At 40.9% G+C, this 57,671-nt stretch carries 58 protein-coding genes, 1 other RNA gene and 2 pseudogenes (1 of these 61 running past the window's edge); 26 read left to right on the top strand and 35 right to left on the bottom strand.

The window, feature by feature from the left end:
* Positions 1-279, top strand: partial view of a hypothetical protein gene (locus tag BMZ22_RS06440; RefSeq protein ID WP_090083293.1) — the 3' portion only. Its footprint begins 21 nt before the window's first position; 279 of the gene's 300 nt are visible here — the last part of the coding sequence; the start codon falls outside the window, past its left edge; the stop codon is at positions 277-279.
* A gap of 60 nt (positions 280-339) precedes the next feature.
* Here BMZ22_RS06440 and BMZ22_RS06435 read toward each other — a convergent pair whose 3' ends face one another.
* From BMZ22_RS06435 to plsY, 4 genes are all read right to left on the bottom strand, one after another.
* Complete coding sequence (locus BMZ22_RS06435; RefSeq protein ID WP_090083291.1) at positions 340-624, bottom strand: HesB/YadR/YfhF family protein; 285 nt, start codon at positions 622-624, stop codon at positions 340-342.
* Positions 625-640: 16 nt separating this feature from the next.
* Positions 641-874 (bottom strand): membrane protein insertion efficiency factor YidD, encoded by a 234-nt coding sequence (yidD, locus tag BMZ22_RS06430; protein WP_090083949.1) that lies wholly within the window; start codon positions 872-874, stop codon positions 641-643.
* Between the two features lie 5 nt (positions 875-879).
* On the bottom strand, positions 880-1,818 hold the full coding sequence (gene folE2, locus BMZ22_RS06425) for a GTP cyclohydrolase FolE2 (protein ID WP_090083289.1): 939 nt from the start codon (positions 1,816-1,818) through the stop codon (positions 880-882).
* Positions 1,819-1,907: 89 nt separating this feature from the next.
* Positions 1,908-2,489, bottom strand: a complete 582-nt coding sequence (gene plsY, locus BMZ22_RS06420; RefSeq protein WP_090083286.1) for a glycerol-3-phosphate 1-O-acyltransferase PlsY — start codon at positions 2,487-2,489, stop codon at positions 1,908-1,910.
* Between the two features lie 170 nt (positions 2,490-2,659).
* On the opposite strand from plsY, the gene BMZ22_RS06415 reads away from it, so the two are divergent.
* The 20 genes and pseudogenes from BMZ22_RS06415 (at position 2,660) to BMZ22_RS06325 (ending at position 28,134) form a co-directional block, all read left to right on the top strand.
* On the top strand, positions 2,660-3,727 hold the full coding sequence (locus BMZ22_RS06415) for an ABC transporter ATP-binding protein (protein WP_090083283.1): 1,068 nt from the start codon (positions 2,660-2,662) through the stop codon (positions 3,725-3,727).
* On the top strand, positions 3,727-5,253 hold the full coding sequence (locus tag BMZ22_RS06410; protein ID WP_090083280.1) for an ABC transporter permease/substrate-binding protein: 1,527 nt from the start codon (positions 3,727-3,729) through the stop codon (positions 5,251-5,253). The genes BMZ22_RS06415 and BMZ22_RS06410 overlap by 1 nt, the downstream gene beginning before the upstream one ends.
* A 14-nt stretch (positions 5,254-5,267) precedes the next feature.
* Entirely contained in the window at positions 5,268-5,681 is a 414-nt protein-coding gene (locus BMZ22_RS06405; protein ID WP_090083278.1) for a CoA-binding protein, read from the top strand.
* 205 nt (positions 5,682-5,886) lie between these two features.
* Positions 5,887-7,842 carry a DNA topoisomerase IV subunit B gene (gene parE / locus BMZ22_RS06400; protein WP_090083276.1) on the top strand — a complete coding sequence of 652 codons (1,956 nt, stop codon included), beginning with the start codon at positions 5,887-5,889 and terminating at the stop codon, positions 7,840-7,842.
* Positions 7,843-7,878: 36 nt separating this feature from the next.
* On the top strand, positions 7,879-10,329 hold the full coding sequence (gene parC / locus BMZ22_RS06395) for a DNA topoisomerase IV subunit A (RefSeq protein WP_090083274.1): 2,451 nt from the start codon (positions 7,879-7,881) through the stop codon (positions 10,327-10,329).
* A 137-nt stretch (positions 10,330-10,466) separates the two neighbouring features.
* Positions 10,467-10,610 (top strand): annotated as a pseudogene (locus tag BMZ22_RS17500) (TetR/AcrR family transcriptional regulator); the annotation flags it as partial.
* Between the two features lie 12 nt (positions 10,611-10,622).
* Positions 10,623-11,105: a TetR-type transcription factor C-terminal domain-containing protein gene (locus BMZ22_RS06390; RefSeq protein ID WP_483867497.1), complete on the top strand. Its 483-nt coding sequence runs from the start codon at positions 10,623-10,625 to the stop codon at positions 11,103-11,105.
* Positions 11,106-11,160: 55 nt separating this feature from the next.
* Positions 11,161-12,303: an acyl-CoA dehydrogenase family protein gene (locus BMZ22_RS06385; RefSeq protein ID WP_090083270.1), complete on the top strand. Its 1,143-nt coding sequence runs from the start codon at positions 11,161-11,163 to the stop codon at positions 12,301-12,303.
* Positions 12,304-12,334: 31 nt separating this feature from the next.
* Positions 12,335-13,969, top strand: coding sequence for an AMP-binding protein (locus tag BMZ22_RS06380; RefSeq protein ID WP_090083268.1), 1,635 nt, complete (start codon positions 12,335-12,337; stop codon positions 13,967-13,969).
* 10 nt (positions 13,970-13,979) lie between these two features.
* Entirely contained in the window at positions 13,980-15,335 is a 1,356-nt protein-coding gene (locus BMZ22_RS06375; RefSeq protein ID WP_090083265.1) for an acetyl-CoA carboxylase biotin carboxylase subunit, read from the top strand.
* 12 nt (positions 15,336-15,347) lie between these two features.
* Positions 15,348-15,560: an acetyl-CoA carboxylase biotin carboxyl carrier protein subunit gene (locus tag BMZ22_RS06370; protein ID WP_090083263.1), complete on the top strand. Its 213-nt coding sequence runs from the start codon at positions 15,348-15,350 to the stop codon at positions 15,558-15,560.
* An 80-nt stretch (positions 15,561-15,640) separates the two neighbouring features.
* Positions 15,641-16,423 carry an enoyl-CoA hydratase gene (locus BMZ22_RS06365; protein ID WP_090083260.1) on the top strand — a complete coding sequence of 261 codons (783 nt, stop codon included), beginning with the start codon at positions 15,641-15,643 and terminating at the stop codon, positions 16,421-16,423.
* Between the two features lie 15 nt (positions 16,424-16,438).
* Entirely contained in the window at positions 16,439-17,968 is a 1,530-nt protein-coding gene (locus tag BMZ22_RS06360; protein ID WP_090083258.1) for an acyl-CoA carboxylase subunit beta, read from the top strand.
* A 721-nt stretch (positions 17,969-18,689) separates the two neighbouring features.
* Positions 18,690-19,157, top strand: coding sequence for a CBS domain-containing protein (locus BMZ22_RS06355; protein WP_090083256.1), 468 nt, complete (start codon positions 18,690-18,692; stop codon positions 19,155-19,157).
* A gap of 111 nt (positions 19,158-19,268) precedes the next feature.
* A complete protein-coding gene (locus BMZ22_RS06350) occupies positions 19,269-22,895 on the top strand; it encodes a dynamin family protein (protein ID WP_090083253.1) in 3,627 nt (1,208 codons plus the stop codon).
* 25 nt (positions 22,896-22,920) lie between these two features.
* A complete protein-coding gene (locus BMZ22_RS06345; protein WP_090083946.1) occupies positions 22,921-23,769 on the top strand; it encodes a 5'-3' exonuclease in 849 nt (282 codons plus the stop codon).
* Positions 23,770-23,954: 185 nt separating this feature from the next.
* Positions 23,955-25,265: a D-serine ammonia-lyase gene (locus BMZ22_RS06340; protein ID WP_425434273.1), complete on the top strand. Its 1,311-nt coding sequence runs from the start codon at positions 23,955-23,957 to the stop codon at positions 25,263-25,265.
* A gap of 14 nt (positions 25,266-25,279) precedes the next feature.
* On the top strand, positions 25,280-26,200 hold the full coding sequence (gene cysK / locus BMZ22_RS06335) for a cysteine synthase A (RefSeq protein ID WP_090083251.1): 921 nt from the start codon (positions 25,280-25,282) through the stop codon (positions 26,198-26,200).
* A gap of 180 nt (positions 26,201-26,380) precedes the next feature.
* Positions 26,381-27,007: an RlpA-like double-psi beta-barrel domain-containing protein gene (locus BMZ22_RS06330; protein ID WP_090083249.1), complete on the top strand. Its 627-nt coding sequence runs from the start codon at positions 26,381-26,383 to the stop codon at positions 27,005-27,007.
* A gap of 131 nt (positions 27,008-27,138) precedes the next feature.
* Complete coding sequence (locus BMZ22_RS06325; RefSeq protein WP_245745234.1) at positions 27,139-28,134, top strand: LAGLIDADG family homing endonuclease; 996 nt, start codon at positions 27,139-27,141, stop codon at positions 28,132-28,134.
* Between the two features lie 205 nt (positions 28,135-28,339).
* On the opposite strand, the gene BMZ22_RS06320 is transcribed toward BMZ22_RS06325, so the two are convergent.
* From BMZ22_RS06320 to BMZ22_RS06275, 10 genes are all read right to left on the bottom strand, one after another.
* Entirely contained in the window at positions 28,340-29,869 is a 1,530-nt protein-coding gene (locus BMZ22_RS06320; protein WP_177183363.1) for an FAD-dependent oxidoreductase, read from the bottom strand.
* 120 nt (positions 29,870-29,989) lie between these two features.
* Positions 29,990-31,138, bottom strand: a complete 1,149-nt coding sequence (locus BMZ22_RS06315; RefSeq protein ID WP_090083243.1) for a toxic anion resistance protein — start codon at positions 31,136-31,138, stop codon at positions 29,990-29,992.
* Positions 31,135-31,779: a 5-bromo-4-chloroindolyl phosphate hydrolysis family protein gene (locus BMZ22_RS06310; RefSeq protein WP_090083240.1), complete on the bottom strand. Its 645-nt coding sequence runs from the start codon at positions 31,777-31,779 to the stop codon at positions 31,135-31,137. Before BMZ22_RS06310 ends, BMZ22_RS06315 begins: the two co-directional genes overlap by 4 nt.
* Before the next feature lie 183 nt (positions 31,780-31,962).
* On the bottom strand, positions 31,963-32,658 hold the full coding sequence (gene narI / locus BMZ22_RS06305; RefSeq protein ID WP_090083238.1) for a respiratory nitrate reductase subunit gamma: 696 nt from the start codon (positions 32,656-32,658) through the stop codon (positions 31,963-31,965).
* A gap of 69 nt (positions 32,659-32,727) precedes the next feature.
* Complete coding sequence (gene narJ / locus BMZ22_RS06300) at positions 32,728-33,330, bottom strand: nitrate reductase molybdenum cofactor assembly chaperone (protein WP_090083235.1); 603 nt, start codon at positions 33,328-33,330, stop codon at positions 32,728-32,730.
* Positions 33,330-34,823 (bottom strand): nitrate reductase subunit beta, encoded by a 1,494-nt coding sequence (gene narH / locus BMZ22_RS06295; RefSeq protein WP_090083233.1) that lies wholly within the window; start codon positions 34,821-34,823, stop codon positions 33,330-33,332. The genes narJ and narH overlap by 1 nt, the downstream gene beginning before the upstream one ends.
* Positions 34,813-38,508 (bottom strand): nitrate reductase subunit alpha, encoded by a 3,696-nt coding sequence (locus BMZ22_RS06290; protein ID WP_090083231.1) that lies wholly within the window; start codon positions 38,506-38,508, stop codon positions 34,813-34,815. Before BMZ22_RS06290 ends, narH begins: the two co-directional genes overlap by 11 nt.
* Positions 38,505-38,783, bottom strand: a complete 279-nt coding sequence (locus tag BMZ22_RS06285; protein ID WP_090083229.1) for a hypothetical protein — start codon at positions 38,781-38,783, stop codon at positions 38,505-38,507. The genes BMZ22_RS06290 and BMZ22_RS06285 overlap by 4 nt, the downstream gene beginning before the upstream one ends.
* Before the next feature lie 44 nt (positions 38,784-38,827).
* The gene (locus tag BMZ22_RS06280) at positions 38,828-39,151 is read right to left on the bottom strand and encodes a hypothetical protein (protein ID WP_090083226.1); all 324 of its coding nucleotides are present in this window, start codon (positions 39,149-39,151) and stop codon (positions 38,828-38,830) included.
* Positions 39,152-39,177: 26 nt separating this feature from the next.
* Positions 39,178-39,594: a hemerythrin domain-containing protein gene (locus tag BMZ22_RS06275; RefSeq protein ID WP_090083223.1), complete on the bottom strand. Its 417-nt coding sequence runs from the start codon at positions 39,592-39,594 to the stop codon at positions 39,178-39,180.
* A gap of 236 nt (positions 39,595-39,830) precedes the next feature.
* Between BMZ22_RS06275 and BMZ22_RS06270 the strand changes: the two genes are divergently transcribed.
* Positions 39,831-40,100 (top strand): acylphosphatase, encoded by a 270-nt coding sequence (locus BMZ22_RS06270; protein ID WP_090083220.1) that lies wholly within the window; start codon positions 39,831-39,833, stop codon positions 40,098-40,100.
* 42 nt (positions 40,101-40,142) lie between these two features.
* Here BMZ22_RS06270 and BMZ22_RS06265 read toward each other — a convergent pair whose 3' ends face one another.
* The gene (locus BMZ22_RS06265; protein WP_090083217.1) at positions 40,143-40,382 is read right to left on the bottom strand and encodes a ferredoxin family protein; all 240 of its coding nucleotides are present in this window, start codon (positions 40,380-40,382) and stop codon (positions 40,143-40,145) included.
* 145 nt (positions 40,383-40,527) lie between these two features.
* Between BMZ22_RS06265 and BMZ22_RS06260 the strand changes: the two genes are divergently transcribed.
* On the top strand, positions 40,528-41,721 hold the full coding sequence (locus BMZ22_RS06260) for a M14 family metallopeptidase (RefSeq protein ID WP_090083214.1): 1,194 nt from the start codon (positions 40,528-40,530) through the stop codon (positions 41,719-41,721).
* A gap of 231 nt (positions 41,722-41,952) precedes the next feature.
* Here BMZ22_RS06260 and BMZ22_RS06255 read toward each other — a convergent pair whose 3' ends face one another.
* The 12 genes from BMZ22_RS06255 to BMZ22_RS06200 all read right to left on the bottom strand — a co-directional run bounded on the left by BMZ22_RS06255 (position 41,953) and on the right by BMZ22_RS06200 (position 50,378).
* The gene (locus BMZ22_RS06255) at positions 41,953-42,162 is read right to left on the bottom strand and encodes a DUF6501 family protein (RefSeq protein ID WP_090083212.1); all 210 of its coding nucleotides are present in this window, start codon (positions 42,160-42,162) and stop codon (positions 41,953-41,955) included.
* Positions 42,163-42,204: 42 nt separating this feature from the next.
* Positions 42,205-43,158 (bottom strand): peptide-methionine (S)-S-oxide reductase MsrA, encoded by a 954-nt coding sequence (gene msrA / locus BMZ22_RS06250; RefSeq protein ID WP_090083210.1) that lies wholly within the window; start codon positions 43,156-43,158, stop codon positions 42,205-42,207.
* A gap of 103 nt (positions 43,159-43,261) precedes the next feature.
* A complete protein-coding gene (vrrA, locus tag BMZ22_RS06245; protein ID WP_090083208.1) occupies positions 43,262-43,696 on the bottom strand; it encodes a VrrA/YqfQ family protein in 435 nt (144 codons plus the stop codon).
* Positions 43,697-44,146: 450 nt separating this feature from the next.
* Positions 44,147-44,368, bottom strand: coding sequence for a YozE family protein (locus BMZ22_RS06240; RefSeq protein ID WP_090083206.1), 222 nt, complete (start codon positions 44,366-44,368; stop codon positions 44,147-44,149).
* 14 nt (positions 44,369-44,382) lie between these two features.
* On the bottom strand, positions 44,383-45,147 hold the full coding sequence (tatC, locus tag BMZ22_RS06235; RefSeq protein ID WP_090083204.1) for a twin-arginine translocase subunit TatC: 765 nt from the start codon (positions 45,145-45,147) through the stop codon (positions 44,383-44,385).
* A 69-nt stretch (positions 45,148-45,216) separates the two neighbouring features.
* Positions 45,217-45,402, bottom strand: a complete 186-nt coding sequence (tatA, locus tag BMZ22_RS06230) for a twin-arginine translocase TatA/TatE family subunit (RefSeq protein WP_090083201.1) — start codon at positions 45,400-45,402, stop codon at positions 45,217-45,219.
* A gap of 19 nt (positions 45,403-45,421) precedes the next feature.
* Positions 45,422-45,631, bottom strand: coding sequence for a twin-arginine translocase TatA/TatE family subunit (tatA, locus tag BMZ22_RS06225; protein WP_090083198.1), 210 nt, complete (start codon positions 45,629-45,631; stop codon positions 45,422-45,424).
* 311 nt (positions 45,632-45,942) lie between these two features.
* Positions 45,943-46,530 (bottom strand): molybdenum cofactor guanylyltransferase, encoded by a 588-nt coding sequence (gene mobA / locus BMZ22_RS06220; RefSeq protein WP_090083196.1) that lies wholly within the window; start codon positions 46,528-46,530, stop codon positions 45,943-45,945.
* Between the two features lie 3 nt (positions 46,531-46,533).
* Positions 46,534-47,028, bottom strand: coding sequence for a dihydrofolate reductase (locus BMZ22_RS06215; protein ID WP_090083193.1), 495 nt, complete (start codon positions 47,026-47,028; stop codon positions 46,534-46,536).
* Between the two features lie 19 nt (positions 47,029-47,047).
* On the bottom strand, positions 47,048-48,004 hold the full coding sequence (locus BMZ22_RS06210) for a thymidylate synthase (protein ID WP_090083190.1): 957 nt from the start codon (positions 48,002-48,004) through the stop codon (positions 47,048-47,050).
* Positions 48,005-48,106: 102 nt separating this feature from the next.
* Positions 48,107-48,706, bottom strand: a complete 600-nt coding sequence (locus tag BMZ22_RS06205; protein WP_090083938.1) for an HD domain-containing protein — start codon at positions 48,704-48,706, stop codon at positions 48,107-48,109.
* A gap of 1 nt (position 48,707) precedes the next feature.
* Positions 48,708-50,378, bottom strand: a complete 1,671-nt coding sequence (locus tag BMZ22_RS06200; RefSeq protein WP_090083185.1) for a formate--tetrahydrofolate ligase — start codon at positions 50,376-50,378, stop codon at positions 48,708-48,710.
* A 335-nt stretch (positions 50,379-50,713) separates the two neighbouring features.
* On the opposite strand from BMZ22_RS06200, the gene BMZ22_RS06195 reads away from it, so the two are divergent.
* Together BMZ22_RS06195 and BMZ22_RS06190 are read left to right on the top strand one after the other, a co-directional pair.
* Positions 50,714-50,914, top strand: a complete 201-nt coding sequence (locus BMZ22_RS06195; RefSeq protein ID WP_010530780.1) for a cold-shock protein — start codon at positions 50,714-50,716, stop codon at positions 50,912-50,914.
* Between the two features lie 145 nt (positions 50,915-51,059).
* Positions 51,060-51,737 (top strand): queuosine precursor transporter, encoded by a 678-nt coding sequence (locus BMZ22_RS06190; protein ID WP_090083182.1) that lies wholly within the window; start codon positions 51,060-51,062, stop codon positions 51,735-51,737.
* Positions 51,738-51,754: 17 nt separating this feature from the next.
* On the opposite strand, the gene BMZ22_RS06185 is transcribed toward BMZ22_RS06190, so the two are convergent.
* The 8 genes from BMZ22_RS06185 to BMZ22_RS06150 all read right to left on the bottom strand — a co-directional run bounded on the left by BMZ22_RS06185 (position 51,755) and on the right by BMZ22_RS06150 (position 57,223).
* The gene (locus BMZ22_RS06185) at positions 51,755-52,237 is read right to left on the bottom strand and encodes an isoprenylcysteine carboxyl methyltransferase family protein (protein WP_245745232.1); all 483 of its coding nucleotides are present in this window, start codon (positions 52,235-52,237) and stop codon (positions 51,755-51,757) included.
* A 23-nt stretch (positions 52,238-52,260) separates the two neighbouring features.
* Positions 52,261-53,349, bottom strand: coding sequence for a type III polyketide synthase (locus BMZ22_RS06180; protein WP_245745230.1), 1,089 nt, complete (start codon positions 53,347-53,349; stop codon positions 52,261-52,263).
* 453 nt (positions 53,350-53,802) lie between these two features.
* Positions 53,803-54,933, bottom strand: a complete 1,131-nt coding sequence (locus tag BMZ22_RS06175; protein WP_090083176.1) for a THUMP domain-containing class I SAM-dependent RNA methyltransferase — start codon at positions 54,931-54,933, stop codon at positions 53,803-53,805.
* Positions 54,934-55,108: 175 nt separating this feature from the next.
* Positions 55,109-55,495, bottom strand: an RNA gene (gene rnpB, locus BMZ22_RS06170) — RNase P RNA component class B.
* 63 nt (positions 55,496-55,558) lie between these two features.
* Positions 55,559-55,861: a cell division regulator GpsB gene (gene gpsB, locus BMZ22_RS06165; RefSeq protein WP_090083174.1), complete on the bottom strand. Its 303-nt coding sequence runs from the start codon at positions 55,859-55,861 to the stop codon at positions 55,559-55,561.
* A gap of 167 nt (positions 55,862-56,028) precedes the next feature.
* Positions 56,029-56,433, bottom strand: coding sequence for a cytidine deaminase (locus BMZ22_RS06160; protein ID WP_090083171.1), 405 nt, complete (start codon positions 56,431-56,433; stop codon positions 56,029-56,031).
* Positions 56,434-56,500: 67 nt separating this feature from the next.
* A complete protein-coding gene (locus BMZ22_RS06155; protein WP_090083169.1) occupies positions 56,501-56,857 on the bottom strand; it encodes a DUF1798 family protein in 357 nt (118 codons plus the stop codon).
* A gap of 87 nt (positions 56,858-56,944) precedes the next feature.
* Complete coding sequence (locus tag BMZ22_RS06150) at positions 56,945-57,223, bottom strand: hypothetical protein (RefSeq protein ID WP_090083167.1); 279 nt, start codon at positions 57,221-57,223, stop codon at positions 56,945-56,947.
* Between the two features lie 262 nt (positions 57,224-57,485).
* On the opposite strand from BMZ22_RS06150, the pseudogene BMZ22_RS06145 reads away from it, so the two are divergent.
* Positions 57,486-57,671: pseudogene (locus tag BMZ22_RS06145) on the top strand (IS110 family transposase); the annotation flags it as partial.

The following is a 57,671-nucleotide window of genomic DNA, read 5'->3' as shown; positions in this document are numbered from 1 at the left end:
AGGGAACTGCAAAAGTGGAAAAGAGATGTGAAAAATGGTCAAATAAGCTTTTTAACACATTACTGGATTGATGAACGATTCCCCGGGTGTGATACAGTGACAAAAGTCGGATGTAATGACTTAAATAAATTAATGGATTGGGGAGCGCAGTATAACTTACATCCGAACTGGATTCATCAAGATGAACAACACCCCCATTTCGACTTGTTCGGCGAGAGACAGGCAAGTATTTTACGAAAAGAAAAACAGTGGGACCAAATTAAAAAGTTTAACCTGTGAACTGGCATCATGCAGTAATATAAATTGCAAAAAGGCGCTGGAATTCTCAGCCAGCGCCTTTTAATTATAACTAAATTGTGGTTCTTTCACTTGCTCATCAAGCGTAATTGACAGATCCTGATCATCAAAATACCAAGCATCTTTGTTTTCTATATAAAAGGTAACGCCTTCTGCATTGCATGAAGCATATATATCTTCTGGTGTATCATTACTGATACCTAAAGAGAATCCGGGTATTCGTCCGCCGAATCCGTAACGGACGAAAAATCGCAGAAAAGATTGATCTCCAATATTTAATTCTTCTTTATACCATTTCGCTGCCTGATTGGTAATGTTTAATTTCAAATCAACCACTCCCTGGCTAAGTTTGTTGGTTATCCCGTTTCTCCGGCACCAGATCCACACCGCCTTCATGGAAAGGGTGGCACTTGCTTATGCGTTTGACTGTCAGATAGCCCCCTTTAAGAAATCCAAATCGCTGAAAAGCTTGCAGCCCGTATTCTGAACACGTAGGGAAAAACCGGCATGTGGGTGGTTTAAAGGGGCTGATTGCTTTTTGGTAAAATTTAATCAGCCCGATAAAAATATGCTTCACATCGTTCATCCTTCCAACTTTTCCTGCTGCTTATCATATGTTACAGAAGCAACAGCATCATGCATATGGATGGATTCTTCGTTGCGGCATTTGACCTGAAACTTGGCAACAAAAGGCATCTCATATAAATCAGCTGCAACAAGACGCGTAAGATCTTCTACAAATCTCGGATTTTCATATGCCTGCTCAGTAACCATCTTTTCATCTGGTCTTTTCAGCACGGGATGCAGCCGTGAACTGGCGTTACTTTCTGCTGCTTCCAGCAGAAGTTCTTTCCAGTCGGTGGCTTCTTCTTCGAAATCTGCTGTCAAGGAAACCTTCATGGAAACCTCGCCACGCTGATTGTGTGCACTGTATTCACTGATTTCTTTTGAGCACGGGCATAGAGTCGTAATTAAAGCCGACATCGATGCCTCAACGGTATAGCCTTTTGTTCGATCATAGTTTACATGGATTGTAATATCGGCATGATTCATTCCGGAAAGATCCGATTGCGGTCCACGCCGTTCATAAAACCAAGGGAAGCTGACTTTGATTTCCGCATCCTTCTGGTCCAGCCGTTCGGCCAGATCTTTTGCAAATCGCTTAAGTGTTTTTATATCTATGATAAATCCCTTTTGATGAAATGACTGCAGCTGTTCGGTAAAGCGACTCATATTGGTGCCTTTGCTCGACTTATCAATACGTGAGGAAAACTCAAACGTACCAATCGTTGTTTGGGTTTTTGGCTCTAGGCTGCTTGCAACTGTAATCGGATGTTTCACATTTGCAATTCCTACTGCATCCAGATCGAACAAAAAGTCTTCTTTTGAATTTTGCAAATCAGCCATTTTGCTTTTCTCGCTGGGTTTTGTTCTAGGACCGGGCTCGACAGAACCAAAAAGTTTATGACGTTGGGCTTTATCCGGTAACTGCTTCTTTGAGATTGACGTAACTTTATTCATAACGAATCTGTGACCCCTTCCGATTTAACTGTTACCATAATATTATACTAAATATGGCGTTAAAGATTCAATTTATTGGCTTCGCTGTGCTACATCCATGTTATTTTAGGCTCGGTTTTATCTTTTATTCGCTTGATATTATCACGATGACGGTAAAACACAAAAATGGTTAACGCCGCCGTCACAACGACGAGACCCCAATCCTGAAACAGAACGGACACAATAACTGCGATTATGCCTGTAATGATTGAAGATAATGAGACATACTTGGAAATATACAATGTCAGAAGAAAGGATGTCACCATCACAGCAAAAAGGATGGGATTGATGCCTAAAATAATCCCGCCTGAAGTTGCGACGGCTTTACCGCCTTTAAATTTTGCAAACAGTGGGTACGTATGCCCCAAAACAGCAAATAAACCAATGGCAAGCCGCATTACATCAACTTCAAAAAACAGGGGCAGTGCTGTAGCTGCTGTTCCTTTTAGGATATCAGCCAGTGTGACAATAATGCCTGCTTTTACGCCTAAAATTCGAAATGTGTTCGTGGCCCCAAGGTTTCCGCTTCCGTGCTCTCTAATATCCATTTTGTAACCAAGTTTGCCGACGATTACACCTGACGGGATTGAACCCAACAAATACGCAAGTACTGCGAATATCAGAAATTCCATAATCCTTCCCACTTTCACTTCATATTTTAGCTTTGTCTCATTTTATCATGAAGTTGGGATTCTAAGAACCTTTATTAATTGAATTGAACTAACGGGGTTTCTAAAATGATAGTTAAGGGTAATAGCTCATATATCAAAAAGATGAAACGTTCGGTTGAAAGGGAGATTTAATGATCGAATTTACGGATGTAAAAAAAGTGTACCCTGATGGCACTGAAGCACTTAAAAATTTTTCATTAAAAATAAATGAAGGTGAACTGGTTGCATTGATTGGCCCGAGCGGCTGCGGAAAAACAACAACAATGAAAATGGTTAACCGGCTTATCGAACCTACCTCAGGCGCAATTTACATAAATGGTTCGAATATCAATGATTATAATATTCACGAACTGCGCTGGAATATTGGCTATGTTTTACAACAGATTGCCTTGTTTCCGCATATGACGGTTGAGGAAAACATTGCTGTTGTTCCGGAAATGAAAAAATGGAAGCGAAGCCAGATTCAAGAGCGAAGCAGAGAACTGCTTGAAATGGTCGGACTTGACCCATCGGTATATATGCAGCGAAGACCGGATGAATTGTCAGGGGGAGAGCAACAGCGTGTTGGTGTTATTCGCGCGCTGGCAGCCGATCCAAGTATTATCTTAATGGACGAGCCATTCAGTGCGCTGGATCCAATCAGCCGTGAACAATTGCAGTATGATATAAGAGAGCTTCAGCAGAAAATCAGAAAAACAATTGTATTTGTGACGCATGATATTGATGAAGCGCTCGCACTTGGGGATAAGGTTTGTTTGATGCAGGAAGGTCGGATTATCCAAGTTGATACACCACAGCAATTGGTTTTGCATCCAAAAACACAATTTGTCAAAGACTTTATCGGTGAGCGAAAATCACCATGGCAAACTGCTGTCGATGTCATAGCCGAAGAAACGGCGTCAAGCATTATAACTCTAAATGCGTATGAGGAAAATAATTACCCCCGGGAAGGTTTTTTTATTATTAAGAATGAGGCTGACATGGTTGCTGGGGCGGTAAAGGACGGAATTTATACAAAGGATGTAAAAGTCCTGGAAAATGATTTGCCGCTTTATAAAGCAGCGGATATCTTACAGGAAGACAGTCAGCTTGTTTACCCCATTGTTAAAGACAAAAAGCTGCTCGCAACGCTGACTTACAAAGACATAATCGCTTATTTGAGGCGTGAAACAGCTGCTAAAGATGGGGTGATTAAGTGATGAGTGAGTTTATTTCCGTTTTTCAAAACCGACAAAACATGCTTGTTGAAACAATCTGGGAGCATTTGCAAGTTTCGTTGCTATCACTCATTATTGCTATTGTTATTGCGGTGCCACTCGGTCTGCTGCTTACGCGATACTCGCGCGTAGCTGAGGCAATAATCGGATTGTCTGCCGTCGTGCAGACAATCCCCAGTCTTGCAGTACTAGCGTTTTTGATCCCTTTTTTTGGCATTGGAACGACTCCGGCGATTATTGCTTTGACCGTATATGGCCTATTGCCTATTTTACGTAATACCTATACTGGGATTAATGAAGTGGAACCATCATTAACCGAAGCTGCCACTGGTATGGGCATGAATTCGTTTAAACGGTTAGCTAAAGTGGAACTTCCCATTGCTATGCCAGTGATAATGGCAGGCATTCGAACATCAATGGTATTAATTGTTGGCACCACTACAATCGCAGCGCTAATTGGAGCAGGCGGATTGGGTGAGTTGATTCTTCTCGGGATTGATCGGGGGGCTGACTTAAATCTTATTCTTCTCGGTGCTGTTCCTGCTGCTTTATTAGCAATTTTATTGGATTTTATTTTGCGGGGATTTGAACGCGTTTCGAAGCGAGCGGGTTTTAAATCGTTTGCAGCGATGCTGGTTATAGCCGTTTTGATTGTTGCTTCACCGTTTTTCTTCTCACCTGCAAAACAGGCAGATATTACAATCGGCGGAAAACTGGGTTCGGAGCCGGCAATTCTAATTAATATGTATAAACATCTTATTGAGGAAGAGACAGATTTGTCGGTTAAACTTGAACCGGGACTTGGCAAAACAGCGTTTGTGTTCAGTGCGCTAAAAAATGGCAGTATTGATATTTATCCTGAGTTCACCGGTACCGCCATTGTCACCCATCTGGAACAGGAAGCACAGAGCAATCAGAAAAGTGAAGTCTATGAGCAAGCACGACAAGGCATGAAAGAACAATATGGTATGATAATGTTAGAACCAATGGCATTCAACAATACGTATGCTGTAGCCTTAAAACAAGAATATGCAGAGGAACATAATCTGGAAACTATCGGTGATCTAAAAAAACTTGAAGATGACATAACTGCCGGTTTTACCCTGGAATTTAAAGACCGGTATGATGGCTATGTCGGTATGCAGGACATTTATGGTTTAGATATAGCCAATGTCCGGACAATGGAGCCGGGAATCCGTGAAGACGCGTTAGCTAATGGTGAAGTCGACGTTATCGATGCTTACGCAACAGACAGTTATATGGTTGAATTAGATTTGATAACGCTGGATGACCCGGAGAACCTTTTCCCGCCGTACCAAGGTGCTCCGTTAATGCGCCAAGATACCCTTGATAAGTATCCGGAACTGGAAGAAATTTTGAATCAACTCAGCGGGAAAATATCCGATAAAGCGATGAGACAAATGAATTATGCAGTCGATTCCGAAGATAGAGAGCCGGCGGCTGTGGCTCGTGATTACCTTGTCGGAGAAGGTCTTATCGAAAATTAAAGGAGGTTTTATAAATGACATGGGAAAATCCATCTAATGAAACCGTTAAAGCGGTATTGGAATCAGCGAATACAATTGCAGTGGTGGGCTTGAGTGATAATCCGGAACGCACATCATATCAGATTTCAAAAATTATGCAGGAACAAGGCTACACTATAATACCAGTCAATCCTAAAGTGGATGAAGTATTGGGAGAAAAAGCATACGACACTTTAACAGATGTTAAGGAAAGCATTGATATTATCAATGTTTTCCGCCGATCTGAATATTTGCCCGACATTGCCAAAGACGCTTCGCAGACGAATTGTCGAGTCTTTTGGGCCCAGCAGGGTGTTATTAATCAGGAAGCATATGACTACTTGAAAGAGCGTGGATTTACTGTCATGATGGATATGTGCATTAAGGTAGCACACAGTATACTTGTTTAAAATAAAAACTGAATGGCCTTAACCGGTCATTCTTTTTTTGTACTTCCGTAAACTTATAGTATACTTATAAACGTGTATTGCGGTTATATCGGCTTTGTTTCAACAGGATAAAAATTAAAATTTTACTTTTGCAAACATCTGTTCTATTATTGAGATAATCGATGATGTATTTGTATGCTAGGAAAAAAGAGAGGAGTCAGGCTGCATGGTTAAGGAATCTTTACAATATACAGATGATTCAATTCAGGTACTTGAAGGGCTTGATGCCGTCAGAAAAAGACCGGGAATGTATATCGGCAGCACTGATCAGCGAGGGCTTCATCACTTAGTTTTTGAAATTGTTGATAACGCTGTTGATGAAGCTTTAGCCGGTTACGGATCAGTAATAAATGTTACCGTACATAAGGATAATAGTATCTCTGTGACTGATTCAGGCCGAGGTATTCCAACTGGCGTTCATTCGAGCGGCAAACCGACAACTGAAGTTATTTTCACTGTATTGCACGCCGGCGGTAAGTTTGGACAGGGCGGCTATAAAACAAGCGGCGGTCTTCATGGTGTAGGTGCTTCCGTTGTAAATGGTTTGTCTGAATGGCTGGAAGTAACCATTTACCGAGAAGGTTTTAAATATCACCAGCGATTTGAAAATGGTAAATCTGTAACACCGCTGGAAAAAGCCGGTAAAACGAATAAAAAAGGAACCCGGATCCACTTCAAACCTGACCCTGCTATATTTGTCTCAACAGTCTATAACTTTGAAACGTTGTCTGAACGGCTCAGAGAATCAGCATTTTTGCTAAAAGGCCTAACAATTGAACTGACAGATGAAAGGGAACAAGTAACGGAGGAATACCGGTTTCCGGATGGACTTGAATCCTTCGTGGCATATTTAAACGAGGAAAAAGATGGGTTGCACGATGTTGTCTCGTTTGAAGGTGAACAGCAGGGGATCGAAGTTGATTTTGCATTTCAGTTTAATGATGGTTTTTCTGAAAGCATTCTGTCTTTTGTCAACCATGTACGTACAAAAGATGGCGGCACGCACGAATCAGGTGCACGTACAGCGGTCACGCGAATTTTTAATGATTATGCCAGGAAGAACGCTTTTCTTAAAGATAAGGACAAAAATCTGGAAGGATCCGATATACGGGAAGGATTTACTGCTATCGTCTCAGTCCGTATTCCTGAAGAAATGCTGCAATTTGAAGGACAGACAAAAGATAAACTGGGAACACCAGAAGCCCGGTCAGCAGTTGACGGTGTCGTGTCTGAAAAGCTTTCCTACTTTTTGGAAGAAAACCCCGAGACTGCCGGTATGCTGATCCGCAAAGCAATGAAGGCAAAGGAAGCACGTGAAGCGGCACGTAAAGCAAGAGAAGAATCGAGATCAGGTAAAAAGAAAAAGCGTAAAGATTCTTTGTTAAGCGGTAAATTGACTCCGGCTCAGTCAAAGAACCCGAAAAAAAACGAACTTTATTTGGTCGAAGGTGATTCTGCCGGCGGTTCAGCCAAACAAGGCCGCGATCGTAAATTCCAGGCGATCCTGCCGCTCAGGGGAAAAGTAATCAATACGGAAAAAGCTAAAATGCAGGACATTTTAAAAAACGAAGAGATTTCAACGATTGTTAATACCATCGGTGCCGGCGTGGGCGGTGACTTTGATCTGAAAGATGTTCAATACGATAAGGTCGTGATTATGACTGATGCCGATACAGATGGTGCACATATACAAGTATTGCTTTTAACCTTTTTCTATCGTTATATGCGACCGCTTGTTGAAGCGGGGATGGTTTACATTGCGCTTCCTCCGTTGTATAAAATAACAAAAGGGAAAGGCAAAAAAGAAAAAACCGTCTATGCCTGGAATGATGATGAGATGAAAGAAGCCACTGATGAATTTAAAAATGGCTATATTATTCAGCGCTACAAAGGTCTTGGCGAGATGAATGCCGATCAGTTGTGGGAAACAACCATGAATCCGGAAACACGGACACTGGTAAGAGTGACAATTGATGATCTTGCCCGCGCAGAACGACGGGTAACAACATTAATGGGTGACAAAGTTGAACCCCGCCGAAAATGGATTGAAGGACATGTTGAATTTGGAATGGCGGATGATGCCAATATACTTGAAAATGATAAAATTCAATCGGAGCAATAGGTAAAGCACAGTAACATTGTTTTAGGGGGGATTGGCTTGGCAGAAGCTGAGAATTTTTTGGATCTTCCACTTGAAGAGGTCCTGGGTGACAGGTTTGGAAGATACAGTAAATATATCATTCAGGAAAGGGCGCTCCCGGATGCCCGTGACGGGCTCAAACCTGTTCAGCGAAGAATTCTTTATGCTATGAATGAAGAAAATAATACGTATGATAAAAATTTCCGAAAATCAGCCAAAACAGTTGGTACAGTGATCGGGAATTATCACCCCCATGGTGACACGTCGGTTTACGATGCCATGGTACGGCTGAGTCAGGAGTGGAAAGTTCGCAACAGCCTCGTTGAAATGCATGGAAACAATGGCAGTATTGATGGGGATCCACCGGCTGCTATGCGTTATACTGAAGCAAGATTATCAAAAATCGCCTCTGAACTGCTTCGGGATATTAATAAAGAAACAGTTGATTGGGTCCCAAATTTTGATGATACGATCAACGAACCTGTTGTTCTTCCTGCTAAATACCCGAATTTGCTTGTAAATGGATCAACGGGCATTTCGGCCGGTTATGCGACAGATATACCACCACACAATCTTGCTGAAGTTATAGATGCGGTCATTAAAAAAATTGATAAACCAGCAGTTACAGTTGATGAACTTATGCAAGTAATAAAAGGACCTGATTTTCCGACAGGTGGAACTATACAAGGTATTGATGGTATTCGAAAAGCATATGAAACCGGAAAAGGAAGAATTGTCGTTCGCGGAAGAGCATTTATTGAGGATATTCGCGGCGGCAGGCAACAGATTGTGATCGATGAAATTCCATATGACGTGAACAAAGCTAACATGGTCAAAAAAATTGATGAAATGCGGATTGATAAAAAGGTGGAAGGTATCGCCGAAGTGCGTGATGAAACAGACCGCACAGGGCTTCGTGTTGTTATTGAACTGAAGAAAGGTGCGAGCAGTGAAGGTGTATTAAAGTATTTGTATAAGAACTCTGATTTGCAAGTAACTTATAACTTTAACATGGTAGCGATTAAAGATAAGACACCTAAACAGTTGTCATTACCTCAGATTCTTGATTCCTACATTGCTCACCAAAAAGACGTTGTTACCCGGCAAACGGTGTTTGATCTGAATAAAGCAAAGAAAAGGTCGCACATTGTTGAAGGTCTTATCAAAGCTGTTTCCATATTAGATGAACTGATAGCAACCATTCGTGCTTCCAAAGATAAACAAGATGCCAAAAAGCGAATCATTCACGCTTATGCGTTTTCTGAAGCACAAGCAGAAGCTATCGTGACACTCCAATTATACCGATTGACCAATACAGACGTTACAGCACTTGAGAGGGAAGCGAGTGAACTGGAAAAGCAGATAGACCAATTGGAAACATTGCTCTCAAGTGATAGGAAACTGTTTCAACATATTAAAAAAGAACTGAGAGCGGTGAAACGAGCGTTCTCTGACGAACGACAAACAGTGATTGAAAATGAAATTGAGGCGTTAACAATCGATATTGAAGTAACTGTGGCAAGTGAAGATGTGGTGGTCTCTGTAACAAGAGACGGTTACGTCAAGCGTACAAGCCTTAGATCATATGGCGCTTCCAACGGTGACGATCCCGGTATTAAGGATGATGATTACCTGGTTTCCTTGCTTGAATTAAATACGACTGATCAAGTTCTGTTGTTTACAAGCAAAGGAAAATATATTTATTTGCCGATCCATGAATTGCCCGACATCAGATGGAAGGATGTCGGCCAGCACATCTCCAATCTCGTGTCGATTGATCGGGATGAGCGAATTATCCAAAGCATTCCGGTACGCTCATTTCAGGAAAATGCGTATCTTATTTTCTTTACCAGGAATGGGATGGTCAAACGAAGCAATCTTACCCTGTACAAAGCACAGCGTTACTCCAGAGCGTTAGTTGCTTTAAACTTGAAAAATGACGATGAAGTAGTCGGTGTTTATAAAACGAAGGGAAACTCAGATGTGTTTATAGGTTCCAACACCGGAGCTGGTTTATGGTATCATGAATCGGAAATCTCTGTCGTCGGTCAGCGTGCAGTAGGTGTAAAAGCTCTAAAACTCAAAGATGGTGAATATGTTGTCAATGGTCAGGTGTTCGATGAATGGTCTGAACCGTCAATTGTCGTTGTTACTCACCGGGGTGCAGCTAAACAAATGAAACTTAAAAGCTTTGAGAAATCAAGTCGTGCCAAACGAGGACAGATTATGCTCAGAGAATTAAAAAATAAAGCACATCGTCTCGTTGGTCTTTATGCTGTAAGCGACAATGATACAATCTGTTTTAAAACACATAATAACGAGCTGCACAGCTTCTTCCCGCTTGAACTATCGGTGAGTGATCGTTATAGCAATGGATCCTTCCTCATTGACAGTGATAATCAGGGAGAGGTGACGGAAGTTTGGAAAATACCGGCTTATGAAAAACCTTTTGATGGGGACCAAAGCTAAGTATCCCCGCAGACAATCCCAGGGATGAAAATCTGAATACAGACAGTACGCTTATGAAGTTGCTGTCTGTATTATTTTTTCTTTGTAAATTCAGAAAAATATGATATAGTATAAGTGTATTTTGAAAGGAGGGTTCTATAACGCAACTTCGAGAGCAAATTATCGAACAGTCATTAATTCTATTTGAAAAGTATGGGTTTCATGGTGTCACAGTCAATCAAATTGTCGAAAAGACAGGTACCTCCAAAGGGGGGTTTTATCACCATTTCACTTCCAAAGATGAATTGCTGTTTGTGATTCATGATGAATTCATTACCTATGCACTCGAAAAAGCCACTATTGCCAATGACACGTACTCTGATCCAATAAAAAAACTGCAGGCGATTATTAAAGATTTCGTAAAAACATTTGGGATATACAAAGCGCATATTTCGGTATTTTATCAGGAAAATATTTATCTGAAACCGGAATACGAAGTAAGTATCAAGAAAAAACGCGATCAGTTTAAACAGATCATGATAAACGCGGTGCATGAGGGCAAGAAAACAGGCGTGTTTCGCGATGATTTACAAGTAGAAATCACAGCGATGGGAATTTTGGGGATGGTTAATTGGACGTATAAATGGTATAAAGATTCCGGGGCGAAGAGTATAGAAGAAATCGGGTCAATATATGTTGATTTAATTTTAAGGGCAGTTATGAAACCGGATTCAAATAATGGGGTTACATATCGTGAACAATTGATTGAAAGTGTCAAAAAGGACTTGGGAGAGTAATTTTTTATAATCAAAACAGACCAACTAGTCGGTCTTAATAAAAAGGGGGCCTTTCATGGATTTCGAACTGACCAAAGAGCAGGCCATGATACAGCGAATGGTTCGAGATTTCGCACAGGAAACAATCAAACCGAGAGCAATTGAAATTGATAAGAATGCTGAATTTCCGCTCGACATTTTTGAAAAGATGGGTGAACTAGGGATTTTAGGTATTCCTTTCCCGGAAGAATACGGCGGGTCAGGCGGTGATACACTCTCGTATGCCCTTGCTGTGGAAGAGGTAGCAAAAGTATGTGGCAGCACCGGACTTAGCTTTGCAGCCACGGTTTCACTTGGAGCCAGTCCCATTTATTATTTTGGGACAGAGGAGCAAAAAGAAAGATTTCTGAAACCAATGGCAGAAGGGAATGCCCTGGGATCTTTCGGGCTGACAGAACCTAATGCCGGCTCAGATGCTGGAGGTACGAAGACAACAGCGACTGAAGATGGTGAGGATTATATAATCAATGGGGAGAAATGTTTCATCACCAATGCCAGCTATGCCAAAACAATTATTGTGACAGCAGTAACAGGTAAAAATGACAAAGGGAAAAATATTATCTCTGCGATCATTGTGCCAACAGATTCAGAAGGCCTTACCATCACCAGTGATTACGATAAGATGGGTGTGCGCGGGTCTGATACAGCCGAGATTGTTTTGAACGATGTCCGCGTGCCTAAGAAAAACTTGCTTGGCGATCCACAAAAAGGTTTCAATCAATTTTTGTATACGTTAGACGGGGGCAGAATATCAATCGCAGCGTTGGGACTGGGGATTGCTCAGGGATCGCTTGATAAAGCGCTCAATTATGCGAAAGAACGTAAACAATTTGGTAAACCAATTTCAGATTTTCAAGCTATCCAGTTCAAATTGGCGGATATGGCTATGGAAGTTGAGCTCGCCCGGAATATGGTTTATAAAGCTGCCTGGCTGAAAGATAACGAGAAACCATTTTCAAAGGAAGCGGCTTACGCGAAACTTTATGCAACAGAAACAGCTTTCAGAGCTGCCAATCAAGCCGTTCAAATTCATGGGGGCTACGGTTATATGCGGGAGTATGAAGTCGAACGATTTTTACGGGATGCCAAACTGCTTGAAATCGGAGAAGGTACATCCGAGGTCCAACGCATGGTAATTGCAAGACAATTGGGGTGCTGAAAAATAGTGTAAAAACGAGGGGAGAAGATTCATGACACTACTTAATCTTACAGTAGGCGAAATCCTGGAAAAGCAAGTACAGTCGTATCCGGATCGTGAAGCGATCGTATATCCTGAGTTGAATTTGCGCAAGACGTATCAGGAATTCAATGAAATGGCGGATAATGCAGCAAAAGGATTTATGGCTTTGGGTATTGAAAAAGGGGAAAATGTGGCGATTTGGGCAGACAATAAGCCCGAGTGGATTACGTCCCAGTTCGCAACAGGCAAAATGGGGGCAGTGCTCGTTACCGTGAACACCAATTACCAGGCCAAGGAACTTGAATATTTGCTGAAACAATCTGACTCAACAACGCTTATTTTAGCAGAAAACTTCAAAGGAACTTCATATGTCGAAATCCTGAGACAGATTTGTCCCGAATTTGATAAAGCCGGAAAAGGGAGTCTGAAGTCGGAAAAATTCCCGTATTTGAAAAATATTATTGTGTTAAGTGATAGCGATTACTCGAATGCTTATACCTGGAACGAGGTAATCGAAAAAGGCAAATCGGTTTCTGATGATGAACTGATACAGCGCAAACAATCGCTGGATCCTCATGATGCAATCAATATGCAATACACATCAGGGACCACTGGTTTTCCCAAAGGCGTTATGCTGACGCATCATAATATTGTGAATAACGGTAATCAGATTGCTGACTGTATGGAGCTGACCCATGAAGACCGGCTTTGTATTCCGGTGCCGTTTTTCCATTGCTTTGGCTGTGTGCTAGGTATACTTGCAGCAGTTTCCAAAGGGACCACGATGGTGCTTTTAGAGCAATTTGACCCTGAAAAAGTGATGAAAGCTGTTTCCGATGAAAAATGTACAGGTTTACACGGGGTGCCGACAATGTTTATTGCCGAACTCAACCATCCTAATTTTTCAAAATATGATTTTTCGCATTTGCGAACAGGCATTATGGCTGGTTCGACATGCCCAATTGAAGTGATGAATGATGTTATGAATAAAATGGGAGCCAGTGAAATCACAATAGCTTATGGTCAGACTGAATCATCTCCGGTTATTACTCAGACGCGAACGACTGATCCAGCTGAAGTAAAAGCAGCAACAGTGGGCAAAGTCCATCCCAATGTTGAAGTTAAAATCATTAAACCGGGAACTGATGAAGAACAGGAAATTGGCGTGCCCGGTGAGTTGTGTACCCGAGGCTATCATGTTATGAAGGGTTATTATAATAATCAGGAAGCGACAAACGAAGCAATCGACAGCGATGGATGGCTGCACACCGGGGACTTGGCTGTGATTGATGAGAAAGGGTACATTCAAATAACCGGCCGGATGAAAGATATGATTATTCGTGGTGGTGAAAATATATATCCCCGGGAAATTGAAGAATTCCTTTATCAGCATCCCGATGTCCAAGATGTCCAGGTAATTGGCGTTCCAGATAAAAAATATGGGGAAGAACTTATGGCGTGGATTATTCTTAAAGATGAAGCTGACACCTCAGAATCTGATATCAGAGCATTTTGTGAGGGAAATATTTCACGTCACAAAATACCAAAATACATTGCATTTACCGACGAGTATCCAATGACCGCAAGTGGCAAAGTTCAGAAATTCAAACTACGGGAAGAAGCCGTTGCTCAAGTATCGAATTAGGGGGGAAATCATGATCAAAAAAATATTAATCGCCAACCGGGGGGAAATTGCGGGACGAGTCATACGGACGTGTAAACAATTAGGTATTGAAACGGTAGCTGTCTATTCAGAGGCTGATCAAAAAGCTCCTTTTGTGTCAATGGCCGACGAAAGTTATTTGTTGGGACCGCCGCGTGTACAGGAGAGCTATCTGAACACAGAAAAGATCATTGAGATTGCAAAAGACACAGATGCAGATGCCATCCACCCGGGATACGGATTTTTAAGCGAGAATAGCAAGTTTGTAGAATTATGTGAACAAGCTGGTATTCAATTTATCGGGCCTAAAGCAACGGTTATGGAGATTATGGGCAGTAAAATTGCAGCCAGAGATTCGATGAAGAAAGCTGGCGTACCTGTCGTACCCGGAACAGATGGTGCGGTTGCTTCAACTGATGAAGCAGTCGCCATTGCCCGGAGCATAGGCTATCCGATAATGCTTAAAGCTTCTGCAGGCGGCGGTGGTATTGGCATGCAGGTCGTGCAATCAGATGCTGAGCTCATAAAAGCATTTGAAAGTAATTCCAAGCGAGCACACACCTTCTTTGGCGATGGTGCCATGTTCATGGAGAAGAAATTGGAAAATGCAAGACATATCGAAATACAATTGCTCGCTGATAATTATGGAAACGCCATTCATTTATTTGAACGTGAATGCTCTATACAAAGAAGAAACCAAAAAGTAATTGAAGAAGCGCCTTCATCATTTATATCTAAAGAAACCCGCAAAAAAATGGGTGAGGCTGCAGTAAAAGCAGCTGAAACACTTGGATACACAAGTGCCGGCACAATTGAATTTCTGGTGGATGAGCATGAAAACTTTTACTTTCTGGAAATGAATACGCGCATTCAGGTTGAACATCCCGTGACTGAGGAAATCACCGGCGTTGATATTGTTGAACAACAAATTCGTATCGCAAATGGAAAGGAACTGGATATTGATCAATCAGGGGTCGATATGGATGGGCACGCTATTGAAGTACGTGTTTATGCTGAAGACCCCGAAACCTTTTTCCCTTCGCCGGGTCATATTTCAGTATTTGAACTACCTGAAGGCGAATTCATTCGCAATGAAGTGGCAGTGACAGCAGATTTTGATGTGACGCCATTTTACGATCCAATGATTGGAAAGCTGATTGTAAAAGGAAAAGATCGGACGGAAGCTATCCGATCGATGAAAAATGCATTATTGAAATATAAAGTGGAAGGGATTAAAACGAATATTCCGATGCTCTTGAAAGTATTGGATCATGATAAATTTAAGAGCGGCGAAACGACAACAGCGTTCGTTGATAACCATTATTTGTCTACAGCTAAAACAAACTAGGAGGTTTTTACAATGACAGAAATTAAAGCATCAATGGCAGGAAATGTTTGGAAAATAACAGTCAATGAAGGGGACAAAGTAGAAGAAGATCAGGATGTTGTTATCCTCGAATCAATGAAAATGGAAATACCAATCCCGGCAGAAGAAGATGGCACCGTAAAAGAATTGAAGGTCGCAGAAGGTGATTTCGTCAATGAAGGAGATACCATAGCAATCGTTGAATGATAAATAATTTTAGTTCCAGTCATTGGCTGGAACTAAAATTAACGGCTCGGGATCAAAAATATCCGGGAAGGAGAATTCAAGTGACAGCATTAATAGACTTGCAGATAAAAGACGGCCATATTGCCATCTTAACGCTCAACAGACCGGAAGCTATGAATGCAATGTCAATAGCGCTTCTTGATGAACTAAATGATCATGTAAATACGATTAATGCAAACTCTTCAATCCGCTGCACAATTATAACGGCTGCTGGTGAAAAAGCATTTTGTGCAGGAGCAGACCTGAAAGAGCGTAAAAATATGACACAAGATCAGGTTGTTGAAACAGTAAACTATATAGGTCGCACCATTACAGCCATTGAAAATATGAATATGCCAGTAATTGCTGCGATTAATGGAGCAGCATTCGGAGGCGGATTGGAACTTGCCCTCGGCTGTGATATTAGAATTACTGCAGCTCACGTCAAGATGGGACTGACTGAAACATCATTGGCAATCATTCCTGGTGCAGGGGGAACGCAACGCTTGAGCCGCTTAATCGGATTAGGAAAGGCAAAACGGCTTATTTTTACAGCAAAGCCTGTAGCATCAGATGAAGCTCTTTCTTTAGGATTAGTTGAACAAGTTACATCACTGGAAGAACTCCTTGAAAAAGCAATAGATATGGCTCAGGAAATTGCCGGCAATGGTCCTGTTGCACTCAGGCAGGCCAAAATGGCGATTAACAAAGGGGCAGACACTGATTTAAATACGGGATTGGTGATTGAACATTTATGTTATAAAGAAACAATTCCAACAGAAGATCGGTTGGAAGGTCTAAAAGCTTTTAAAGAAAAGCGCAAACCCGATTATCAGGGTAAGTAACGGGGAGGTATGGCAATGAACTATATTAACGATCTGAAAGAACGCATAGACAAGATTGAAAAAGGCGGGCATGAAAAATATCATCAAAAAAATGAAGAAAAGGGAAAAATGTTTGTCAGATCCAGGCTTAAACAGTTATTTGACGAGGATATCGATGTAGAAGACGCCTTTTTTGCTAATAACATGGCCGATGGGCTGCCTTCTGATGGCGTTGTGACAGGGATAGGCCGCATACATGGCCAAGACGTATGCGTTATGGCAAACGATTCGACTGTGAAAGCAGGTTCGTGGGGAAAAAGAACGGTGGAAAAAATTATTCGTATTCAGGAAACAGCAGCTAAACTGGAGATACCGATGCTTTATCTTGTGGATTCGGCAGGTGCGCGCATCACTGATCAAATAGAAATGTTTCCGGGGCGCCGCGGAGCCGGGCGGATTTTCCATAATCAAATAAAACTATCCGGCAGAGTGCCACAAGTTTGTCTTTTATTCGGACCTTCCGCCGCGGGTGGTGCGTACATACCGGCGTTCTGTGATATTGTCGTAATGGTTGATGGCAATGCATCGATGTATTTGGGCTCACCGAGAATGGCCGAAAAAGTTATCGGCGAAAAAGTGAGCCTTGAAGAAATGGGAGGTGCCAAAATGCATACCTCCGTTTCAGGTGTTGGCGATGTGTTGGTTAAATCTGAAGAGGAAGCAATCAGCTATACGCGTCATTACCTTTCTTATTTTCCACCTAATTTCAGAGAAAAACCGGCTGCTGTTGAACCAAAGACGGTTAAACAGTTTGAAAAGTCGATAACTGAACTTATACCGGAAAATCAGAATGCACCATTTAATATGCTTGATCTTATTAAACAACTCATTGATGAAGACAGCTTCTGTGAAATAAAAAAGAAATTTGCACCCGAATTGATTACAGGTCTTTCCCGCATTGATGGAAAGGCAGTTGGGATTATTGCGAATCAGCCACGAATGAAAGGCGGCGTTTTGTTTCCGGATTCAGCTGATAAAGCAGCTAAATTTATCCAACTATGTGACGCCTTCAACATACCATTATTATTCCTGATGGACATCCCCGGGTTTATGATTGGCACAAAAGTTGAGCAAGCAGGCATTATCCGTCATGGTGCCAAGATGCTCGCGACGATGAGTGAGGCAACTGTGCCTAAAATTTCGGTTGTTGTGCGAAAAGCCTATGGCGCCGGTCTGTACGCCATGGCTGGTCCTGCTTTTGAGCCTGATGCGTGTTTGGCCTTACCAACAGCGCAAATTGCTGTCATGGGTCCTGAAGCCGCCGTTAATGCTGTATACGCGAATAAAATAGCCGAATTACCTGAGGAAGAACGTCCGCAATTTGTAAAAGAAAAGCAAGAGGAATATAAAGATAACATTGATATTTACCGATTAGCGTCAGAAATGGTAGTGGATGCAGTTGTGGATCCAGATAAATTAAGAAGCGAATTGATCAAGCGTTATCAGATATATGAAGCAAAGAATGTAACATTCACAGAGCGCAAACATGGCGTCTATCCCGTATAAGAACAAAACCCCTGTATAGCAGGGGTTTTTCACTTTTTTGACTGTCACCTAAAACTTATTGCACAGTTGATGTAAACTGCGACACAGTGAAAATTCTTCCTTCTGATTCCAGTTAGTTCTATGACACCGCTCCGGAAATACACGCCGCTTTCCGCGGGCGGCTGGTGAGCCTCCTCGGGCTAACGCCCAGCGGAGTCTCACCTATGCCTATGCTCCCGCAGGAGTCGGCGTGTATTTCCTACGCTAGGCTTGTTTGCTCCTATACTCCTATGGAAACAGTTAACACTTCCCAGCGCAGGCAATATACGAAGACTCCTATGGGAACAGCACGTGTCCGAAGACCCCGCAAGAAAGCGGTAAGGTTCAAAGGCTAAGTACGCCACGTCCTGTGGCAATGCCTTTGTGACCAACATCCTGTTGGCCCGAGGCCGTGCCCATGGAAAGCGAAGTATATTGCCGGAGCGGCTTTAAGCATTCACGTGTATTTCCGAAGCGGTGGACGGGGCACTAACTAGTTCGCAGTTTATGTTTTTGTGTCAAAAGGATAACTTGAAAATACACTGATAAAAAAGCAAAATGACTACTCGCAAAAAGTGTAAACCATAATTATATTATGTAAACACGATTTTATGACGCCACAAATACTGACGAAATATGATACGATAACCGTGGCAAATCTAGTAGTGTCGTGCCCCAAATATTATTTAACGAGGTGACAGCGTTGAAGATACATGACTTCATGATTACTGATGTCATATCAATTCAGAAAGATACGACCATAAAAGAACTGTTAAAAACGTTTGTCGAGCATAAAATCGGCGGTGTGCCAGTTGTTGATGAAGACAATCATTTAATAGGGATGATTAGTGACGGTGATATTATTCGCTACTTACAGCCGAATGGCCGTACGATTTACGATGCCTTCTCAATGGTTTTTATCAGAGAAACAGAGGAACTGAAACAAAAAGTGGAAACCAGTATCGAACGCCACTCCGGCGGGATTATGAAAAAAAACATTTACACGGTAAGACCTGATGATGAAATCGAAGAAGCGCTGACAATTTTATCACGTTATCATTTCAAGAAAATCCCCGTAACGGATGATTCCGGCAGAGTGGTTGGCGTGATAAGCCGAGGCGATATTATCCGATCAATCTACAATAAAGTTATTACTGAATCAAAAGATTAAACAAGTTAATAGGGCAGTACTGTCTAAATCGCTGAAATCTGTCGACTTTAGCATCAGTGCTTTGCTATAATACTATCATAATTGTTTGGATGGAAGGGAAACGAACATTACATGATAACCGAAGTGCAATACACTGGAATAAACAAAAAGCAATTGGTGAGCTTATATCAGATAATGCTTGAGAATGCAGATATGAAAAGTGCTGAAAAGATGCTTCAAATTTCCAAGAAGTGGATGAATCAGGAGTTTATGGTCAGTTTTATTGGTCATTTTTCTGCTGGTAAATCTTCTATGATCAACCACCTTTTAGAACGCCTTATCCTGCCTAAGAGCCCGATCCCAACCAGTGCGAACGTTGTCAAAATAACGTCTGGAGAGGGAAGAGCCCAGGTCTATACGGATGAAGGAACTGTGCTTGAATACGAAGAACCGTATGATATCGATATGATAAAAGACTATGCAATGGAGAAAGGCACGATTAAAGAAATTGAAATCAGTACGAAAGAAGCTATTTTACCAGAGAACTGCACAATCATCGACACGCCGGGAATTGATGCAGCAGATGATGCAGATCGTCTAATCACTGAATCATCAATGCACTTGGTAGATGCTCTTTTTTATGTTATGGATTATAACCATGTTCAATCGGAGGTTAACTTGGAATTTCTTAAAAAAGTGCAGAAGCATCATATACCGTTTTTTATTATTATTAATCAGATCGATAAACATAACGAAAACGAATTGCCCTTCGATGAGTTTTGTCGAAAAATTAATCAAACGTTTGAACAATGGGGAATTATGCCTGAGAAAGTCTATTATTCTTCTTTATTTGACAAAGAATCTCCAAACAATCAAATCGACGCAATAAAAAACGAGCTATTTCAGCTGCTGACAAACGAAAGAGATAACTTTTTAAATGTGGAACGTTCTGTCGAACAGGTGGTAGATGAGCATAAACGGCATTTACAACAGGAGTATGAGTCTGAAGTAAGCGAAAGCGACCCCGGAGAGGGCGATAGTGTCTACCGATTGGAAGAATTGAACCTCAAAATCAATCGGCTAAATAATTTGTCCGAAGACCTTGAAAAAGACGTGCGGCACGAAGTTAATACAACATTGAAAAATGCTTATCTGATGCCTGCAACTTTGCGCGATTTGGCGCATGCTTATTTGCAGTCACAGCAACAGGACTTTAAAGTTGGACTTTTTGGTTCGAACAAAAAGACAGCCGAAGCTCGCCGCAAACGGGAAGCTGATTTCTTAGCCGGGTTACAGGAGACAATCGAGACCTCGGTACAATGGAGGCTGCGTGACAAGCTATTGAATTTGTTGCAGTCATATGGTTTGCATGACCAGGAAATAACACACCAAGTGCAAAACATGTCGATCACTTATGATACGGCAAACCTTCGTTCGCTGATTAAGCCCGGAGCGACCGTAAATGGTGATTATGTCCTTCATTATACTGATGATATCAGTAACGATATTAAACAGAAATATAAACAAGAAGCACTTAAGCTCTTGGATTCGGCTAAAGAATTAATCACTGATAAAACATCTAATGAGCTTGCTGAATTGGAATCGGAACGAGCAGATGTAGAGAACACACAAAAACAGCGCGAAACGACTGAAATGCTCAAACGTGATTTAGATGAAAAGCTACGCGAAGTTGACACTAGCTTCACAAATCCGAAAATAAACGATGATGACTGGCAGGAACTCGAAAAAGCAATGGCATTCACAAATGAGATCATTAAAATGGATGATTTAACTACTGATAAAAAAACAACTGCACCAGCTATTGAGGAGTTTCAAACAGATCAACACCCACCAGAATCTGGATACAATTATCAAGCAGATCGTGTTTTAAGTGATCTGGAAGACGTTACTGAGACGGTAAAAGAATTGCCCGGTTTTGGTTCAATTATAGCTGATTTGCAGCATAAACATAACCGGTTAAAGAGCCGCAAGTTTACCGTTGCGCTATTCGGCGCTTTCAGTGCGGGAAAATCCTCGCTTGCGAACGCGCTGATTGGAGAGCATATTCTGCCTTCAGCACCTAATCCGACAACGGCTGTTATCAATCGGATTAATCCTGTAAATGAGGATTATAAACATGGTACGGTAATCGTGAAAATGAAAGATGAAGCAACACTGATCAGCGATCTTAAATCACTGCTCCATCAGTTTGAACCTGAAACAGACAGTATTGATGAGTTATTAGCCTGGATAGTGAAACACAATATCCATCAGAACGATCAATTGCATACGACGCAACAGGCTTATTTGAAGGCACTTCTTGAAGGTTACAAGAACCGCGAAAAAGAAATCGGCGATGAAATAGCAATCGGACTCGATGAATTCGCTTCTTTCGTAACGGATGAAACAATTGCAAGTTTCATCGAGTCAGTTGACCTCTATTACGATTGCAAGCTGACAAGAGACGGCATCACATTAGTTGATACGCCTGGTGCCGATTCGATTAACGCCAGACATACTGATGTGGCATTTGATTATATTAAATACGCTGATGCAATTCTATATGTCACCTATTATAACCATGCTTTTTCACGGGCCGATAAAGATTTTCTCATGCAGCTCGGCCGTGTAAAAGACTCTTTCCAGCTGGATAAAATGTTCTTTGTTATGAATGCTTCTGATCTGGCTGAAGACACGTCAGAACGTGAAATGGTTCAACGCTATATAAAAGAGCAGCTGACATCACTTGGTATTCACTTTCCAAGGTTATTCCCGGTATCAAGTAAACGCTCGCTTGAAGAAAAACAGGAAAACAGTCATTTAAATGGACAAATGAAAGCTTTCGAATATGCGTTTGAAAATTTTATTCGTAACGAATTGGCTTCGTTGACCATTGATTCAGCAATCAGGGACATCAGCCGGGCTAAGCTGTCAATCACGCATTTTTTGGAATCCCTACAGATGGACGAAGAAGAAAAGAAACGTGCGCGTCGGGATTTAATAACTAAACGAACGTCTTTAAAAATGGTGATCAACGACATTAACAGTGATTTATACGAACAGCAAATCACCCAAAAACTTGAAAAACAGTTATACTTTGTGCTCGAAAGATTCTCGATCCGATTTAACGATATGTTTAAAGAAACGTTTAATCCTGGTACGATTACTGAGTCGGGCAGAAAAGCTTCTCAACAATTAAAAAACAACCTCAGAAAACTTTTGGATTATGCGGGGTACGAGTTATTACAAGAATTACGGGCTGTTTCACTAAGAATTGAATCGTTTGTGAACGAAATGAAACACGATATTTATCTTGATTACACAAGTAAAAGTAAGGATATTGATGAAGGCTTTCTTTTGCCCCATTTTGAAGCGACAGATCTCGTGACGCCTGATTATGAGCAAGCATTTTTTGATCTTTCGGTTCAAACATTTGATAAAGAACTAAAAGGATTTAATGGACCAAAAGCCTTCTTTGCCAAAAACGAAAAAGAGACCATGAAAGAGAATATTTTTAACCTTTTATACCCATTTGCAAATGACTACATCAACGAAAGTCACACCAAAATGCAGACATCATATAGTCAACAGTGGCAAATTATCATTGGGAATATAAAAGATTTTATTGATGAACATGTTGACAGCTACATTGATAATCAATTACAAATTATGGATGATCAAACAATTGACCTCGAAACATTGAGGAAAAGTGAAGGTAAACTCACTTCGATTTTAGCGAATTACGAGGAGATGAGCTAAAGTGAACGAAGAAAAGAATACGATTATGCTTGTCGATGGAATGGCTTTACTCTTCAGGGGATTTTTTGCAACAGCGTTCAGAGGAAATTTCATGAAAACAAGTAAAGGTCTTCCGACGAATGGTGTTTATCAATTTATGCGGTATTTTCTTGATGCTGCAGAGAAATTTTCACCATCCCATGTAATTTGCTGTTGGGATATGGGAAGCAAGACATTTCGCACGGAACTCTACAAGGAATATAAAGCTAACCGGTCTGAACCTCCTGAGGAGCTAATCCCACAGTTTGAGCTCATCAAGAACGTTGTCGATGCTTTTGATATTCCCAATATAGGTCTGGAAAACTATGAGGCTGATGATTGTATTGGTACGCTGGCAAGACAAAATTCATCTGATAATGATGTGTTAATTTTGACCGGTGATCAGGATATTTTACAATTAGTTGATGACGGCATTCGTGTCGCAATCATGCGTAAAGGTATCGGCAACTACGAAATATTTGAAAAAGAAACATTCGCAGGCCGGAAAGGTCTTCAACCTGAACAAATTGTTGATTTGAAGGGGCTAATGGGAGATAGTTCCGATAACTATCCAGGTGTAAAGGGAATCGGTGAAAAAACCGCATTAAAGTTAATTCAGGAACATGGCTCGATTGATCAAATTCTAGAAAATCTTGATAAACTTCCTAATGGTGTACAAACCAAAATACGTGACGACAGGGACATGCTTGAATTATCCAGACAGCTGGCTGAGATAAAATGTGATCTATCAGTCAGCTGCAGTCTGGATAACGCTGTCTGGCAATATGACAAAAAAATTGTGGAAAGTAAGTTTCAGGAACTGGAGCTTAACAATTTGGTCAAACTAGTCAATTAGAATCCACTTAAATGAAAGACAACTATTCACGAGGTATTCGTGTTGAATGGTTGTCTTTTAATGTGCGCGCCAATATTTGTGTGGTGCACATAATAAACGGGAATAGCTTTTCTTAACAATTGGTGACATGATAAGCTACTTGTAGGGAATGGTAATTATTAACCTGAGAAAAGAAGGTGACTATCATCGTTTTCACACAGAAGGAAATAATCGAATGGCAAAGTCAATACCCAATTCTTAAGGAGATTATTGAACTGCGTCCTGTATTTTGGATGAACCCAAATCTTACTAAGATGGATGAAGCAATTTCGTTACCCTTGACACGTAAAGATATTGAAGATGCTGAATTGCGGTGGCAGCGATTCGCACCATTCCTGGAAAGGACTTTTCCAGAAACTAGTGCTACAAACGGCGTAATTGAATCGCCCTTGAAAGAAATCAGCCAAATGAAAAATAAACACTTAACTGAGATGGACGGTAAGTTTTATTTAAAGTGTGATCATGAACTCCCGGTTGCAGGTTCCATTAAAGCCAGAGGCGGTTTCTATGAAGTTTTGCAGTATGCTGAAAAGCTGGCGATTGAATCGGGCATGTTGCGAAACGACGAGGATTACGAGGTATTTTTAACAGATCGTTTCAAGTCTTTTTTTAATCAGTATTCAATTGGCGTAGGCTCGACAGGTAATTTGGGACTAAGCATCGGCATTATTAGTGCAAAACTTGGGTTCAATGTGTCGGTATATATGTCAATGGATGCAAAACAATGGAAAAAAGATTTATTGCGCAAAAACGGTGCTGAAGTATTGGAGTTTGAAGGCGATTTCAGTGAAGCGATTAAAGCGGGAAGGGAAGCAACGGTTAAAAACCCGAAAGGTTACTTCATAGATGACGAGGATTCCAAACATTTATTTTTAGGTTATAGTACCGCTGCATTAAGGTTAGAAAAACAGCTCAAAGCGAAAGATATAACTGTGGATGCTGATCACCCGTTGTTCGTTTATTTACCTTGTGGCGTCGGCGGCTCGCCGGGCGGCATTACGTTTGGCTTAAAACAGGTTCTTGGCGATCATGTTCATTGTTTTTTTGCAGAACCTACCCATTCGCCGTCTGTTCTAATCGGCCTCGTGACTGGTGAATTGGACAATATAAGTGTACAGGATTTCGGGATCGATAATCGCACCGAAGCAGACGGACTTGCTGTCGGTCGGCCGTCCCGTTTTGCGACCGTGGTCAGTGATCAATTGACCAGTGGCATATACACACTGGAAGATGACGAATTGTACCGGCAGCTCGCTTACCTTGCCGATACTGAAGAAATCTATTTGGAACCTTCAGCAGCAGCTGGATTAATCGGACCCAAGCAGATATATCGTTATGCTGAAGAAAATAATATCAAATTAAGTCATGCCAATCATATAGCGTGGGCTACCGGCGGATCTCTTGTGCCTGAAAAGGATATGCAAATGTTTTATAATAAAGGAAAAAATTTAAAATAGGAAGGTTGTTTAATATGAAAGTCGCACAGGACATAACGGAATTAATAGGCGAAACCCCACTTGTCAAGCTCCATCACATTGTACCGGAAGAAGCGGCTGAAATTTACTTGAAGCTGGAATCGTTCAATCCGAGTAAAAGTGTTAAAGACCGTGCTGCCTTCAACATGATTAAAATGGCTGAACAAGAAGGACTCATTAAACCAGGTGCCACGATTATCGAACCAACGAGCGGGAATACGGGTATAGGACTCGCGATGAGCGCTGCCGCAAGAGGTTATAAAGCAATTATGGTCATGCCGGATAACAGTACACAGGAACGCCGTAATATTTTACGGGCATATGGTGCCGAAGTGGTGTTAACCCCAAGTGAAGACAAAATGCCCGGGGCAATCGAAAAAGCAAATGAACTTCATAAAGAAATTCCAAATAGTTTCATTCCGCAGCAATTTGAAAATAGTGCTAATCCGGATATTCACCGTTCAACAACTGCTTTGGAAATATACGAGCAGATAGATGGAAAACTCGATGCGTTTGTAGCAACTGCGGGAACTGGGGGGACGATAACAGGCACCGGAGAAGTATTGAAAGAAAAAATGCCAGATTTGCATATTACAGTTGCTGAACCAAAAGGATCTCCTGTATTGTCCGGCGGAAAAGCTGGCTCACATAAATTAGTAGGAACGAGTCCGGGCTTTGTACCGGATATATTAAATACATCCATTTACGATGAAATTATGCAAATTGAGGATGATGATGCGGTCGATATGTTTAAAACACTCCCGCAGAAAGAAGGTATTTTTATTGGCTTGTCCGGTGCCGCAGCTGTATATGCCGCTGTAGCGGTCGCCAAACAACTTGGAAAAGGTAAAAAGTTAGTCTGTATGGCACCTGACACAGGTGAGCGTTATTTAAGTATGAATCTTTTTGATGAATAGAATTATTAAAATGAGCAGCTTGAGCAAAAAGCTGCTCTCTTTTTTTATGTACACGTGGGTAATCTATCCATACTGCGTTTTTTCATTTTAATCTGTCTGAACTAATATCTTAACTGTAACAGCCATTTACAAGGACACATATATTAATCCGGAAGTTATAATTCAGACAGGAGGAAAATAATGTTTTCAGAAAATCCCTATTTTAAAAATATGTATCCTTTTGCTTACAAGCCTTATGATGGCGTGCAGTACAATACTCACGAAACTGACCTCCGTCAACAGTCAATCAGCGGGCAGGCTACCTGGACAGAGGGTGGAAGGATTACTAAATGCGGTATCCCGTGGTCAGATAATTTATACATGACGACAGCTGTTGGTGAAAATACTTCCTATCAATGTGGGGAAACATTGCAAATTATTTATCCTGTGACTGGCAGATCTATTCTTGTTGAGGTAGTTGATAAAGTTCCAAATTATCCCGAGAATCGGCTTAACGTTCATCGAAGAGTATTTGAAACACTGGGTGCCAATCCTCAGCAGGGTGTGATCGACATTCAAATTCGGCCTGTTTCCAGTCTAGAGCAGCAGCAGTGGGGAAGTTATTTACAACGGATTGTTCAAAATGCATATGGGAGCTACCAGATTACCGGACAAAGTTTTATCGGTAAAACTGAAGATGATGGGCGTATGATAGAAACATACGAGTATCAGCTTCAGTCAGCGCAAGAATCGATTGTTGTAAGAGCCAGGGCGATTTATAACCCGCATAACAATAGAATACTATCAATCGATATCACCGAAGTTTAACGATTGAGTAACGGGCAGAAGTGAGTTGATCTGTCCGTTTTAATTTTCAATAAATTAATAGCTGCGGCGTTCCGAATATGTTATAATAATATTACGAACACAAGTTCTAATGTGAAAGGGAGGCGGAGGCCGTGACAAATCAGACGGGGAAGATACGCAAAAGAACTTTGTCCACTGGTAAAATTATCGAACTGTATCAGAAGGGGATGAGTACAACCGAAATCGCGGTGAAAGCTAATGTCTCATCAAGATATATTCGAATATTGCTTAAACAAAATAAAGTGCAATTGCGACCGAGAGGAAGCTGGAAACGAAAATATGAGTTTAATGAAGATTATTTCAAAACATGGTCCAATAATATGGCGTACATATTAGGTTTTTTTATTGCTGACGGCACAGTAGCCCGTGATGGCCAATTCGTAAGTTTTGCTCAAAAAGAAAAATACATTCTGGAGAATATTAAACAAGAAATCGGGTCTGATCAGCCTTTATACCAGAATAAAAAGACGGGTGTATATATTTTAAATTTCAACAGCAAAATTATGAAGGCGGACTTAATCGACATTCATGGTGTCATACCTGACAAATCAAGGTTAATTACATTGCCGGAAGTGCCAGATGAATATATGAGTCATTTCATTAGAGGTTATTTTGATGGTGATGGTTATATTAATTATGAGCAATATACTGTAACGTTTGTTGGCGGTTCGAAATTATTTATGAACCAGCTAAATGAAATATTACTGAAAAAACGGTTAAGAACCCAGTATGTCAATGATGGGAAAAACGTTCGACTTCATATCAGGGGCAGACAATCAATTAAACGGTTCTCAGATTGGATTTATAATAATAAAGACCGTAAACTCTTTCTAAGACGTAAATATGAAATATTCGCTAGGGAAAAACTGAAGGCTGAGGATTTAAGCGATAGTAAAGATATAAATACCATTGCAGCAATTGAAAAACGAAAATTAAACTTTTTGACCATATTTTCTATATTAGTTTCTGAAGAAAAGGCTTGTGAATGTATCGGCATTAATATAAATACGTATAAAAGATGGCTTAAAGAAGATCATAAATTTAAATTTAACTTCGATGTTATTTGGACCTATATAATGAAGGGATGATAATCCGAACATGTTTTTTTGCAACTCGGGTTAACATAATATTTATTATAGGAACCTATAAATTATAATTGTCTCGCATAAAAGTATACTTATGATAGTGAGACAAAACCAAAAAAACGCCATTAATGAATATTATGGCGCTTTGTTTATAAGATCTAATGCTATTTTTTGTTTATGGAAATGAAATTTACACATTTGCAATTGATTATTCCAAATCAACTTTATTCAATGGTTCTTTCGCTGGTCCTTCGATAACATCACCTGTATAAGAATAACGCGATCCATGGCACGGACAATCCCATGTGCGATCGCCTGAATTCCAGTTAACTTCACATCCAAGATGCTTGCATGTCGTATCTACCGCGTGAATCTGATTTTCTTCATCCTTATATACACCGGTTCGTTTACCACGAACTCTTGTAATCGTGGCATCATCTGGTTTGAGATTTTTAACGTTATCATTGGTGTATTCAAGTTTTCCTCGAATCATGTGTTTTGCCACATCAGTATTCATCTTTGCAAACTTTCGCACCGATGGATCTGCCTGAAACCGTGATGGTGCAAATAGATCTCGATATGGATTATCTTTCTCGAGAATTCTGTCAGTAATAATTTTAGCTGCAATCGTTCCGTTCGTCATTCCCCATTTTCGATAACCTGTCGCAACAAAAATATTATCTTCATTCTTGGTTACGGGACCAATATAAGGTAGTTTGTCCAAAGTTGTCAGATCCTGCGCGGACCATCTGTATTTAAACTCAGAAATGCCGAATTGTTTTGCAGCATAATCCTGCAAAGCCTCATAATGCTTAATTGTTGATTCGCCTTGGCCTGTTTTGTGACTATCGCCACCTATCAACCATAAATCCTCATCATTCATATTGACTGATCTTATTGAGCGTGTTGGTGATTCAGCATTGATATACATTCCGCCGGGAAAAGTTTTAGGTGTTTTGACAGCAATAATATAAGAGCGTTCAGGATACATTCGAACAGGATAAAATCCTTCGCCATCATAAAACGGATAATGGGAAGCTTGGATGACGTACCGACAGTTAACCCTCCTCCCTTCTCGGGTCACAATAGAGGGATGTTTGTTACGGTCAATATCCGTTGCCGTTGTGTTTTCAAAGATTTGCAAACCATTTTCAACAGCCTTTTCTGTCATCGTCTTTAAATACTTAAGTGGATGAAATTGGGCCTGATTCTTCATGTTTAACGCAGATTTGATTGGTACATCGAGTGCTATGCTGCCCGAAAGTTCACTAGCAATTTCAAGCTGATCATACGCATCCTTTTCAGCTTCCAGTTGTGATAAATAGTCCTCTGAATTTGTGAATATGTATGCATCTTCTTCTTTGTAATCACAATTTATATTATGCGTTTGAATTGTTTTTTCAATGAATTGTTTCGCCTCATTACTTGCTTGGTAATATTGCGCAGCTTTTTCCTTTCCAAAATGCTGTATTAATTCATTATAAATTATCCCATGCTGTGCCGTGACTTTGGCTGTTGTATGACCGGTGACACCGTTTAAAACTTTTCCTGCGTCGAGCAGCGTTACATTCAACCCTTCTTTTGTCAGTAAATAGGCTGCAGTAATCCCAGTGATGCCCCCTCCAACAATCCCGACATCCGTTTTAATCGATTCATTTAATCTGGGATATTCGGGGAGTGATACTGATTCTCTCCAATAAGACGCTGGATACTGGGGCATATTTCTTTCGGTATTCATGTATGTCATCCTTCCTCAATTCTACAATTAGTTGTCTAATTAGTTTAAGCAGCAAGACAAGGATTAATCCATATTTAATCAATAATACAGCAAAAAAACAACCGGGTTCCGGCCCGATTGTTATTTTAATTCCAATAGTTTTGTTTTCAGTTCTTCTTCCATGTCAGTCATTTCTTTTTCGGCCTGTAGACGTCTTTCACGGCCTTCTGCTTGAACGTTGATCGTTTCCTCAATTGAGCTTAGCAAATTTTCTTGTGTTTGTTTGAGTGTTTCGATATCGACTAACCCACGCTCAGTTTCTTTTGCTGTTTCAGTTGAATTCGTTTTAAGCATTTCTGAGTTTTTTAAAAGCAAATCATTCGTTGTTTGAGATACTTGCTTCTGCGCTTCTGTTGCATGACGCTGTCGGATGATTGTCAGTGCAATGGCAATTTGATTTTTCCATAATGGGATAGCGGTTAATATAGATGATTGGATTTTTTCCACGAGTGCCTGATTGGTATTTTGAATTAAGCGTATTTGTGGTGCGCTCTGTGTTGTGATTTGCCGGCTTAATCTCAGGTCATGGACACGCTTGTCCAAACGCTCAGCAAATTGGATCATATCGTTCACTTTTTGAACGTCCATTTGGTTGCCGGATTGTTCCGCCTTTTGTTTTAAGTCAGGAATAAGCTCATTTTCCAATTCATCACGCTTAACCTCTCCAGCAGCAATATAAATATTCAACGCATCAAAATAATCTTTGTTCTTGTCAAAAACCTCCTGAAGCAGTTCATTGTCTTTCTTCAACGTTCCTTTATAGTTATCAAGCTGCAGACTGATCCGGTCAATTTGTGCGCCAGTTTTCTGGTAACGGGACAAGATTTCGTTTACAGAATTTGAAATCTTTCCAAACATCCTTGATAACACGCCACGCTTCTCAGGTTTTAATTCGTCCGGGTTCACCTGCTCAAGCTTTTTCATAAGGTTTTCCAATGTATTGCCAATTTCACCTGCGTCATTTTTTTGCACATGTTCCAACATCGAATGAGAGAAAGCATGCAGCTTAGATTGTGCTTCTACCCCGTATTCAGTAACCGATTCAAAATTATTTGGATCAATCTGTTGTTTTAAAGTTAATGCTTTTTGCTTGTTTTCTTCAGTTAATGAGTCAAAAAGTCTGTCCCGATAATTATCCTGGTTCGTTAAGTTATTCGAATCCTGTTGGCTGAAAGGGTTTTGCAATAATTCATCCAAGTCAGATGAAGGCGAATGTTTGTAGTCACTCATTTGATGGCCTCGCTTTCTTTTTTAGATGTGTTTCTCAATGATTGATTTGCAATATCCAGCTCGAAATGCAGGGTATTTATATCGTCACGCAGCATCAGATGAAGATCATTTTGAATGGTGGTGTTTAGTTGTGTAATGGTTTTCGAGGTCTCCTTCAGTGATTGGTTAATGTCATTTGACCGCGCTGGCTGGGACTTTAAATAAGCATATTTCTCCATTAACGTTACAAGCGAATCAAGATGCTTATAATAAAACTCCTCTGCCTTAAAGAAACGTTTTGGATCTTTTTTTGTATTGGCATAAATTTTTCGGACAGTCACAAGTATGTTGATGTATTCCTTTGCCTGTCGCATATTGCGAATGCTTGATAATTTGCTCTGAAGACGTTTAATTTTAGCTTTTGCTTCGACAAGATTTTGCTGAATATATTTATATTCTTTTCGTGTAAGCTCGTGTCGTCGCAGGAAGCGGAAAAGTATTATTTCTTTTGATAAGAGATAGCTTGTCCCGCCGCCGGCAGCAGCGTATATACCTGACATCAGCAAAGCTGTGTCATATCCAAAAAAGCTGATTATCCATGTTACCGCGGCAGTTGACGTTCCCAATGCCGAACAAAATATCAGTGTAAAAAATCGTCGCATTGTTTCAGCTCCTATTATTTAGAACCGGTTTTAAGAATCCCACTTAGTAATACGTTAAAGTCTATAAAAGGTTTCATACTTCTATTTTAAACAAATTTATATCATTTTTAAATATAATCGCATATAAAGTAATGACAAAATAAAAAAACTGAAAGCAAAGACATTTGCTCTCAGTTCTGTTCCTTACATGCTTTTCTTTCTATATTGGGATCGGGAACGATATTGTTGTGGAGCCCTGACTGGATAGTGTACTGGTACACTGTAAAAGTGAACAAGAGATGTAAATGGTATCGAAGCAAACAGACCAAATCCGAGCAGTGTATGCAGTTTAAATAAGAAAGGTATACCAGTCATCAGCTGGTATTGCGGATTTAAGGCAAACAAACTTCTGAACCAAGGTCCAATTGATGTCCGGTAATCAAATTCCTGCGCCGTATCATTTTGAAACAGCATCATATAGACACCGATTCCCGAAATGATTAAGAGCGCTATCACTGAATAGTAGTCTGAGAAACTGGCATGGACTCTGACCGGATTATAGACGATCTTTCGAATTAAAAGAATAATCAGACCGGCTACCGCCATTAACCCGGCCGTTAAACCGCCATAAAAAGCTCCGAAATGATATAAATCATCTGATACACCAATTGCATGATAGAAATCCATTGGGATAACGATTCCCATTATATGCCCGAAGAATGCGGCAATAATTCCTACATGAAAAAGCGGGGAGCCAATTCTCAGCCATTTTTTTTCAAAGAATTCAGTGGACGGAGCTGTCCAGCTCAATTGGCGATAAGCAAAACGGTATAATAAACCTAGCACCATAATAACCAGTGTTGCGTAAGGGAAAATAACCCACCAAAAAACGTCGCTCATGCGTCATCACTCCTTTGGGCAAGGGAGGTAACAGCGGAAGACTTAATTCTTCCGCTGGATACGACTTCCTTAGCCATACATGATTGGGTATGGTAATTCTTCAAGATCGGCTTCTTCCCTTTCAAATTCCAATCGCTGTATTTCCTTTTTTGTTGGTTGCGGGAAGATTTCTTCCATTAATAATTCCATGAAATTGAAATATGGATTTTCGTCAGGTAAATTATTTTTAATACGTTGTACGGCAATGGCTAAACGTCTGATTAATCGTTCATTATTGTCACTCTCCGGCGCTACTGCAAGAAATTCAAATAACATTGGAATATAATCAGCTAAATCATCATCAGTCCGTTCGTACCCGGCTTCATCGATGATGTTTTGCAGTCTGATAATGGCTGCTCCACGTTTACTGCTGTCACCAAGTTCATGTGCAGTCAGGTAAAGTCCATTTTTAGCCCGCAAGTCAAACGTGGAAACATACATTTTTCTCAAATCTTCAATTGAAAAGAGATAAAAGATGGAAACAATTGATTCTAATCGCTTGTGTAACTGTTCATTTTCAATATCGTTATCGATGCAGTCTTTGATATCGCTGAGATCTTCTCTGAAATCATCCTCGGGATATGCAAGTAAACGCGAACCAATAATTAACAGCGTTCGTTCCTGACTATCCATTATCTGTTCCCCCCGGCAAGGGAAGCCATACCTTCAGGCGGGGCCAGGTCTTCGAGGCTGCATGCGCCTTGCTCATAATAAAGGTCATCATCCATTTCCCTTCTGCCTGTTGGAATAACGAAGCGTTCATTATACTTGGCAACTCCTAATAAGCGCGCCATATCTTCAAGTTCTTCAGGCGTCGTATCCGCTTCCTTAAGTAATTCGCTTTGCCTGAATTCATCAATTCCGCCGACCGTTTTTCCGCGCATGTGTACGCGCATAGCAGTCAGCTTTAGCAATACTTTTCGCATTAGTTTTGTATCATCCGCAGCCAATATTGAAGCAAGGTATTCAACAGGAATTCGCATTTGATCGACAGCCGGAATGTAGCCATCAGTATCCAAATCGTCTTCATTTGTAATATGGTTCATAATCGGGCTAAGTGGCGGTACATACCAGACCATCGGCAGCGTACGATATTCGGGATGAAGCGGAAGTGCAATTTTCCATTGCATTGCCATTTTGTAAATCGGTGAGTTTTGTGCGCCTTCAATCCACTCGTCATTAATGCCTGCTTTGCGTGCCTCTTCAATAACTTCAGGGTCAAACGGATCCTGAAACACAGACAATTGAGACTCATAAAGATCTTGTGGATCTTCAACCGAAGCTGCTTCTTTTACTTTATCAGCATCATATAGGACTACCCCGATATAACGGATACGTCCGACACATGTTTCAGAACAAATTGTCGGCATGCCTGCTTCAGTCCGCGGATAGCAGAAATTGCATTTTTCTGCCTTGTGTGAATTCCAGTTGTAATAGACTTTATGGTACGGGCATCCGCTCATGCAGAAACGCCAGCCGCGGCAAGCTTCCTGGTCCACGAGTACAATGCCGTCTTCGTCCCGTTTATACAACGCCCCTGATGGACACGAAGCCACGCATGATGGGTTTAAACAATGTTCACAAATTCTTGGCAGATACATCATAAATGTTTTCTCATATTCCAAGGAGATGTGCTCCTGGAGCTTTTCAACCGTCGGATCCTGTGAAACAGTTTCTGTGCCGCCGGCCAAATCATCATCCCAGTTGGATCCCCATTCCGGTTTATCGATATATTCACCTGTAATGACAGATTGCGGTCTTGCTACAGGCAAATTCTCGCTTTTCGGGCTATGAATTAAGTTGTCATAGTTATATGTCCACGGTTCATAGTAATCATCCATTGTGGCCATATCTGGATTGTAAAAAATATTTAAGAGCTTGGAAATAGGGCCGCCTGCTTTAAGTTGCAATTTGCCATTCTTGAGCGTCCATCCGCCTTTAAATCGTTCTGTATCTTCCCAGCGTTTTGGGTACCCGGTTCCGGGCCGGGTTTCGACGTTGTTAAACCACATGTACTCCGTTCCAGGCCGGTTTGTCCACGTATTTTTACATGTGACAGAACAGGTGTGACAGCCGATACATTTATCCAAATGCATTACCATTGCTACTTGTGCTTTAATTTTCAAGCCAATCTACCTCCTTTAAAGCTCTGATGACGGCTATTGTGTCCCGCTGATGACCTGTTGGACCATAATAGTTAAATCCATAACTTAATTGCGAATAGCCGCCAATCATATGTGTGCCTTTGAGCGTTACACGTGTCACACTGTTATGGGTACCGCCGCGTCTTTTACCACCATCTTTTTCGATGGATGTGGCAGGTACACCTAAGGTCCGATCTTGTGCATGGTACATATATGCCATACCTTTAGGAATCCGGTAAGTTACCACAACTCTCGCTGCAATAGCACCATTTCGGTTATAGACTTCCACAAAATCATTGTCCTTTAAATCGATTGAGTGTGCATCGTCTTCGTTCATCCATATCGTCTGCCATCCTCTGAACAATTGCGACATAGCCGTTGTATCGGTGAACATTGTGTGAATGCCCCATTTTTGGTGTGGTGTTAAATATCTGACGGTAATTGATTTATTATCATTCTCCGCCACACCTTCTTCTTTTTTCAAGAACGGTCCGTACCTTAACGGTGGCAGATATAATGGGAGCCCTTCACCATAATCGAGCATCATCTCGTGATCAACATAAAAACTTTGTCTGCCGGTCAATGTCCGCCATGGAATGTTATATTCCGTATTGACCGTGAATGGCGAATAGCGTCGATGGTCTTTTTCGAGACCACTCCAAACCGGTGTAGAAATGGCATTTCTTGGCTGAATACTTAAATCTCTCAGCGTATGATCTTCTTCAGCTCGAGGTTTTGCAATATCTTCCAGTTTCTGTCCGGTTTTTTCTTCAAGCGATTTCCACCCCGCTACCGCTCGCTTCCCATTTGTAGCACCCGACATCGCCAGGATGGCATTGATGGCCTGCTCGTCGTTATATAAGTCTGGACGGCCTTTTCCAATTCCTTCCCGTCTTGATGTACCAAGCCGTTTTTCCAAATCCTGATAAACCTCTTCGCCAGGAATGGTGACACCTTTACCCCCATAACCATTTTTGATTAACGGTCCGATCGTGGTCATTTTTTGATAAACATTAGGGTAATCACGTTCAACTAATTTAAAGCTTGGCATCGTTTTTCCTGGAATTGCTTCAACTTCTCCCTTTCGCCAATCTTTAATTTTACCATAAGCTTGTGCAATTTCACCGGGTGAGTCATGTGCAAGTGGTGACATCACAAGCTCTTCAGTTGCAGGCAAGTGTTTTTCTGAAAGCTCGGAGAAAACTTTACTGATCTCCCGGAACGTATTCCAGTCACTTTTCGCCTCCCATGGCGGAGAAATTGCTGCATTAAACGGGTGGACAAATGGATGTAAATCTGTGCTGCTGATATCATTCTTTTCATACCATGTTGCTGCGGGGAGCACAATATCAGAAAACAAACCTGAACTTGTCATCCGGAAGTCTACACTGACTAAAAGATCTGCTTTTCCTGTAGGAGCTTCACCTTCAGTATTAATGGTTTCCGGCTGCCATGAGTTTTCCGGCTCAGCCAATACTTGATTGTCTCCGCCGACAAGGTGTTTAACAAAGAACTCATGTCCTTTACCGCTGTCTCCGAGGAGGTTTGACCGCCAATTAAAGAATACTCTCGGGAAATTTCTTGGATCATCAGGGTTTTCGATAGCCCAGTCAATTTTTTCTTGCTTGATTTGACCGACGACATCATCGATAATCTCCTGCTCCGTTTGGGCACCCCGTTCCCGGCTTTCCTTAACAAGATCAATTGAGTTTTGTGAAAACTGCGGATATGACGGGAGCCATCCAAGCCTTGCCGAAAGTGCATTCAAGTCAGCCGGGTGCATTGAGTTATATTTACTCCCCCACTCGGTCTCTTCAGGTTCTTCCGGAATCGATTCATAACGGAATTGATCAGTGATGAAATAAAAATATGATGTTCCATTCTGGTGTCTTGGTGGTTTCTGCCAGTCGCCGGCAAAAGCAACTTGCTGCCATCCTTCTTGCGGACGAACTTTTTCCTGGCCGACGTAATGGGCCCATCCGCCCCCGTTAACACCTTGTGAGCCGGTCAACAGTACGAGGTTCAAAATGGCACGGTAAATTTGATCACTATGATACCAATGATTGGTACCGCCGCCCATGGCAATCATTGATTTGCCATTGGTACGTTCCGCATTGTCAGCAAATTCTTTAGCTACTTTTATAACATGATTCTTGTTAACCCCTGTAATAGACTCCTGCCATGCGGGTGTATATGGCTTCGGATCATCATAGTCTGCAGGATAATCTCCTTCCAGGCCGCGACCGACCCCGGTATGTGCCATCATCAGATCATAGACTGTGGTCACTTTGACAGTCTCGCCGCTGGCATTCTGCACGTGTCTGACAGGTACACCGCGCTTGACAATATCGCCATCCTGTTCGGCAAAATAAGGGAAGCTCACCATCACGGTCTCATCGGACTTCTCGATAAAACTGAGTTCAGGATCTATCGTGCTCCCATCCTCTTTATCAAGCTCCAGGTTCCATTTGCGGCCTCCATCCCAGCGGAAGCCCATACTGCCATTTGGTGTTTCAAGATGATCGGTCTGAGCATCCCAGACAAGCGTTTTCCATTCACCAAGTGTTTGATCGTTATTGATATCGGATGCACGCAAAAAGCGATCACTGCGATATTCTTCACCATGTTCATTTAAAGTGACTAAATAAGGTAAGTCGGTAAACTTTTTAGCGTATGAAGTAAAGTAAGGTGTTTCTCTATTAACATAGAATTCTTTTAAAATAACATGTGTCATGGCCATTGCAAGTGCAGCATCGGTTCCGGCTTTTGCAGGAAGCCAAATATCGGCAAATTTCTCATATTCAGCATAGTCCGGACTTACGCCGACAACTTTGGTGCCATTGTATCTTGCTTCAACCATGAAATGGGCATCAGGGGTCCGTGTCTGCGGCAAATTTGTGCCCCATATGATAAAGTATTTGGAATTGTACCAGTCAGCACTTTCCGGAACGTCCGTCTGCTCACCCCATACTTGTGGTGAAGCTGGCGGCAGGTCAGCGTACCAGTCGTAAAAGCTCAGAATTGTTCCGCCGATTAAAGAGAGAAAACGGGTGCCTGATGAGTAACTTATCATCGACATCGCTGGAATCGGGCTGAAGCCGGCAACACGGTCAGGGCCGTATTTTCTAATCGTTTGAATCGTTGCACTGGCAATCATTTCAGACATATCCCGCCATGTGGCCCGAACAAATCCGCCTTTCCCGCGTGCTCTTACGTACTGTTCGCGCTTTTCGGGACTGCTGACAATGTTCTCCCATGCTTCCACGGGGTCTTTATGATTGTTCCGTTCTTCTTTCCAAAGTTCATATAAATCACTTCGGACATAGGGATATTTTACCCTGATGGGACTGTAAGTATACCATGAAAAGCTGGCACCTCTCGGGCACCCGCGCGGTTCGTATTCAGGAAAGTCATCACCCGTGCTTGGGTAATCGGTCTGCTGTGTTTCGGACGTAATAATCCCGTCTTTTACGTAGATTTTCCAGCTGCATGAACCGGTGCAATTAACACCATGCGTTGAGCGGACAATTTTATCATGCTGCCATCTCCGGCGATAGATATCTTCTGAGTCACGAGGACGCGGACTTTCCTCGGTCCATCCTTCATTCAGTTTATTGCCCGATTTTATATGTTTTAATTTATCGAATAATTTATTGCTACTTCTCACTTGCTCCCACCGCCTTCAGATTGTGCTTCAATTGGATTAAATCTGTCGCCTAAAATACGAAAGCTTCCTTCCCCTTCTTTTAATTCTTCAAGAAACACTTTTAAACTTGGCACATTCGAAGCTACTAATATGAGGCGTTCCAGTGTTTCATACGAACTGATTGCATAAATTTCCTCTATCACTTTTGGCGGAATGTCGCCAAATCGCATCTTCAGGACGGAGATTAAATCTTCACGATCTTCGACTATATTGGCCTCATCTTCAAATAAAAACAATCGCGGACACCCTTTCATTCAGAAGTTCGATAGTAAAAATTGTTTTATTTTGGTCTCATCATCTTGTAATAATCAGCAATCATCACTTCTTTGCAAGTGTCTCCTATTTTTTCTATGAACCCGGATAATTCGCCCCCATTTTTTTCAATTGCTTCAACCGAAAAGTACGCTGCTTCCCTATGTGCAAAACTATCCCCAAAGTAAACGATTACCTCATATCCTGCATCAACCGGGATAACCTTGGTTTGTATATCATAGGGGTGAATGTTGTGCTGTTCTTCCAATTGTTCAGCTATTTGGTGATGCAATTGCGGCAAAATAACCCGCATAGGTTTTTCATGTTTTCCAGCTGCTTGTTCAGAACTCAATCGCTTTACCTCCTGAAGTGTATATGCTAGTGATCCGGAAGAACTTCCATTTCTTTCTCATTATGAAGCTCATCAACAATAATTAATGATTGAAAACGCTGTATTGTTGCATCATTAATTCCATTTTTCGGCAATTCCTGTTTAATGTCACCTACAATGATTCGCAGCAAATCATGATCACGTGTTAGAGCAATAATATCGTCCTTCACATTCGGATCCGCTTCAACCAAGTCTTTATATAATCCGTCTTCCTCTGCATCTGCATGAGCAAGTGTTCTTGTTTCCCATTGTTCTATAAGTACATATGCTAATTCCAACGCTTCTTCTTCTTGATTATTTTGAAAAAGTTTGTCGAGCATGTTTGTCAGTTCGATCGCTTCATTCAAAGCTGCTTCATGAATAGCGCTGTGACTGTCAACCCGTTTAAGAGCAGGACCGGACATCCCTGCACCTCCTATTAAAAAAAGTAATGTATTGTTCCAATTTTCTTCAGCATATCATGTAGAAAAATGCGGTACAATTAATATCTGAGCAAAATTGGGATTTATGTGACAATTATCACGGAATAGATTTAACAGGATTGTCGAAAATTAGAAAACGCTTGATAAAAGTGGTTTGAGACGCGTTTTGGCTGGCAATATATTATTATTAGGTACTTTTAATAAAGGAGGCGCTAAAATTGCATGCACATATAACCGTTAATGGTCGTGTGCAAGGGGTCGGCTTCAGATATTCTGCTCAGCAGCGGGCTTACCATTATAATTTAAATGGATGGGTGCAAAACAATTCTGACGGAACAGTGAATATAGAAGTGGAAGGTGATGATCATAATGTTCAGTCATTTTTGAACGATCTTGAGAAAGGATTCAGTCCCTTTATTCGTGTGCGGGACATGGAAGTGGATACACAACATAAGGAAAAAGGTTATAAGGATTTTATAATCAGATAACAGAAGACCGCTGTCGGTGTAGATAGCGGTCTTCTGTTATTGCTAGCTTTCTTCAAAAAACTGTGCATTTAAATTAATATATTTTTCTTCACCTTCGGGCACTTCGTCTTCCATATAAATAGCTTCGACTGGACAAACAGCCTCACAGGCACCACAGTCAATGCATATATCCGGATCAATATAAAACATATCTTTACCTTCTTCTATGCAATCAACAGGACATACTTCAACGCATTCCCCTGATTTTTCATTTATACAAGGTGATGTGATAACAAAAGCCAAGCAATTCCCCTCCTTAAGAATACAAATCCTCTTGAATCTTAACCATTATATTACAGAAAATAGCTGTCTGAAACAAGAGCTGGGCACAAGACTCGGTACTGAAACATATTATTTACTATCTGGCTGGATTTAAGGGGAGATAATGATGGAGGTTTTTATTCGTCCCAATGACTCGTTCTGGTATTACAGTGAGTTGTTTGATATTCCGCTCGACTTGATTGTTCAGTCCAATCCTGATCTCGAGCCGAGTCAGCTGGCCGTTGGTCAGTTGGCCCAAATCCCGGGCTATATGGCTGACCAATACCAAATATCTTCAGGTGATACATTTTGGAACATCGCAATCGCACGTAATTTGCCAGTGGATATGCTTCAATTGGTCAATCCCAATATCAATCCGGAAGACTTGCAAATCGGTCAGCAAATTGTTATTCCGCAACGCGTTCGAAATTTAATCATAACTGATTTTAGTAATTATACATTTGATAAATTTACGAATGATGTTAGCCGATTATTAACCGTTTATCCGTTCATTGTTCGTGAGGCAATTGGAACCTCGGTTATGGGAAAAGAAATTGTTGAATTGCGGATTGGAACGGGAAGCAAACATATTCATGTAAATGGATCGTTTCATGCTAATGAGTGGATTACAACACCCGTTATTATGCGATTTTTAAATGATTACGTTCTCGCATTAACAAATGGTATACCAATTCGTGGTTTAAACCTTCTTCCCTACTTTTTCGAAACAACCTTATCACTGGTTCCAATGGTTAACCCGGACGGAGTCAATCTTGTTATTAATGGAGCTTCAGCTGCCGGGAATTATGAGGAAGACGTTCTAATGATCAATAACCAGAATGCGGATTTTTCAAATTGGAAGGCAAACATTAAGGGTGTGGATTTGAATAATCAATACCCAGCACGCTGGGAAATGGAAGCGGCACGGAAACCTGATTCACCCCAGCCGCGAGACTATCCTGGCCCACATCCATTATCCGAACCTGAATCATTAACAATGGCAGAACTAGCTGAAAATCGGAACTTTTCTCGTGTAAATGCATTCCATACTCAGGGTGAAGTGATTTATTGGGGGTTTGAAGGATTGGAGCCGCCGATTGCACAGGAAATTGTAAATGAATACAGCCGTGTGAGCGGTTACCAGCCTATACGTTATGTCGATAGCTATGCGGGTTATAAAGATTGGTTTATCCAGGAATTCAGGCGTCCGGGTTTCACAATTGAATTAGGCACTGGTGTAAACCCGCTTCCTTTTAATCAGTTTGAAGAAATTTATCAGGAATCGCTCGGACTTATGCTGGCCAATTTATATTTACCATAAAAAGAGGCTGGGACAAAAGGTTTGAAAGTAAAGGAAAAGACGAACGATTATTAGGAAAGGAAGCGGGATATACCGCTTCGGAAATATGCTTCACTTTCCGCGGGCAGCTGGTGAGCCAACTCGTGCCAAGGCACTTCGTTGTCTCACCTATGCCTCTCTTCCCGCAGGAGTCTACGCATATTTCCTCCGCTAAGCTTCATTATCGTTCGTCTCTTATATTGGATATATAAGTTATGTCCCAACCTCTTTAAAGTAATCTTTATAAAATCCTGCTATCCGGTCACTATTATCAATAATAAAATAAAACTCTTCTGTTTCATTTTTCACTTCATACTGCTTGCCCGGTGTCAGCTTATTATCGACAACAAATTTTTCAGCATTTGCGTGTACGCACTCAATTGTTTTAATCGTCTCCGTATTTTCCCAAGTAAGGTGTCTCATGCTTCCTCCTAAGCTAGTTTACATAATGATATTATCGTTGCTTTAGTCAAAAAGGTACAAATAGCTTCCATAACCTTTCGCTTTCATTTCTTCTTTTGGTATAAATTTCATAGCAGCTGAATTCATGCAATAACGAAGGCCGCCTCTGTCTTTCGGTCCATCGTTAAAAACATGTCCAAGATGTGAATCAGCATTTTTGCTTCTCACTTCGGTTCGGATCATGCCATGGCTTGTATCAGTTTTTTCTTCAACGTGATAAGGATCTACTGGTTTGGTAAAGCTCGGCCAGCCACAATTTGCGTCAAATTTATCATGTGAAGAAAACAGTACATCACCTGATATGAGGTCAACATAGATACCTTCATCCTCATTGTCCCAGTATTCATTATTAAAAGGCTGTTCGGTGCCGTTTTCTTGTGTGACAATATATTGTATTGGGCTCAGTTTTGCCTTTAGTTCATTTTTATCAGGCTGCTGCTTCCAAGTTTCGTTAATAAAGTCTTCCCTTCCAGAGCCTTTTTTGTATAAGCGATAATGAAATGACTGTTTCTTATAATAATCCTGGTGTTCTTCCTCAGCTCTATAAAAGGTTTTTGCAGGAAGAATTGGTGTAACGATTGGTTTTGAAAACTTGCCGCTATTCTCCAAGTCTTGCTTGGTCTGTTCGGCTATTTCTTTTTGGGATGAATTATGATAGAAAATCGCCGTCGTATACGATTCGCCCCGGTCGTTGAACTGACCGCCTGCATCGGTAGGGTCAATTTGCTGCCAAAACGTATTGACTAGTTCCTCGTATGACATTAAGGCCGGATCGAACGTAATCTGGACTGCTTCCAAGTGTCCGGTCGTGTCAGAACAAACTTGTTCATAGGTTGGATTCTCAACATGACCGCCTGTATACCCTGAAACGATTTTTTCGATTCCCGGGCGTTCGTCAAACGGTTCGACCATACACCAAAAACAACCACCTGCAAATGTAGCTAATTCAGTCGTCATAGTATACCTCCATTTTGGATCGTTCTAGTCTTATTTTTTCCTTTTTAGCTAAAAAAATCAAATTGTGTGCTTACAAATGCATTAGTGGTCTGTCATTTGTCTATTAAATATATAATTTTGGAGAAGATTCACCGGTCTTCAACGTCTTAGCTTTCGATTTTTCTAAATGCCCCGAATCCGATTCCGATTGAGGTTCCTCTAGCTCATCGCCCTTTTCACTCGATTTTTCTGGGCGATTTTCCGAATTAGTATCGGCGTCATCCTCGTTCATTGCCTTCATCAATTGAAACAGCATCGGCAAATTTTTTATCATTGGCCCATATTGCTGAATTATGGGAGCAGTTTGCTGAACGACATTCAATACCTTTTGCACATTATTCAATTGCTGGGACCAGCCATTGATACGCTCAGGGGTCAACAATCCCTTGGTAAACTGATGAAGATCTGTTCCTCTCTGTTGTGGGGAGTATCCCGGGCCAAATGCCTGAGGCGGCAGCATGACGTTATTCGGTTGCTTTTGCTGAATCGGCCATACCATGACAATCCTCCTCTATCACTTAAAGTCACTTAGGTTATTGTACGTGGCCATTCATGATTAGTGTAGGCGTTTATCGCAAGTTAGTGAAGAATAAAATGTAGCCTTTACTTGTAATGCGTAAAGGCTACTGAGTGTGACAGACTATAGAGTTTAATCACTCGATACTTCTGCTGCTATTATAAAACCGACCGTTCCTGTAAGGATGACGCCAAACACAACTACTGTAAACATGGTATCCCCTTCTTTCATTATGTGTATACCTTAAGTATAAACGATGTGAATGGGGCTCAAGACATGTAAATATGGCGATTTAATGAAAACGTCAATCCCGATATTTCCCGGGTAACCGCACAACCCACCATAATGTTACACATATGCGCGTTTTTTGCCGAAATCTGCTGTAATTAAATGCGCATTGTTTGAACGTGATTAATTGTGAGAAGCTAATGTCTAGTCAATATTATTTAGTTGATAAGCTTCCCACATTTCATCGAAGGTCGCAAGCGCATTAACAAATGGGCTGTTCCCTTCAAGGTAATCACTGATTTCATTATAAGCAGCAGAATGTTTTGGAAAGTCATGGTCGTAAAACAACCAATCAGCCAGCCGGCTTTTATCATCCGGAATTTCTTTTCCGCGATAGGTTAAGGCGAAATGGTAAAACGAGCGCATTAGAAAATCCTCCATTATTCAATGCTGTCTTTTTCCATAAACTCACGGTGTTTTTTCAGCTTTTTACGATATACTATGTTGGAAAGATAAATGCTGATTTCATACAAAAGTATCAGCGGTATGATAGCTACAAGCTGCAAAATAAAGTCTGGCGGTGTGATTAATGCACCAACAATTACAAGAATTAAATACGCATATTTTCGTGTCTGCCGCATGAAATCAGGTGTAATAATCCCCAAACGTGTCAGGAACATAACGATAACCGGCATTTCGAAAAATAAGGCAAATGGAATGACAATCCGGAATAAGAGTTTAAAGTAACGATCATACGTAAATATTTCGTTAAACATACCGTCATTCAGGGAGAGCAAGAATGGTATGATTAATTCTACAAAAGTCACATAGCCAAAAGCAATACCTGCGACGAATAAAATGAATATAACAGGGATGTACATTAGTGTTGCAGCCCGCTCGGGTTTGGTCAGCCCCGGACGGATAAACAGCCAAGCTTGCAATGCTAATATCGGCAGTGCACCAACTGCGGCTACAACCGCTGCCAGCGTCAAATAAACTGATATAAGATCAGTCAGCCCTGTGACGCTCAGTTTGAAGGGCAAATCGTCTTCGATAAAACCATAAATAACATCAACATATATAAAGCCGGTTATAAAAAATGCAATAAAAAAAAGTGCTGTTACGATAAGCCGATTTCTGAGTTCGGACAGATGCCCGACAACATTCATTTCCTTTTCATTTTCGAACTGCTGTTTCCGCGACATGACCCACGCTCCTAGTCCAAGCATAAAAGAAGATGTAAGGTTTCCCCCTACACCTTGTTAAACAGTCTATTATTTTGGTGTTCGATCGTTCTTGTCTGAATCATCAGATCCAATATCTTTCGCAGAATTCTTAAATTCCTTTAGTGAACTGCCGACAGCCTTGCCGATTTCAGGTAATTTAGACGGCCCGAAAATAACCAAAGCAATGATCAGAATTAAAATTAAACCTGGAATCCCAATACTGCCTATGCCCATACATAATCACTCCGTAAAATCACTTATTTTGATCATTTTTTACGATATCTTTTGTTTCTTTAACTTCATCGGAAACATCACTCGTTAAATCCTGTGTTGATTTCTTGAATTCACGAAGCGTATTCCCGGCAGCTTTTCCAATTTCAGGTAGTTTCTTAGGCCCGAAAATTATCAAAGCAATCATTAAGATCAAAATAAGTCCAGGGAAGCCGATACTGCCTATACCCATGTATGACACCTTCTTTATTATTATTTAGCCTGAATTTTGATAGTGTTAATTCGTATTCTGCAAACACTCTGAAACTGATAAAAGTGTAACATGCCAAGGGTTGTTTAGCAACTGATAAAGTGAAACTTCATTCAGCGGAATGCTTTTTCCCGCTGATTAGGTGGAACAAAGGCTAAGTGCACCACATCCTGTGGCAACGCCTTTGTGACCTGCATCCTGCAGGCCCGAACCGAATCGGACATTTACTGGCAGTGTCTTCCGTAGTTTGGAAGACTAGTGCCAGTTATATGCGGGATAAAGTGAAACTTCATTCAGCGGATGGTTTTCCTTTTTGCCATCTCGTACTGTTCCGGGTAATTCATATTAAAAAAATGCTTGTTTAATACATCCTCGGAAATTCCACTGAAATTGGTCATATAATTAACTGATATTGCATTGAATAATGTCCGTATTTTTCGCTCGTTCTCATCCAGCAAGTTTTGAATGGGTGACAGGACATGTTTCGTATAAATACCGGAGAGCGGATGCATCCGATCATTATATATCGGGATGACAGCATCAGCATAGCCAAGAGACTCAATTAAATGATGATACACTGCCCGATGAATAAATGGCGTGTCACAAGCCGCCATAACATACACATCGGCATCAATGTGCTGAATAGCTGTTTCAATTCCAGCAAGCGGTCCTTTTTCCTTGTATCTGTCCTGATATAAATCAAATCCAAGAAATTGATAGGCAGCCGGGTCATTTGTGATCACTGCCGTATCGTCACAAAACGCCTCCATTTCATCAGTAACATGAGAAATAACAGGCCGGCCGTTTAAATCCAATAATGATTTAGTTTTCCCCATACGGGTCGATTTTCCGCCTGAAAGAACAACGCCAGATACGTGCATGCCTCATCCTTCCAATCGATCATATTGTAAGAAATAATAGTCGTAAGGATTTTTAGTATTCTTCTCCCCTTTTTCCTTACGCGTTAATCGCCATTCAGAGTCAATAAAATAAGGAAAAAACGTGTCACCCTGAAATTCAGCATCAACCCGTGTAATATACATACGACCGGCATGCTCCAGGAACTGATTGAAAATCTCCCCACCGCCAATTACAAATATCTCAGCAGTTGGTTCCTGCTCATTCCATTGCAAGACCGTGTTAATATCCTTTACAACCTCCACCCCTTCCGGAAATTGGTCATGTTGTTTTGAAATAACAATGCTTTTCCGATTTGGGAGCGGTCTTCCAATTGCTTCAAACGTTTTTCGCCCCATAACAATCGAATGCCCTGTTGTAAGTTTTTTAAAGAATTTTAGGTCATTTGGCAAATGCCAGGGCAAGTCATTCTGATATCCAATAACCCGGTTTCGGTCCATGGCCGCAAGTAATGAAATCATTGCATTGTTCCTCCTTCAGTCAGACTGCGATTGGTGCTTTAATTGGTGGATGCGGATTATAACCGGTCAAGCCAATATCAGACATTTCAAAATCAAAAATTGAGTCTTTTACTGGGTTGAGGGTCAGTCGTGGAAGCGGCCGGATGGAACGCCCGAGTTGCGTTTTGACTTGTTCAACATGATTCGTATAGATATGGGCGTCACCCAACGTATGGATAAAGTCGCCAGCTTCAAGCCCGCACTCATGCGCAATCATATAAGTCAAAAGTGCATAACTTGCAATATTGAAAGGCACGCCTATAAATATATCAGCACTTCGCTGATATAACTGACACGATAATTTTCCGTCCGCAACGTAAAACTGAAATAATGTATGGCATGGCGGCAGCGCCATGTTCGGCACGTCTTCCGGATTCCATGCTGATACAATATGCCGCCGGGAATCCGGTTTATTTTGAATTGAATTAATCACATTACTTAACTGATCAATAGTTTCGTTTTGCGACGTCTTCCACTCTCGCCATTGTTTACCGTATACATTCCCCAAATCCCCAAACGTTGCAGCAAAGGAATTATCAGTCAGAATTTTTTCTTTAAACCGGTTCATTTGTTCCTGATACTGTCGGTTAAACTCTGGATCCTGCTGACTGCGAATCCCGAAATCAGTCATGTCAGGACCATCATAACGATCACTTTCCACCCATTTCTTAAAAGCCCATTCATTCCAAATATTATTATTGTTTTGCAGTAAGTACTGGATATTTGTGTCACCTTTAATAAACCAGAGCAACTCACTGGCAACAAGCCGAAATGGTACCTTTTTCGTTGTCAGAAGCGGGAAACCTTCACTGAGATCAAAACGCATCTGGCTGCCGAATATTGAATAAGTTCCTGTTCCGGTCCGGTCATGCTTTTTCGTGCCGTTTTTAAGTATGTATCTGCATAAATCCAAGTATCCTTTTTCGCCTGACAGCATTATTCTCACCTCGTATGACTATCATAATATAAATACGTTGCATATGACAGCAATTTTAATCGGGCAGACCCTGCCTTACCTGCTGCCCGATGTAATAAACGTTTATTGCCATTCATTTAAAAATTGCTGTAAGTACATTTCCATAAACCGGTGACGTTGTTCAGCTATTTGTTTGGCTGTTCTGGTATGCATGAGTCCCTTTAAGTAAAGTAATTTATCGTAAAAATGTTGTATTGATGTATTTTGACGTTTTTCTTCACTATCATGCCAAAGCAATTGACCTTTCGCCCCACCAAACGAAAACGTACGAGCAACTCCAATAGCACCGATGGCATCGAGTCTGTCGGCATCCTGGACTATTTTACCTTCGATTGAAGCAGGTATTTTCCCTCGACTGAATGAAATATTATCAACTGCTTCCCGAATAGCATTGATGTCCGTAGCAGTGCAATCAATGGATCGTAAAAAATGATTAAGTTGTTCCAAAGCTTTGCTACGATTGGAAAACAGTTTTTTGTCCCCAACGTCGTGGACCCATCCGGCAGCTTCGCAAATAAATAAATCTGAACCTTCTTTAACTGCTATGAATCGCGCCATCCGGGCGACTCGTTTCATGTGAAAGAAATCATGGCCTGTTGGGTCCTCGTCAAAAATGGTGTATACATAATTTTTGATCGCCTTCATTTTCGTGTCAGTTTGCATATTAAAATAACCCGAGTACCTTTCCATCTTCATCCACATCCATATTGAGGGCAGCGGGATTTTTTGGCAAGCCAGGCATCGTCAGGATATCTCCGGTTAACACAACAATAAACCCTGCACCTATTGAAGGTCGCACTTCTCTTATTGATATTGTAAAATTCTCAGGTCTTCCAATCAACGAAGGATCATCAGATAAGGAGTATTGTGTTTTGGCCATACATACCGGCAGTTTGCCCCATCCTGCTTCTTCATAAGAGGAAAGCTGTCTTTTTGCTTTTGGCGATAGATCGATGTCATCAGCACCATAAACGGTTTGTGCGATTTTTTTGATTTTTGTTTCCAGGGTATCGTCCAAATCATAAATATAGTTCAATCCAAGCGAAGGCGCGTCAGCCTTTTCAACTACCTTTGAAACAAGTTCTATCCCGCCTTCACCGCCTTTTGCGTGTACATCTGTTAAAGCCACATCAATGTCCCTCGACTTACACCATGACGTAATATATTCGATTTCTGCAGCCGTATCGGTTGGAAATTTATTAATAGCAACCACAAGCGGCAGACCGAATGCTTCAATCGTTTCAATGTGTTTCGCCAGGTTTTCAATACCATCTTTCATTACTTCAACATTTTCATTGCTCAGGTTGGCATGATCAATGCCACCATGCATTTTTATAGCACGTACAGTCGCTACGATGACAACAGCGTCCGTTTTTAATTCACCAGCCCGGGATTTGATATCCAAAAATTTCTCAGCTCCCAAGTCTGCTCCGAAACCAGCTTCTGTGACAACATAATCGCTTAGTTTCGCGGCAGTTTTTGTCGCCATAATGCTGTTGCAACCGTGCGCAATATTGGCAAAGGGGCCGCCATGAATGACGGCAGGGGTATTCTCTGTTGTCTGAACAAGGTTAGGCTTAATTGCTTCTTTCAACAAGAGTGTCAATGCTCCTTCTACTTTCAAATCGCCTGCAGTGACGGGTTTCTCATCATATGTATAGCCAATAATAATGTTGGAAATTCTTGTTTTTAAATCGTTCAGATTTGTTGCAAGGCATATGATCGCCATTATTTCAGATGCTACCGTAATATTAAATCCATCTTCTCGCGGCACACCGCGTAAGGGGCCGCCAAGACCAACAACAATTTGTCTCAGCGCTCGGTCATTCATATCCATTACCCGCTTCCATTCAATACGCCGCGGATCAATGTTTAATGCATTTCCTCTATGTATGTGATTATCAATCATAGCTGCAAGGGCATTGTTAGCTGTCGTAATGGCGTGCAAGTCCCCGGTGAAATGAAGGTTTATATCCTCCATGGGTAGGACTTGTGAATAACCCCCGCCAGCTGCACCGCCCTTCATCCCCATGACAGGTCCTAAGGAAGGCTCACGTAAAGCAATCATTGCTTTTTTGCCTATTTTTTCCATAGCTTGACCCAAGCCGACCGTAACCGTCGATTTGCCTTCTCCTGCTTTAGTAGGGTTAATCGAGGTAACTAGAATCACTTTTCCGTTCTGCTTCGCCTCTAACTTATTCATTAATGCTTCCGAGAGCTTTGCTTTGGTGTGGCCGTATGGTTCCCAATCTCCCTGGTCAAGGCCGAGTTTCCCTGCGATTTCTGCAATTGGTTTAATAGTGGCTTCCTGTGCAATATCAATATCTGATTTCATTTCACACATCTCCCATTCCAATTATTTAATGTCAGTGTATCGTATTTATTTTATTTTTCATACATCACTCAGCCCCTTCTTTAAGGACTTTCATATTTTTTCAGAACTTATTTATAAAAATAATTTAGATCGAAGCATTTTCTTGACTGCAGACTTAAAATAGGCTATATTAGACATAAGCAAAGAAGATGTATGGAATCATTAATGACAAGCGGCTTCTATGGAAGTGGATGCAAAAGTGATCCAGCACTTCTTCAGGAAGCTGTTTTTTTATTCTGTTTATCTGCTTTGTATTAACACGTTTTACGTGAAAGTTTTTAGGAGGATTATTTACAATGGAAAACGGCGTAGTAAAATGGTTTAATGCGGAAAAAGGCTATGGTTTCATTCAGGTGGAAGAAGGAAATGACGTTTTCGTTCATTATTCCGCTATCCAAGAAGAAGGATTTAAAACACTTGAAGAAGGACAAAACGTAACATTTGACATTGTGGAAGGCGAACGCGGTCCACAAGCTGCAAACGTTGTAAAACAATAATTGGTTTAAACCCCTATATATAAAGCGGCAATCATAATTGATTGCTGCTTTTTTTGATTTGCCTTTCGGTAGGTATCAGCGTATAATTAGGTGTTATCCGCGGTTCGCAAACTCCCGCGTTATCAAAACTAAGGAGGAATTTATTATGCCTAACGAGGTAATCTGGCTTTTGTTTGCACTCGTTAACTTTACGCTGCTCCTGATTTTTTACCGATTATTTGGGCGTGTGGGCTTGTTCGTTTGGATTGGGATGGCTACAGTGATAGCCAATATCCAAGTCTTAAAAACGGTTGAATTATTTGGACTGACAGCCACTTTAGGAAATATCCTTTATGGGACAGCTTTTCTGGCCACTGATATAATTAATGAAAAATATGGTAAAGAAGATGCTAAAAAAGCTGTATGGTTGGGTTTTTCAACGCTGGTTGTGATGATTATTTTAATGCAAATTACACTCCAGTTTGAACCGGGGCCAGATGATATTGCTCACGGCGCCCTTTCAACCCTTTTTGAAGTGATTCCAAAAGTAGCCCTTGGAAGCTTAGCGGCCTATATTGTGAGTCAATATTTTGACGTATGGATTTATAATAAATTACGTAAAGTCTTTCCTTCCGATAACTATTTATGGCTTCGCAATAATGGCAGTACAGCCATCAGTCAGCTTTTGGATTCTGCTGTATTTTGCGGTATAGCTTTTTTTGGGGAATATCCCTTTTCGATCTGGCTGGAGATTTTCATGACAACGTATATTATTAAATTTGTCGTTGCCATTATTGATACCCCATTTATGTACATGGCAAAAAATATGAAAATTAAAGGATAGCCTGGACTATCCTTTAATTATGTCGTACGTGTTAATGCTTTTTCCTCCGAAGGGATTCTGATCATGAGTAAGAGAAGATGAAAAAGCGGAAACACCATTGCCGTATATACAGCGCCAACAAAGAGTGGTATAACCAATAATTCAATCCCTGCTACAATGTAATTGGGGTGTTTTACATATTTGTATGGTCCTTTTTTTATATGTATAACACCTGGCAAAACAATTACTTTCGTATTCCAGAATCGGCCTAGTGACTGAATGGACCAGAAACGGATTGCTTGAGCAGCTATAAAGATAAACAACAGTAAATAATTGACTTCGGTGAAATTGCTATTATTTACGGATGTCTCGATAATAATTGATATAAAAAAGCAGATATGAAGCATGATGAACCACTTATAATGGTGTTTTCCCTTTTCAATTCCTCCCCTGCTTTTCATCCATATTTCATTATTTTTGGCGATCAATAATTCAACAAGACGCTGTATTATGACTGCCATTATAAATAACCACATCCATATTGTCATGATTCAACCCACTCCAATAACAGCAATTCCGAACTGAATCCAGGTCCTAAAGCCGACAAAATGCTTAATTGTTTTTCATGTACCCCAGCGAGCATCCATTGCCTTAATACATATAAAACTGTTGCTGAAGACATATTGCCATGATTGCGCAGAACTTCGTAAGAATATCTCAATTTATCCCGTGGAGCTTGTACGGCATCTTCCATTGCCTCCAAGACTTTTTTACCTCCCGGATGTGATATAAACGAATGAATCGCTGTTTGATCGGTATTAATCGTTTGAAAAAATTGATCAATATGTTTCTTCCAAAAAGATCCGACTAGCGCTGGTATACTTTTGGAAAAGATTACTTCAAGTCCCCTGTTTGTAATATCCCAGCCCATGACACGTTGACTGTTTTTCATTGTGGCGGAATCTGTATACGTAATCTTTGGTTTTGTATGTTTGCTGTACATTAAATATTTCGACCGATCTCCCATTACTAAAGCCGCGCCAATCCCATCTCCGAATAAAGCTGTGCCAACTAGATTGCTTTTTTGTAAATCTTCCTTTTGAAATGTCAGACTGCACAGTTCACAGCATACCAAGAGCACATTTTTATCAGGGTGTGCTTTCACCCAATCAAACGCCCGTGACAGACCTGCAGCCCCGCCTGCACAACCTAGTCCCCATAGTGGCATTCGCGCGACATTTTCCTTAAAAGGACGTTCGCTCATAATAAATGTTTCTAAGGAAGGAGCGGCTATGCCAGTACTTGAAGTAAATATAATCATATCAATGGCTTTGTATGGAACGGCATTCTTTAAAAAAAACGCATTAGTTAAACAATCGTCAATCGCAGCTAAGGAATGTTTGACTGCAAGCTGTTGATATAGATCATTCTTTTCCTGGAATGTATGCGTATTCTGAAACCAGTCTGCCTCTACAACAAATTGTCGCTTATCAATTAGGGCGTGATCGAATACAGGCAGGATTCTGTCAATCCATTTTGAACCCCTGTTTTTAAATATTTCTTTCACTAAATGCTTGATCTGTATCTGGGTTATGTCATGAGGCGGCATACCTAAACCGATCGAACTGATCAACTGGCCTCCCTCCTTCTTTCCAGCAGCTTATTAAAAGACACAAAATTGCACTTTTTTTACCGATTGTTCACAAACTTTTTTAACAAAAAGGTTTAAAAAATTGTTTCATGCACTGATTTGAGTGTTATTGAAGAATCTTTAGCGGATTGTGAAAGTTATAAAATGAAGCGGTTATTTATGCTTCATTATTATTAGCTGGTTTGGTGTTTTTATTCTATTTATGGTGCGATAAAACAGAAAAAATGAGGGGAATGTTTAACTTAAATAAATATAAAAACCAGGGGATCTCCCTGGTTTTTGGTTTGGCGGTTTTATGCGAGGAGTGCCGGCTGCACCGAATTTGTTTGCAACACGACGAGCACCAAGTGTATTTCCGGAGCGATGTCACAGCACCTTACTGAAAACTGCTCAGGTTAATAAGCAACTTAATTCACAAAAAGAATCTCGGGTTCTTTATTCTTTTCTGCCGAAGTATTGATAATAATTGGTCTGAATAAAGCCATTGAAAAGTTTTCGTTTTTTGGTGGCCTTCTCCCCATATTTTTGTTCAAAATGATCATATGCTGTGAGGATATACACGCTCCAAGTCGGGTGATTCTTCATAATCTTTCCTATGTCACTGTATATTTCGGCGGCTTCTGCTTCATCACCTATACGTTGTCCATATGGAGGGTTGCCTATTAAGTAACCATTTTGTTTTTTTAGCACTAAGTCACTCGCCTGCATTTGTTTCCATGAGATAAGATCCCCAAGACCTGCCTCAGTTGCATTTTCTTTTGAAATTTCAATCATTCCATGGTCAATATCCGATCCCGTTATATCCAATTTTTGGTCATAATTAGCTTTATCTTCTACTTCTTCAAAAGCTTCATCCCAATGACGGTTTTTAATCCAATTCCACTCTTCAGAGGCAAATTCACGATTAAAACCCGGTGCAATGTTCTGCCCAATTAAAGCGGCTTCAATTGGAATTGTTCCCGAGCCGCAAAATGGATCGAGAAACGGCTTGTCAGGTTTCCAGTTTGTAAGCATGACCAGCGCAGCAGCCAACGTTTCCTTTAAGGGTGCATCGCCTTGGCCGTTTCGATAACCTCGTTTGTGTAATCCCGACCCCGATGTGTCGATACTCAACGTTGCTTCATCCTTGTGAATGGCCACCTCAACTTTATATAAAGAACCTGTCTCAGGTAAATTTCCGGCAACGCCATGCTTTAGTTTTAACTTTTCAGCTATTGCTTTTTTAACGATTGCCTGACAATCGGGTACGCTATGCAGTGTGGATTTTACAGATTTTCCAGTAACAGGGAATTTACCTTCTTCTGTAATAAAATTTTCCCATGGCAGTGCTTTTGTCGCTTCAAACAAATCATCAAACGTGTCAGCTTTAAACCGTCCCACCTGCAATTTGACACGGTCAGCACTTCGCAGCCATAGGTTGCAGCGTGGAATAGCTGAGACAGGCGCCTCAAAGATGATTTTCCCATTTTCTACTGTGACTTCATAACCAAGCTGTTTCACTTCAGTTGCGACGACTGATTCCAAGCCCATCGCAGTTGTTGCGATTAACGTTATATTCTGAGACATGTGTTAAATTCCTTTCCCGTATCAATTTTATTTTTTCTTTTCATGATAGAACCAAAAGAGATCTTACCTTCGTTTAAAGTCAGTATTAGTTTATCACAGACGCATATGTAATTAAAAAACCTTTCTGATTATCTCAGAAAGGTTTTGGACTGGTTAGGTTAAAGACCATTGAATACTTGATAAGCCATGTTCTGTTCCGTCGTACTTATACGGTGGTCAGCCTTGTACGCCGGTCGCAATCATCTATCTACAAGCATTTACATGATGCTTGTCCCTTTTTCAGTTCATTTCCCTAATCAAGGATGCCCCTACCAATATTTGGGTTGCTCACTCGTGGGGTTTACCGCGTTCCATTCGGACTGTTTCCAGCCCGACTGCGTCACTGTGGCACTTTCAAGCATACTGCCCCATGTCGTATGATTTAGGGGTCTCTGCTGCCGTTAGCTTTGTAAGCTACCTTGACTTATGATTTCGTCAAGCACGAACACTACAGACATCGCAGTCTGTGTGAGCATGGACTTTCCTCTGTATATGTGTTTATATACAGCGATTACGCAAGCATTCAATTATTTTCTAATAGAATTATATCATATATTAGCTTTGTGTTCACTGTAAAAATATCCCATTATTCCTCATCATCATATTTTTTGCCGAACACAGCTTTTTCCAGATTGGAAACGCGCTTCAAAATATCATAATTGACTTGATGATTGTTTGAAGTCGCCCTGCTTCTGGTCTGATCGGATTGTTTTCTGATACGTTCATTTTCCTGTCGCAGTTTTTCAATTTCCTGCTGAAATGCTTCATAATCCTGGATGATCGTATCAAGAAATTCATCAACTTCTTCTTGATTGTAGCCGCGCATGCCTGTTTTAAATTCTTTCTCAAGTATGTCTTTCCCTGTAAGTTGGATGCGGTTTGCATTCATCTTAAGTCACCTCGGATTTTTCAAATATAATCTGGTCAGAACCGATTAAAACTTACTGCTGATGCTTATCGTATGTACAGTGATATTACCGTAATCTCTAACAGTATAACATGATTCGTATGTATTGTGTTATTAATTCATAACCTCATAAAAAAGAGGCTGTCTTGTCAGCCCCGCTCATGCATGTCATCAGATTGGAAGGAAAATGGCAGTAAGTCTTCCATCGTAACTGTTTTAGTATCACTTTGACCATTTGCCAGATTAATCCTCATGTCCTTATTAAAAAACTCACTCATAACTTGTCTGCACGATCCACATGGTGGAACGGGTCTTTTTGTATCAGCAACCACTGCCATCTCAGCAAAATCAAAATGACCTTCAGAGATTGCTTTGAAAATAGCAACCCTTTCTGCACAGCAACTGACTGGATAAGCAGCATTTTCAATATTGCACCCTGTGTAAACCTTGCCGGAATGCGTAAGCAGTGCAGCCCCAACAGGGAACTTCGAATACGGGACATATGCTTTATGCTTTATTTCGTGTGCTTTTTCAAGTAATTTTTGGTTGCTCATACCTCTTCCCCCTTCACACATGAATGGAAGATAATTATAGTTGAAAGCGTTGTATTTGTAAAGCTCCCTATCCAGTTTGCAGCTCAGTCAGAAGCTGATGAAGTATAAAATGTATTGAATGGTTCAATTCCATATATCTTCTGCGTTTCACATCTACATAATAACTGTTTAACAATAGAAGTTCCATATTTTCCCGAGTTGACGTGACTTGCTGTGGGTGAACATTCACCTTCCGCTCTTTAACAACTTTGAGCGTATTTTCCTCCCATTTGGCCAGCAGTTCATAAATAGGGGCTGTTTCCTTTTTTACCATTTCAAAAAATTCTTTATCTTTTTTGCTCTCTGGCGGATTATTTTCCTCAAATATATTCTTGAGTCGCTCAAGTTCTTCCATGAGCTGTACAGTTTGTTGTTCCAACTCCATATTACATCCTGCTTTCCAACTAATCTAATCACCGTTTAATTTATTTACCAAGTATATTTTATCATCGCACGTAACAAAAAGCATCTGTTACGATAGTCTTTTTTTATGTTTATTAAATGTAAATCGGCTGGGAACAAGCTTTTTTTGTTCGGTTTGAAATTTTAAATGCGCCTTGTTGACTGAATAGGTTGAGTGGTTCAGCTCGTGTCGATGATTCTCATATTCCGCTTGAATATTCCTGTCAATACTCATCGTCATTTTTTGCTCCATTAATCGAAGCTGGTTGCTTAATTCGGCTAACTTGTTTGCGAAATCAACCGTTTTTACTCGCTTCTGTTTCTGCTGTAAATTGGTTTTTTTTGGCATGGACACACCCCGCTTTATTTATTAGTTTATATATTCTAGATAAACAATGAGGTCCCTTCCCTCTCGACAAAACTAGAAGAATAACGATAAAAGCAGAGTAAATTCACTGCTGATCAGCCAAACTAAGCATAAAAGGAGCATTCCTGTATTGAAAAAATTTGAGGGTATTTGAGGTTTGATACAAAAAGAGTCCCCTTGGTATAGTACGGGGTGTCGATGCGCATCGACCCCTAATTAAATAAAAACCAAGGAGGACTCACCAATGAATTATAATCGAAATGAAAAAATAAGGCAAATCACAGAGGAAACATTAATCGTAGGTATTGATATCGCGAAGAAAAAACACGTCGCGAGAGCACAGGATGACCGCGGCATTGATTTAGGGAAACGCTTGGTCTTTGAAAACAATATAAGTGGCTTTGAACGGCTGATTAATTGGGCCTCAGAC

It is taken from the genome of Lentibacillus persicus, assembly GCF_900112705.1.
Lineage (GTDB): Bacteria > Bacillota > Bacilli > Bacillales > Amphibacillaceae > Lentibacillus > Lentibacillus persicus.
This window is presented reverse-complemented; position numbering and strand designations above follow the sequence as displayed.

Excerpts from the sequence above, each read along its gene's own strand:
- folE2 (WP_090083289.1), bottom strand. The coding sequence starts at position 1,818 with ATGAATAAAGTTACGTCAATCTCAAAGAAGCAGTTACCGGATAAAGCC.
- plsY (WP_090083286.1), bottom strand. The coding sequence starts at position 2,489 with ATGGAATTTCTGATATTCGCAGTACTTGCGTATTTGTTGGGTTCAATC.
- BMZ22_RS06415 (WP_090083283.1), top strand. The coding sequence starts at position 2,660 with ATGATCGAATTTACGGATGTAAAAAAAGTGTACCCTGATGGCACTGAA.
- BMZ22_RS06410 (WP_090083280.1), top strand. The coding sequence starts at position 3,727 with ATGAGTGAGTTTATTTCCGTTTTTCAAAACCGACAAAACATGCTTGTT.
- BMZ22_RS06405 (WP_090083278.1), top strand. The coding sequence starts at position 5,268 with ATGACATGGGAAAATCCATCTAATGAAACCGTTAAAGCGGTATTGGAA.
- parE (WP_090083276.1), top strand. The coding sequence starts at position 5,887 with ATGGTTAAGGAATCTTTACAATATACAGATGATTCAATTCAGGTACTT.
- BMZ22_RS06385 (WP_090083270.1), top strand. The coding sequence starts at position 11,161 with ATGGATTTCGAACTGACCAAAGAGCAGGCCATGATACAGCGAATGGTT.
- BMZ22_RS06380 (WP_090083268.1), top strand. The coding sequence starts at position 12,335 with ATGACACTACTTAATCTTACAGTAGGCGAAATCCTGGAAAAGCAAGTA.
- BMZ22_RS06375 (WP_090083265.1), top strand. The coding sequence starts at position 13,980 with ATGATCAAAAAAATATTAATCGCCAACCGGGGGGAAATTGCGGGACGA.
- BMZ22_RS06370 (WP_090083263.1), top strand. The coding sequence starts at position 15,348 with ATGACAGAAATTAAAGCATCAATGGCAGGAAATGTTTGGAAAATAACA.
- BMZ22_RS06360 (WP_090083258.1), top strand. The coding sequence starts at position 16,439 with ATGAACTATATTAACGATCTGAAAGAACGCATAGACAAGATTGAAAAA.
- BMZ22_RS06350 (WP_090083253.1), top strand. The coding sequence starts at position 19,269 with ATGATAACCGAAGTGCAATACACTGGAATAAACAAAAAGCAATTGGTG.
- BMZ22_RS06345 (WP_090083946.1), top strand. The coding sequence starts at position 22,921 with ATGCTTGTCGATGGAATGGCTTTACTCTTCAGGGGATTTTTTGCAACA.
- cysK (WP_090083251.1), top strand. The coding sequence starts at position 25,280 with ATGAAAGTCGCACAGGACATAACGGAATTAATAGGCGAAACCCCACTT.
- BMZ22_RS06330 (WP_090083249.1), top strand. The coding sequence starts at position 26,381 with ATGTTTTCAGAAAATCCCTATTTTAAAAATATGTATCCTTTTGCTTAC.
- BMZ22_RS06320 (WP_177183363.1), bottom strand. The coding sequence starts at position 29,869 with ATGAATACCGAAAGAAATATGCCCCAGTATCCAGCGTCTTATTGGAGA.
- BMZ22_RS06315 (WP_090083243.1), bottom strand. The coding sequence starts at position 31,138 with ATGAGTGACTACAAACATTCGCCTTCATCTGACTTGGATGAATTATTG.
- BMZ22_RS06310 (WP_090083240.1), bottom strand. The coding sequence starts at position 31,779 with ATGCGACGATTTTTTACACTGATATTTTGTTCGGCATTGGGAACGTCA.
- narI (WP_090083238.1), bottom strand. The coding sequence starts at position 32,658 with ATGAGCGACGTTTTTTGGTGGGTTATTTTCCCTTACGCAACACTGGTT.
- narJ (WP_090083235.1), bottom strand. The coding sequence starts at position 33,330 with ATGGATAGTCAGGAACGAACGCTGTTAATTATTGGTTCGCGTTTACTT.
- BMZ22_RS06275 (WP_090083223.1), bottom strand. The coding sequence starts at position 39,594 with ATGTCCGGTCCTGCTCTTAAACGGGTTGACAGTCACAGCGCTATTCAT.
- BMZ22_RS06260 (WP_090083214.1), top strand. The coding sequence starts at position 40,528 with ATGGAGGTTTTTATTCGTCCCAATGACTCGTTCTGGTATTACAGTGAG.
- BMZ22_RS06255 (WP_090083212.1), bottom strand. The coding sequence starts at position 42,162 with ATGAGACACCTTACTTGGGAAAATACGGAGACGATTAAAACAATTGAG.
- msrA (WP_090083210.1), bottom strand. The coding sequence starts at position 43,158 with ATGACGACTGAATTAGCTACATTTGCAGGTGGTTGTTTTTGGTGTATG.
- vrrA (WP_090083208.1), bottom strand. The coding sequence starts at position 43,696 with ATGGTATGGCCGATTCAGCAAAAGCAACCGAATAACGTCATGCTGCCG.
- BMZ22_RS06240 (WP_090083206.1), bottom strand. The coding sequence starts at position 44,368 with ATGCGCTCGTTTTACCATTTCGCCTTAACCTATCGCGGAAAAGAAATT.
- tatC (WP_090083204.1), bottom strand. The coding sequence starts at position 45,147 with ATGTCGCGGAAACAGCAGTTCGAAAATGAAAAGGAAATGAATGTTGTC.
- tatA (WP_090083201.1), bottom strand. The coding sequence starts at position 45,402 with ATGGGCATAGGCAGTATTGGGATTCCAGGTTTAATTTTAATTCTGATC.
- tatA (WP_090083198.1), bottom strand. The coding sequence starts at position 45,631 with ATGGGTATAGGCAGTATCGGCTTCCCTGGACTTATTTTGATCTTAATG.
- mobA (WP_090083196.1), bottom strand. The coding sequence starts at position 46,530 with ATGCACGTATCTGGCGTTGTTCTTTCAGGCGGAAAATCGACCCGTATG.
- BMZ22_RS06215 (WP_090083193.1), bottom strand. The coding sequence starts at position 47,028 with ATGATTTCATTACTTGCGGCCATGGACCGAAACCGGGTTATTGGATAT.
- BMZ22_RS06210 (WP_090083190.1), bottom strand. The coding sequence starts at position 48,004 with ATGCTGTCAGGCGAAAAAGGATACTTGGATTTATGCAGATACATACTT.
- BMZ22_RS06205 (WP_090083938.1), bottom strand. The coding sequence starts at position 48,706 with ATGCAAACTGACACGAAAATGAAGGCGATCAAAAATTATGTATACACC.
- BMZ22_RS06200 (WP_090083185.1), bottom strand. The coding sequence starts at position 50,378 with ATGAAATCAGATATTGATATTGCACAGGAAGCCACTATTAAACCAATT.
- BMZ22_RS06195 (WP_010530780.1), top strand. The coding sequence starts at position 50,714 with ATGGAAAACGGCGTAGTAAAATGGTTTAATGCGGAAAAAGGCTATGGT.
- BMZ22_RS06190 (WP_090083182.1), top strand. The coding sequence starts at position 51,060 with ATGCCTAACGAGGTAATCTGGCTTTTGTTTGCACTCGTTAACTTTACG.
- BMZ22_RS06185 (WP_245745232.1), bottom strand. The coding sequence starts at position 52,237 with ATGGCAGTCATAATACAGCGTCTTGTTGAATTATTGATCGCCAAAAAT.
- BMZ22_RS06175 (WP_090083176.1), bottom strand. The coding sequence starts at position 54,933 with ATGTCTCAGAATATAACGTTAATCGCAACAACTGCGATGGGCTTGGAA.
- gpsB (WP_090083174.1), bottom strand. The coding sequence starts at position 55,861 with ATGAATGCAAACCGCATCCAACTTACAGGGAAAGACATACTTGAGAAA.
- BMZ22_RS06160 (WP_090083171.1), bottom strand. The coding sequence starts at position 56,433 with ATGAGCAACCAAAAATTACTTGAAAAAGCACACGAAATAAAGCATAAA.
- BMZ22_RS06155 (WP_090083169.1), bottom strand. The coding sequence starts at position 56,857 with ATGGAGTTGGAACAACAAACTGTACAGCTCATGGAAGAACTTGAGCGA.
- BMZ22_RS06150 (WP_090083167.1), bottom strand. The coding sequence starts at position 57,223 with ATGCCAAAAAAAACCAATTTACAGCAGAAACAGAAGCGAGTAAAAACG.